The sequence below is a fragment of the Dictyoglomus sp. LHC4 genome, from assembly GCF_055181355.1.
Map to the genome: position 1 here is coordinate 346,029 of NZ_CM143707.1, position 57,671 is coordinate 403,699.

Sequence of the window (57,671 nt, forward strand, 5' to 3'; positions counted from 1 at the left end):
AAGTAAAATCCCTTTCTGAGCTAAAAAATCCCTCCAATATTCTTGAATTTAAAATGGTAAGAGTAGTGAAACCTGAATTAAAAGATAATATTTATGACTATTCTATTTTCCAAAGCCTTAAAAATAATTTTCTCATTCCCTTAGAGGTTATATATAGAAACTCCCTTCCAGAAGGTTCTTCTGTATTTAGAAGATTAAAAGATGGAAGTTTAAAAATTGAAGATCTTGGACTCAACAAGATACCAACACCAGGAGAAAAACTTGAAAAACCAATAGTAGACTTTTCCACAAAATTAGAGGTAAATGATAGATATTTATCAAAAGAAGAAGCCTTAAATATAAGTGGTCTTTCAAAAAAAGAATTTGAAAAACTCATAAATATTACCCTTTTTATAGATGATCTTATAACCTATGAGGCAGAAAAAATAAACTTAATAAACGAGGATGGAAAATTTGAATATGCCTTTGATACAGAGAGAAATTTTATGGTAGTAGATGCGTTAGGTACCCTTGACGAATGCAGATTTACCTATAATAGTATACCTATAAGTAAAGAAATAGCAAGAATATATTATAGAAAAACTGACTGGTATAAGGAAATAGAAGAAGCAAAAAAGAAAGATAGATTTCATTGGAAAAATATGGTAGGATCTCCACCTCATCTTCCAAAGGAATTAAAATACCTTATATCCTCTATATATAAAGCATACGCTAATGAAATAACTCAAAGAGAATGGTTTGATACTCCTCATATGAAGGACCTTTTAAATCGACTCCAAGAACTTCTTTAGTAGATACTTAATTTCCATAAAGACCCTTCTTAAATGTTTGTAAACTTTATAACATACCCTTTTTTAAAGGTTTCCAGCTTTCATTGTCCTAACATTATCCACAATTGTGGATAACTTTGTGGATAGGTTGTGGATAACTTTGTGGATAACTTGATAAAATTGTGGATAACTTTGTGGATAGAATATTAATTGTGGATAATGTGGAAAACTTTGGAAAACTTATCCACAATTAAAAATCCTACATTTCATAACTCTTTACAACTTATCCACAATATCCACATCCCTAACTACTACAACAAGATTTTTGTTTCATAATATTCCCCTTGTATTTGTAACAGTAGCTGTGGATGAAATTTTGTGGATAAAAAGAAAAGCCCCCTAATTAGGGGGCTTTTCTTTGAGAAAGGAAATTCTGACTGGGCTTTGTTTCTTCTGGAAAAATTATAACTTATTTTTTGAATTTATGCAATAATATAAAGAAGATTTAAAATTACTACAAATAACACGAGTTATCAGAATAATTTATGTAAAGTAATAAAATTTTTCTGTCTGTAAAAAAGTTTCAGAGAAAAACGATTTATTTTAAAATATGATATAATTTTTAATATGATTCAGGAATTGGAAATTATAAAAAGACTTATTTTTTCGTTAATCCTATCTGGAATAATAGGATGGGAAAGGGAGAAGGAAGAGAAACCAGCTGGATTTAGAACTCATATTCTGGTTTCTTTGGGATCTACCCTTTTTATGATTATTTCAGCCTATGCTTTTCCTAATACTGATCCAACTCGTATAGCAGCCCAAGTAGTTACTGGTATAGGTTTTATAGGTGCAGGTACTATTTTGAGAAATGAATATTCGGTAAAGGGTTTAACGACAGCAGCAAGTATATGGGCTGTCTCAGGTATAGGTATGGCTGTTGGTGCTGGTCTTTATTTTCCTGCCGTTATTACCACATTTTTTATATTAGCAGTTCTTATATTAGCAACAAAATTTGAAAAATTATTTATAGGATCTCATAGAGATTTAATATTAAAATGTAAAATAGAAGATAAACCAGGTGTAATAGGTGAGATTGGTACTATTCTTGGGGAACTTAAGGTCAACATAAAACAAATAGCTTTGAACTCTATAAATGAAAATATAGCAGAATTAAATTTAATTTTGAGGTTGCCAGCTAAGGTTAAAATAGAAGAGATTATGGAAAAACTATCAAAATTATCAACAGTAAAAGAAATAGAGATTATTTGAAGAGGGGAGAGACAAAAAATCCCTCCCCTCTTCATTTTATTGTTATTTCTTCCAAAATTCGACCATTTCTCTTATTTGTTTTGTTTTATATTCTTCGTATTTCTTTGCTCCTAAGTCATCTAAGCCTTTTAAAAATTCAGCCCATACTTTATCAAAATCTTTTTTAGGTGCCATTACTACCTTTGGAATATTTTTGATTACATAATCAAATAGTTTATTCCCAATGGCTCTCATATCTTCATCTGGGGTAGGATACATCCAGAGATAGCCCCATGTTTTTACAGGATAATCTTCAGCCTTTGGGAATAGATCTTTCCATATTTCTGCTTTATATGCTGCAAGCACTTTCTTTTCTACATCCGTATAATTTCTTCTAATATCTTCTTTTGTGGTATCAGGAACTACAGGATTTCCCGTAGAATCAATATGGTAATTAGGAAGTCTTGGCCAAGGATAAACATATACTCCTATTCCAGTTTTTCTTCCAAAATATGGATCTGTTCTTCTTGCTTGATCTACATCAGGTAAGAATTGTCTCTTTCCATTTACATATGTATGATGTACTCCTTCTATTCCCCATTGCCTCAAAATATTAGCATCTTCTGTGCAAAGCCAGTCAAGGAATTTTATAGCCCTTACAGGATCTTTACAGCTTTTGGTAATGGCTATACCCCATCCACCTGTATAACCTACTCTTACATCAGGAGGAGCCTGTTTTATTCTCTCGCTTACAGTTACAGGATAATATCCATACATATATTCATATTTTCCTGCTCTTCTTAAAGCTGTAATTGGTTCTCCCACTGCCCATCCCGCATCAATTAATGCCAAAACTCTTCCACTTGCTATTTTTGCCTTATATGTATCTTCTTTTTGTATGAATGTTTCCTTATCCAATAAACCTTCATTCCACATATGATTTAGCCATCTAAAATATTCCTTCTCTATAGCTCTCTTATAGTGGAATGTACACTTTAATGTTTTTGGATCTACATATAACTCCCCGTCATCGGGGGCTCCTGTAGCTTGAAATGCTGGATTTGTTACACTGATTACTGTTCTCCAATCATCAGAACATAATGTAAGTGGTATAGATGGAAGGCCATCTGTAGTTGGATGCTTCTTATAATATGTTTTTATTGCATTTTCAAAATCTTTTAGAGTTCTTATTCTTGGATATCCAAGTTCCATAACTACTCTGTGTTGGAGCATGAATCCACCATTTACATCAAGAGTTCTATCATTATCTGTGGTTAAACCGAGACAGTAAATATGTGGATCTTCCTTACTCCATTTTAATCTCTTTAGGTTTTCTCCGTAAGCCTTTTTAATATTTGGAGCGTACTTTTCTATTAAATCGTCAAGAGGTATTAGTGCTCCTGCATCTTTTAAAAGAGAAAGATCTCCTTTTGCATATATTAAATCTGGATAATCTCCACTTGCTGCCATAATTTGTATTTTTTCTCTTACAGCAGCCTGGTTAGGTGCGTATTCTATATCTAAGGTTACTCCAGTCAAATCTTTTATCTTTTGGGCTACTGGACTTCTGAATTGGTCATCATTGGGATTAACTTCTCCGATATATACTTTAAATGTTATAGGCTTGTTTGCTTCGGGTGTAGGATTCATTGGTTTAAATAATTTTGCTTGAGCATTTACTTCTTTTATACTAACACTAAAAACAAGGCTAATTACTAATATAGAAGCTAAAAACCATCCTAATAATCTTTCTGTCCTCCTCATAAAGTTTATTCCCCCTTTTTAATATGGATTTACAGAAAATTATTAAGTAAAAGTTCTTTTTTAAACACCCCCTTTCTTAATTTTTTATTGCCCCAAGAGTCATTCCTTTTACAAAATACTTTTGTAAGAAGGGATATACCACTACAATAGGTAATGTAGTTACTATGGTCATTGCCATTCTTAATGATTGGGGAGTTACTCTCATAGTTCTTGTGGGATCTAAGTTACTGTAGTAATCAATAGTAGTGGAACTTGCTGCAGCATTAGCAAGGATTTTCTGAAGTTCATATTGCAAGGTAGTAAGATTTTTATTTCCTCCACAATACAAATAAGTATCAAACCATGCATTCCAATGCCCTACTGCTACAAATAGTGCAACTGTGGCAAGAACAGGTATACACAAAGGCAATATTACCTTTAAGAATATGATAAAATCATTGGCACCATCGATCATAGCTGATTCTTGCAGTTCAGATGGTAAGGTATCGATATAAGCTCTAATAACAATAAAATTAAATGGATTTAAAAGTCCTGGGAGGATATAAACGAGAAAATTATTCATTAGACCTAAGCCTCTTATTAAAAGGTATTCAGGTACTAATCCTCCTCCTACATACATGGTCATTACAAATAAAGTGGTTATAAATTTTCTTGCGAAAAAGTCTTTTCTACTAAGAACATAGGCTACAATAGCTGTAGAAAAAACGCTAGTTATGGTCCCTATTAAAGTTCTTAAGGTTGATATTAAGGTTGCTATACCAATTGTAGGATAATTAAATATTTCTTTGTAATTATCTAAGGTAAATACTCTGGGAAATATGGTTATTCCACCTTTTATCGTATCAAAAGGATCATTAAGAGATACAGCTAAAACATATAAAAAAGGATATAATGTTATTACAACTAATAATATCATTATTCCATGGTTTATAATGTCAAATATTTTATCTCCTAAACTTCTATTCATAATCAAATCCTCCTAAATAATTTTGTATCCTGTAAATTTTTTACTTAATTTATTTGCTGAGAAAAGAAGAATTAAGCTTATTACAGATTTAAAAATTCCTGCCGCAGTACCAAAGGAAAATCTTCCTGCTCTAATGCCATAATCAAGGGCATATAGATCTATAACGTCGGAGACATTTCTTACAGCTGAAGTTCTTAAAAGGAATTGCCTTTCAAATCCAATGTTTATAATGTTTCCTATACTTAAAATGAGGATCAAAATAATGGTAGGCATTATACCTGGTAATGTGATGTACCAGATTTTTCTAAATCTTCCAGCCCCATCCACTTCTGCTGCTTCATATAACTCTGGATTTATGGCTGTCATGGCAGCTAAAAATATGATGGTATTCCATCCCAACTCTTTCCATATATCTGAGAAAACAACAATCCACCAGAAATATTTAGGTTCTCCAAAAAACAGTATAGGTTGTTTAATTAATCCTATTCTCATAAGAAGATAGTTTACTACCCCATCAGGTGAGAGCATGGCATGGACTATACTTGCTACTATTACCCATGAAACAAAGTGGGGTAAGTAAGAAATGGTTTGTACAGTTCTTTTGAAGATGGAATTCCTAATCTCATTTATTAAAATAGCAAGTATTATGGGAAGAGGAAAACCAAAAATAAGTCCTAAAAGACTCATAGCAAGAGTATTTCTCATAACAATATAAAATTCTGGATCAGAGAACATCTCTTTAAAATATTTCAATCCTACCCATTGCTGTTGAAAAATGGATATTCCTGGCTTGTAATTCTGAAAGGCTGTAATCCATCCCCATAAAGGAATATAACGAAAGATAATAAGCCATATAAAAAAAGGGAGAATCATAATAATAAGATATTTTTGTTTTTTTATTGTCTTCATCAATTGTTTCACCATAATCCCTCTTTCTTTTTTCTCAAAAATTATCAGAATATTTCCTTTAATAAAACCTTAAAAAATAGAAATTTTTAGAGGGAAAAAATAGACATTTTACAATTTACAAAAATTGTATTAAAGATTTATACTTTAAAAAATTTTAAACTTGAGGTTATCTATGTTTGTCAGATTTTCTGATATAAAAATGTACAAGAAACTCATAATTAGTTTTATAGCCATCTCTATTATCCCTATATCTATTCTTGGTACAGTGACTGTGATTCATTTTAGAAATTTTGCTTTAGAATCCTCAGCAAAGGAAGTTTATAACAATTTAAACTCTGCAAAATTCCAAATAATGAAAGTTACAGAGGAAGTAGTAAAGATTGCAGATAAATTAATGATTGATCAAAGATTAAAGGAACTTTTGCTTTATAGATATAAATCTCCAATAGAAACCTTTATAAAATATTCTCAGTACAAGGAGATAGAAAATTATAAAACTCTTTTTGCTAATGCTATAGCCCATATAAGGATATATTCTGAAAATCCAAGTATTTTAGAAAATGGAATCTTTTATAAAGTAAAGGATTATATTAGGAAAGAGAATTGGTATAGGACCGCTATAAATCTAAATGGATTTATAAGATGGGAATTAATTTATCAGAAAGAAGACATTTATCCTGAAAACTACTTTAGTCTTGTAAGGCTTCTCAGAGATTCTTATAACGAAAGTTTTGGGGTTTTGGTTATTAATCTAAATAAACTTGAACTTAAAAAGATATTAAATAATCAAAGTTTTGATACTTTTCTTATTAAGGATGATGGGTATATTGTGGCAAGCAATAATGAAAGTTTGATAGGTACTACATTTCCTATTGATAAATTAAAAATTATGCAACCTAATGGATACTCATTAAAGTATAATAATAAAGATTATAGAATTTTTGGTACTTATTTACCTCTTGCTGGTTATAACAAGGATTTTTACCTTGTAAGTATGGTGCCCTTGGACTATATAATGAGGGAACCTTACAGTATGTTCAGATTTGCCCTAAGTATAATAGCTATTACAATAGGACTTTCTATCATTTTTACTTTAATATTCTCTAAGAATATGAGTAAAAGAATTGCTATACTCAATGATGTAGTAGATGAAATATCTCATGGTAATTGGGATTTGGAGTTTTCAATACCTGGAAAGGATGAAATAGGAGAACTTGCTGAGAATGTAAAGAATATGGCAAGAAATATAAAGATGCTTAATGAGTTAGAGATAAAACAGAAAGAAATGAAGTTAAAAATATTAACCAATAATTTGAACCCCCATTTTCTATTTAACACTTTGGAGACCATTCATATGATGGCTATATGTAAGGAACAATGGGATATTGCAGATATTACTCTTAAGCTTGGCAATCTCTTGAGGAAGATCATAGAATTTGAAGGAAAACCTATAAAGTTAAGGACAGAGTTGGAACTTATAAAAGATTATTTAAAAATACAAAAATATAGGTTTGAAAAGATAGATTATAGGATAAATATATACGAGGATATAGAAGATCTATATATACTTCCTTTTCTTATTCAGCCTATTGTGGAGAACTCTATTATACATGGTCTTGAGGAGAAAGAAGAAAAGGGAATGATAAATATCAATATCAAAAAGGAAGAGGATAAATTAATCATATCAGTAGAGGATAACGGAGTAGGGATGTCTCAACAAGAAATAGAAGCGATCTTCAACACCGAGGATTTAAGTGGAAAAAGAATAGGCATAAAAAATACCATGGAAAGGATAAAACTTTTTTACGGAGAAGAGTTTGGAATTAGGATTCAAAGTGAAGAAGGAAAGGGTACAAAAGTAGATATAGTACTACCTTATTATATGTTAAAGGGAAGGGATAAATATGTACAGAGTATTAATAGTTGATGATGAGCCTATTATAAGAAGTGGATTAAAGAAAATTATAGATTGGGAAAGTTATGAATTGAAAGTTGTGGGAGATGCGGATAGTGGGGAAGATGCATTGAGGAAAATCTTAAAGTTGAATCCTGATCTTTGCATTGTGGATATAAAGATGCCAAGAATGGATGGATTGGAATTAATAAAAAAAGTTAAAGAGATTGGTATTAGAGTTAAATTTATAATTCTTACAGGTTATCCTGAATTTGAATACGCAAAAAAGGCTATAGATTTAGGAGTAGAAAGTTATCTTTTAAAACCTGTAGATCCTGAAATTCTTAAAGAAAAGGTTATGCAAATTATAGAGCAGATAAAGAGTGATAAATTAATACATGAATTATCTCGTGATAAAATCTTAGAAAGGCTTATAAAGGGAGAATTAAAAAATATTAAGGAAGAAGATCTTAACAGAATTTATAATTTCAATTTTCCCTGGAGTTCTTATGAGATAGTATTAACTAACGATTTGAATATTGAAGATAAAAAAATTAATAATATTGATAGTATAATTCAAACTTACACTTTTATAGGAAATTCTTTATGTTTTCTTATTACAGATATAAAAAAGCCTTACTTTAGAAGGAAGTTAATAGATATAAAAAGACAATTCAAAAAATTATATGGAGTTAACATATCCTTCTTTGTAGGCGAAAAAGTCTATAAACTTATTGATTTGTCAATATCTTATAAAACTGCTTTAAGATTAAAAAGTAAAAAGTTTCTCTTTAATCAAAATGAAATAATAACTTATCCTAAGGAGGTTAAGTTTGGTGATTTTCAGAATACCGATGAATCAAAAATAATTCACGAAATTATAAAAGCTATAGAGTTTGGAAATCTAAATAACATCAATCTTTTTCTTGAAATAAAAATGAATAATCATGTTATAAGGGATGATGATGAAGAAGAAATAAAATCAAGTTATCTAAATCTGTTTATAAACGTAATAAATTATTTCTCTTCTAATTATCCTTTCTTTAAGGAAATGTCTAACAAATATTTAGATAAAAGAATAATATGTGAATTTTATAGAAAGCGATCCCTTATAGACCTTCACAATTTTGTAAAAGAAATGGTGTTAAACGTGTTAAGAGATTTTTCAGAGAAAACAGGCAATAATGTACTTTCTCAGATAATAGAATATATAAATGCTAATTATTATAAAGATCTTAAATTAAAGGATTTGGCAAAACAATTTGGATATAACAGTAGTTATTTTGGAAAGGTATTTAGGAAATATACAGGTGAGAAATTTAATACCTATATTGATAGGGTAAGGATAAATAAAGCCAAGGAATTACTTTTAAAAGGTGAGAAGGTAATAGAAGTGGCAGAAAAGGTTGGTTATAAGGATCTGGATTACTTTGTTTTTAAATTTAAAAAATATACAGGAAAAACCCCTCAAGCATTTAAAGAAAATATCTCTTAAAAAGCCACATTTCCGCATAGTTTTCCAATTAGTTAAGTTTTGATACACTTTTTATATAAATTTAATAATTTTAGTTTCATTGAAAAGGGTATTAAATTAGTTTTTTAATTATATCAGGAAAGGAGATGATAAAATGAAAGTAAAAGAGGTAATATTGAAGAATAAATCAGGTTTGCATGCTCGTTCCGCAGCTGTTTTTGTTCAGACAGCAAGCAAATTTAAGAGTAAGATAATAATAAAGAAGCAGATGCAAAAAGTATATTAAAAGTACTTTCCTTAGGGGCTAATCAGGGGACAAAGCTTATGTTAGAAGTTGAGGGGGAAGACGAGGAAGAAGCTCTTAAAACCCTTTCGGAGCTTATAGAGTTGGGTTTAGGAGAGGATTAGTGGGTAAACGGGATAGAAAAGAGAAAATTTTAAATGTTATTTTAGAGGCTTCTCATCCTATAAAGATAGAAGATGTAGCAGAAAAGACAGGCTATAGTTTATCTACTGTCAGAAGGGAATTAAGAAGTCTTGAAGAGTTTTTATTTGCCCATGGAATTGAAGTTAAGCACCTCCTATATAAAGGTATTCATATTACAAATCTTAAAAAAGACTCACATCTTCATATTATGTCTTTATTATCCCAAAATGAACAGATAACTAACAAAGAAAGGCATAAATTGATGATTCTTGACCTGCTATTATCAGCAGAAAAAATAACATTAGAAAATTGGGAAGAAAAATTCAATATAAGCCATCCGACAACTGTAAAAGATTTTCAATTAGTAAAGAAATGGATTATCAATCACAAACTAAATGTGATAGCTAAACCTCATTATGGAATTAGATTGGTAGGTGAAGAAAAATATATTAGACAGGCAATTTTGGAGAATTTATCAGAAGAAGAAAAAGGTAAGTTGTTAAATGAGATACTTTTAGATTATAAAGCAAATTTATCTTGGATTGATATCTTTAATGATTCCTTTTTTGGAATTATTAAGTTTTTAAATGAAATAGAGAATGTATGGGATGTAAAATTTACTGATGATAGTTTTCTTCAATTATTGTTAATCATAGGGATTTCTATAAGTAGATTGAAAAAAGGATATAGATTGGAGGGCTTTTATACAAATTATTATGATTTCAATCCTCCTTTTGATATTTTAGAAAGTTTTTATGATTTAAATTTAGATGATATGGAAAAAGATTTATAAACCTATACTTACTTTGTTCTGAATTAGAATCTGGTAAGAGTTTTCTTAAAGAAGATAAGGATTTAAGAAATATTTTAGAAAAGGAGATCCTCAATTCTTATTCTTTTAAGAGTAATACCTTTAAGATTTTTTGAGTCATATACAGACTGCTATCTTCAAGATAAAGAATAATATACATATATAATAATATGTTAGAAAAAATAAAGAAAAACTATCCAATCATATACTATATTTCATCCGAATTATCAAAGACTCTTGAAAAAAGATTTGATATAAAGATTCCAGAAGAAGAAAAAGGATATATAACATTATATTTGTTAAGACTGTTCGAAAAAATGGCTAAGAAGAAAAAGATTATCTTAATATGTCCTTCTGGAGTATTAACAGCAAATCTTTTAGCAGAGAAAATAAAAAAGATATTTGAAGATGTTGAAGTTGTAAAGATAACATCAGTAAGAGACTTACCTCGAAATCCCTCTAAAGGATTTATATATGTTAATACCATTCCACTTCCTAATTTTGGATCACCTTATTTTCAAATTTCACCATTATTCTCTAAGGATGACGAGGAAAAGTTCAAAAATTACATTTATAACTTTTATAGAGAAAATGTTTATGTAGAGATTATGGAAGTAAAAGATGAAAATGAGATTTTACAATACATCCCTAAGGACTCCACTATTATTGCTATAAAGGAGAGATTATATTGGATCTACTCTAAGGAGGAACCAAAGGAAGAAAAGTTTATTTTATTCTATGACCCCAACAATAAATCCTATTATATGTATATCCATCTTTTTGATTATTTTAAGACTATATGGTTGTCTCAAAAGATAGCCACAAATGTATCTTTGAGAAATTTAAATGGAAACAGTAAAGATTATTTACTTAAATTGCTATATTCTTTTGAAAGGGGAATTTAATATGAAGATAATAAAGGGTATTTCTGGATCTCCTGGAGTTACCATAGGAAAGATTTTTCTTTGGATTAAGAAAGAAAAAGATCTTAATTATAAGGGAGATGAGGCAAAAAAGATTTGGAGAGAAGCAAAGGAAGATCTTAAAGAGGAATTAAATAATAGATTAATGGATTTGTCTGAGACTGAAAGAGATCTTGTAAACTTTTATTTATTACTTTTAGATGATCCTGCTTTTGAAGAATTTCTTTATGAAAAAATAGATGAAGGTTTAGATTTTAAGACTGTAGTTGAAACAACCACTGAAAGGTTTAAAAAAGAGTTTTTAAATCTGGATGTTTATTTTAAAATGAGGGCCCAAGATATAGAACCTCTTAAGGAAGAAATATTTAGGGTAGTTGTTGGAGATAGTTATCCAAGCTTAGAAGAACCTTCCATATTGGTATCAAAAGAAGTAACACCTTGGCAATTAATTAATATTACAAAAGATAAATTATTGGGTATTGTTAATGAGAGGGGAGGGGTTCTTTCTCACCTTTCCATAATAGCAAGGAATTTAAATTTGCCCCTTTTAATAGGTGCTAATGTTTCAGAGATTAAGGGGAGAACTGGCTATTTTAGATGGTGAAAAGGGAATTTTAATATTAGATCCTTCCCCTTTAGATATAGAAAAATATGAGAAATTATATGAACGTTATAAGATACTTCAAAAGAAAGCAATAGAGTTCAAAAACTACATACCTAAGAAAGAGAATGGAGAAAAATTCTTTATCTCAGGAAATATTGGTAATTTAGAAGATGCCTTTTTAGCTTTAGAGCAAGGGGCAATGGGAATAGGCCTTTTTAGAACTGAATTTTTATTCTTGGAGAGGAATGAACCCCCATCTGAAGAAGAACAGTACAAAATTTATAAGAAAGTTGGAGATCTATTTTTAAATTATCCTGTTATTATAAGGACCTTAGACATTGGTGGAGAAAAAATGTACCCTATATACAGTTTGAGAGAGAAGAAAATCCATTTTTGGGGCTTAGAGGAATTAGGTGGTGACTATATGAAAAAGTATTTTTTAAAACACAGTTAAAGGCGATTTTGAGGGCAAGCATTGGAAATAATATTCATATGATGTTTCCTATGGTAGATTTGGTAGAGGAGGTAATAGAAGCAAAGAAACTTGTGAAAGAAGCAGTAGAGGAACTGGAAAAGGAAGGTAAAGAATATAAAATTCCCCCCATTGGTATAATGTTGGAGACACCCATATCTATTCTAAACATAAATAGATTTGCAGATTTTGTGGACTTTTTTAGTTTAGGTACAAATGATCTTTTTCAATATACCTTTGCTGTAGATAGAACTAACGAAAAAGTCTCCTATTTGTATAGGCCATATCATCCTGCTTTTTGGGATTTAATTAAGGAAGCAATAGATTCTGTTCATAAAATTGGTAAGTGGATTGGTATTTGTGGTGAATTGGGTGGAGATTTAAGGGCCTTCTTACTTCTATATTCTCTTGGTATTGATGAGGTGAGTGTAGCTCCATTAAAGATTCCAATTTTAAAGTTATTGAGTTCTAAAATAGCTAAGATTGATGTTTCTTTTGATTCATTACAAGAAGATGAACTTTTAGAAGTATTAGATAAGCATTATCAGAAAATCATGGAAGAAATAGTAAGTTAATAGTTAATTTTTGAAAGAATTTTAATTCTTTAATATTATTTTAACTTTCTTGAATAAGGATGATGTTTCTTTGATAATATTCAAAAACGAGGTGGTGAAAAATGTTAAATTTCTTAGAGGCTATAGGAAATAGAATAGAGATTATAGATGAGATTGATTCTTGGGAAGAGGCGGTAAGAATTGGTGGGAAACTCCTGGAGAAAGAGGGTATTGTGGAGCCTAATTATATAGATAAAATGATTGAAGTATGTAAGGAATTGGGGCCTTATGTGGTTATTGCTCCAAGAGTAGCAATCCCCCATGCTCGTCCTGAAGATGGGGCAAAATCCCGTGGTGTTTCTTTATTAGTAATAAGGAAAGGAATAAATTTTGGATCTTATAATGATCCTGTTTATCTTGTAATTTCTTTTGCAACTCCTGATAGAGAATCTCATCTTGAGTTTTTACAAGATTTGGCAGAAATTCTTCAAGATTCGGAAAAATTAGCAGAACAGTTTATAAGTGTTAAAGATAGAGAGGAAATTAAAGATTATATTAAAGAATTCTTTTCTAAAGTTAATACATAAAAAAGGGTGTTACAAATGGTGAGTAAGAGACTTAAGATTGTTGCTGTTTGTGGAATGGGTTTAGGTAGCTCCTTAATATTAAAAATGAATATAGAAAAAGGTAGTGAAGGATCTTAATTTGGAAGCAGATGTTTCAACAACAGATATATCTACTGCAAAGGCAGTATTAGGAGATGCAGATATTGTTATTACTTCTCCAGAGTTGGCTCAACAACTTGGGGAGTTAAAAGCCAAAGTTGTTACAATTAAAAATTTTGTTAATTTTCAAGAGATGAAAAAAGCCTTGGAGAAAACCTTAAAAGGTTAAAAAATATATGGGGAGGTGTTTATATGTGGATTCTTAAGTTTATCCAAGATATCCTAAGTGTACCTGCAATTTTGGTGGGTGTTGTGTCTTTTGTAGGTTTAGTGTTTTAGAAAAAGACATTTTCAGAAGTAATAAGTGGAAGTATAAAAACTATCTTAGGATTTTTGATCTTAGTGGCTGGTGCCGTAACTTTGATTGGTTCTTTGAATGCATTAGGTCCAATGTTGGAAACAGGATTTGGAATAAAAGGGGTTGATCCTAATAATGAGGCTATAGTTACTATTGCCCAAAAACCTTAGGTAGAGAGACTGCTTTAATAATGGTATTTGGTTTCCTTATAAATATACTGCTTGCCCGTTTTACACCATTTAAGTTTATATGGTTAACAGGACATCATAACTTTTATATGGCTGCTTTAATTTCTGCAACCCTTGGAACAGCAGGTCTTACTGGAGCAGGACTTGTAATATTAGGGGCAATAATTTTAGGATTAATGCAGGTTTTGATGCCAGCATGGATACATCCTTATATGAAGAAGGTAACAGGTTCTGATGATATTGCTTTAGGTCACTTTGGTACCTTAGGATATTTTGTTTCAGGTGCTATTGGAAGTCTGGTTGGAAAGCCTGAAGATAGTACTGAAAATATATCCTTCCCAAAGAGTTTAGGGTTTTTGAGAGAATCTTTAGTAGCAACAGGTATAACTATGATTATAGTATTTTTAATTGCAAGTATTGCAGCAGGTCCTTCCTTTATAGAATCTAAATTGAGTGGGGGTCAGAACTTTTTAGTATATGCAGTTGTACAAGCTTTAACTTTTGCTGCAGGAGTGGGTGTTGTAATTTATGGCGTTAGAATGATAATATCAGGAATTATACCAGCATTTAAAGGAATTTCTGATAAGATTGTACCTGAAGCGAAACCTGCATTAGACTGTCCTGTAACATTTCCTTATGCTCCTAATGCTGTAATAATTGGTTTCATATTTAGTTTCTTAGGTGGAATTGTTTCTATGCTTCTTATGCCTTTGTTTGGTTTACCGGTTATCATTCTAGGTTTGGTACCTCATTTCTTCGTAGGAGGTACTGCTGGAGTGATTGGCAATGCGACAGGAGGTAAAAAAGGAGCTATTTTGGGATCCTTTGTAAATGGTATTATTATTAGCTTTGGTGCAGCATTGTTACTACCAGCTCTCGGAACACTTGGATTTGAAAATACCACTTTTGGTGATTCTGATTTCCAATGGTTAGGAATATTAATAAGTTTAATAGCTAAGTTATTTAAATAGCATAAATCAATCAATAGGTATATAATAGAATAGATTGAATTTAAAACCCCCTGTTTTTGCAGTGAGACAGGGGGTTTTTATTAGGGGGTTAAATAAAATGAAGACAAAGAGGGCTTTTTTAATTGAGCCAAGAAAATTCAAGATTGATTATGTGGATGTGGAGCCAAAAAGAAATGAGGTATTGGTAAAAGTTGTCTCTTGTGGCCTTTGTAATTGGGAACTTAATCATTGGCATGGAAGGCTCGGAACTTTTCCACAATCATTGGGGCACGAATGGGCAGGAATTGTGGTGGATGTTGGATCTGAGGTTAAAGATCTAAAGCCTGGAGATAAAGTAACCGCATTACCAGATGATCTTAGTGGTTTTTCAGAATATACAGTAGTGGACGAAAAAAATTGTGTGAAACTTCCTGATAATATTGATATTAAATATGCCTTAGGAGAGCCAATAAAGTGTATTGTTACAGTTTTGAGGGCAGTTCGGCCTGAGGTTGGAGATTATGGGATTGTTGTAGGATGTGGTTTTATGGGATTATTATGTATTCAAGCATTAAAAGGGAATACATTATCAGAACTTATTGCTATCGATATTGATGAAAAGAAATTAGATATGGCTTTAGAGTTTGGTGCTACAAAGATAATTAATGCAGGAAAAGAAAATGTTGTAGAGAAGATACAAGATATAACAAAGGGACATATGGTCGACTTTGTAATAGAAGGTACTGGAAATCCAAATGTATTAAATATTTGTCAAAGATATTTGAAGACAGGGAGAGGAAGATTAATTCTGATGAGTTCTCATGAAACTGAGTGCGAGAAATTTGATTTTAGAGAGGCAATAAAAAGGTCCATAGAGATAATAGTAGCCCATCCTTCTTATTCTTTAAATCCATATGATGATTTAAGAAGGGCGGTAAATCTTTTAGAGAAGGGGACCTTTAATATAGAAAAGTTAATAACACATAAATTTTCCCTGGAGAATATTCAAGAGGCATTTGAGACTTTAGAGAATAAACCCCAGGGATATATCAAGGGATTAGTAGTTATAGCTGATTATAACTATTAGGATAGGGAAGGAATATTTTAAATCTATTCCCAATCAAGTAGTCTTTTTTCTCCTTCAATCTTTTTAATATCTGTAATATCTTGGGTTACTTCCAAGGTTCCAAGATAATTGCCATCTTTATCTCTTACTGCAAAATATCTTATATATATTAATCTTCCATTTAGATTTATCCAGAAATCAGCATGATCTTTTGTACCATTTTTAAACTCTTCTATAATTTTTTCTACTATGTGAATACTCTTTTGAGGGTGACATTGCTGTACCTTTCTACCAATTACAGCTTTTGTTCTTACAAATATTCTATCCTTTGTCTCACTAAAATATCTTACCTCATCATTTTTGTCCACAAAAGTTATATCTACAGGTAAAGTATTTAAAACTGATTCTAACTCTTCCAATGTGAGACTTCCTGTAGGTAGATTTATCATGCCTTCCTTCTTTTCTAATTCCTTTTCTTCGGTCTTATCTACTGGTGTTAATACAGATGGGGGAGTGAAACAGCAATATCCAATCTCATCAAATTGAAGTCTTATATCTTTTAATTCATCCTCAGAAAGTACATGAAGGGCCATGGGGAAAAGAATGTTATTTTCTTTATAAAAGTGGCTTGAAAGCATTTCTGAAAGGTCCATAGCAAGGAGGGCTAATTTTCTTACAAATTCTTCAGGTGATATGTTTTTATAATTGTCCATAAGTTTATAGATATCCTTCTTTATGGCTCTTATCTTATCATGATCCATCCACATAATGGCAGGTGGTTCTGTTATTCCATGTTTTTCTAAATATGGGAAAAGTACATTTTCTTCTCTTAAATAATGTTTCTCTGACTCCTTAAAGTGATTTACTATATCTTGTAATTCGTTTAATTTCTCTTTTCCCTCCTCATAATCTTTTATATTTCTCATTTGCTCAACAATATTCTTTAATTTATCTGCAAATTCTAAAAGGGCTCTATGCTCTTCCATGAGTATTGTTATGGGATTTCCTGCTCCACCTTCGGGTCCTTTTTCTAAGGATTCTTGGAAAACTGCCAGATGTACCTCACAAAGTCTTACTACTTCCTCCCTTGGAAGCCCTTCTTTAATTAATTCTTCTTCAATTTGGGCTATCTCTGTAGGAGTTATGCTACCAAACATCTGTTTAAATTGCCTTTTTAGGACTTCGGGATCTTCTCCTTGGTGAATTTTCTTGATAAGCTCCTTTAATGCTTCCTTTCTATTAATTCTCATTCCAAAAATCTCACTCATTGGTAAAACCCCCCAATCTTAAATAGATGATTTAAAATTTCTTAATCTTAGAGAATTTGAAACCACAAAAACAGAGCTAAAGGCCATAGCAAAACCTGCGATCATAGGGTTCAAAAGAATACCCGTAAAAGGATATAAAACACCTCCCGCTATAGGTATTCCAAGAGTATTATAAATAAAGGCCCAGAAAAGATTCCATTTAATGGTGGATAGGGTCTTTTTGCTAAGCTCTAATGCTCTTACAACTCCTTTCAAATTATTTCCTACAACAATGATATCAGATGATTCTATGGCAATATCAGTACCAGATCCCATTGCTATTCCAAGATCTGCTTGAGAAAGAGCGGGAGCATCGTTTATCCCATCTCCTACCATGGCAACAGATTTACCTTCCTTTTGAAGCTCCTTTATTTTGTTTAATTTATCTTGAGGAAAAACTTCTGCAAAAAAGAAAGATAAGTCCAATATTTTTGCAACTCTTTCTGCAGAAACCTTATTATCTCCTGTAATCATTCCCACCTCAAGACCCATATCTTTTAATTTTTTAACTACCAATTTTGCTTCTTCTTTTAACTCATCTGTAAAAGTTAAAATTCCTATAGGGATATCATCTTTTTTTAAAAGAGTGACAATTTTTGACTCTTTTATATATTGTTCATAGATATCTTTTATTACCTTACTTAGCTCTACTGGTTTTCCTAAAAAATATTTTGAATTATTTATTACTCCTTCTATGCCTTCCCCTGGGATTTCTTTCATCTCTAAGATTTCTATAGGCTTTATCTTTTCAGTTTCTCCTTTTTCTAATATGGCTTTTGCTAAAGGGTGGTTTGAAAATTGCTCTAAGGATACAGCAATTTTTAAAATCTCTTCCTTTGAAGTATTATTTAGAGGAATAATATCAACAAGTTTTGGCTTTCCATAAGTTAATGTTCCTGTTTTATCAAAAATTATGGAATTAATTTTATCAGTCTTCTCAAGTACCTCAGCATTTCTTATAAGAACTCCCATTTGAGCACCTTTTCCAATTCCAACAATAAGAGCTGTTGGTGTAGCAAGGCCTAATGCACAAGGACATGCAATGATTAATACCGCTATTAAGTTAGAAAGGGCATAGTTAAATGATGGTTTGGGGCCGAAAATGAACCAAAGGATGAAAGTAAGTATTCCTATCATTAAAACAGTAGGTACAAAAATACTTGCAATTTTATCTACTAATTTTTGTACTGGAGCTTTTGTGTTTTGGGCAGATTCCACTAATTTTATTATCTGAGCCAAAACTGTTTCTGAACCAACTTTTGTTGCAGTTATTTTTATAACTCCATTCAAATTTAATGTTCCTGCAAAAACTTTGTCTTTTTCTTTCTTTTCCTTTGGGATACTTTCACCAGTAAGCATAGATTCATCAATAGAAGTGTAGCCTTCTATGATTTCTCCATCTACTGGAATTTTTTCGCCTGGTTTTATAAGTACTATATCTCCTTTTATCACATCATTGATAGGTACTTCTATAAATTCATTTCCTCTCATAACTAATGCTTTTTGGGGCTTTAAACTTATTAATTTTTTTATAGCAGTAGAAGTTTTTCTCTTTGCCTTTAACTCTAAGTATCTTCCAAGTAATACAAAGGTAATTATTACAGAGGATGTATCAAAGAAAACCTCAGGTGAAAGTCCTTTAACACTAAAAAAAGAAGGATAAAAAGTGGCTAATGTACTATAAAGATAAGCTGATGTAGTACTCAGAACCACTAATGTATTCATATCAGAGGTTTTATGTTTGAGGGCTGTCCAAGCATTTTTATAAAATTTATATCCACCATAAAACTGTATAGGTGTAGCTAAGAGGAGAAGTAGATATGTGGGAAATTTAAAAAAGAAGCTTCCTAAAAAGATAGGAATAGTAAGTATTAAGCTTATAATAAATCTTCTTTTTAGATCTTTTAGCTCCTTTTCCCTATATAACTCTTGGGAATCTTCTATTTCTTCTTCCTTTGGATTTAATGCTTGATATCCCAATTCATTTATTGCCCTTTGTATATCCTTTAAGGATATTAATGAAGGGATATATTCTATATATAATTCTTCTTTTGCAAAATTTACATCAGCCTTTATAACACCGTCTAAATTTCTTAAAGTATTTTCTATCCTTTGAGCACAACCTATACAGCTCATTCCAGAAATTGGTACTATTGATTTACTACTTATAACCTTATAACCTAATTCTTCCACTTTATTTTTTATCTCTGTAAGATTTAAGTTATCCCCTACAATTTCTGCTTTTTCCAAAGAAAAGTTTACTTTAACTTCTTCTATTCCTTTTATATTCTTTAAACTATCCTCAATCCTTAACGCACAGCCTGCACAACTCATTCCAGAGATAGGAATTATAATTCTTTTTCCCATATATAAAACTCCCTTTTATAAAACTTTTCTTTTATATTATATACCAAAATGGTATGATTTCAAATTAAAAAATTTTAATAATGGAAAAAATAAAGGGTCTGAATTTGACCCTTTGTTTCGTTAAAATGACAAGTAGAAAAAATAAAGGAGGTGATATGTAATGAGACTCAAAAGTATATTATCTTTATTGTTTCTTTCTATTCTACTTTTTAATTTAGCTTTTGCTCAAAGCTCTGCTCCAAAACTATATGTTGAAAAAGTAAATAGCTCAGAAGGGTATCTTATTGATCCAGTAAAAACATATTTTATAGAAAAGATTAGAGAAAAAGGTATAGAAGTAGTGTATGATAAAGCACAAGCAGACTATATAGCAGAGTTAACAATAGTATCTGCAAATAGTAGAAGAAGTTTTAACTGGGTATTTTTATTCCTTTTCTATTTCTGGCCTATAGTTCCTGCTACTACTGTTCAAGGAGATGCTGTTGTAGCAGTAAGAATATTTGATGCAAATGGACAAGAAGTAGTTTTTGATCAGGCAGGATCATTGAAAAATGGAATGTGGTTCTTTGGTGATTTTGTCTCAGGAAATTCTGTTAAAAAGGATGCAGCCTTAGATTGTATAAATAAAATAGTAGCAAGAATCAATATAAGATAAAATTTCTTTTTAGGGGGAGATTTAACATCTCCCCTATTTTATTGATGATCAAAATTTTTAAGTAAATTTTTCATTTAGGGGGGTTAAAAGTGAAAAATTTTTTAAGTTGTTTTTAATCTTTCTTTTTTATTCCATTATGATTTCTGGATGTACACCAAAGGATACATTATCACCTCAAGTCTCCATTTCTCTCTCATCTTCTGATGTGAATAATCTATCTGGAAAAGTAACAATAAGCGTAAATGTAGTTGATAGATCTATGGCTAAAGATAGTCAAAAAGGGCCAAGTGGAATTGGTAAAATAGAATTATTTATTGATATGACAAAAGTTATGGAAAGTACAACAAGCCCTCTCACCTACTTGTGGGATACAGAACAATATAATGATGGATATCATACTATAACAGCAAAATCCTATGACAATGCTGGAAACATGGGAAGTGTAAGTGTAAGCGTTAGGGTTGTTAATGCTGAATGGCTCTTTTTAGTTTACTTAGATGGTGATAATAATTTGGAAAGCTCTGCTATTAAGGATATGAATGAGATGGAAATGATTGGTTCTACTAAAAAAGTGAAAATTCTTGTACTTTTTGATCGCATACCAGGATATGATACATCAAATGGGAACTGGAGTAATACAAGGCTATATTATGTTACTAAAGATTACAATACAAATAATATAAACTCAGTTTTGATTGAAGACTGTGGTGAATTGGATATGTCAGATCCAAATACATTAAGGAGTTTTATTGTTTATGGGATGCTATATTTTCCTGCAAAAAAGGTGTGCTTAGTGCTTTGGAATCATGGGGGTGGAGTTTATCCAAGATCACTGTCAAAGGATGATGTTCAAAGAGGTATTGTTTGGGATGATACTACGCCTTGGTTACCCATGGAATTGTTTAACTATTGATAAGGTTAGAATTGCCATTGGAAATGCAAGGCAAGTTACAGGAAAGAAAATAGATGTGATTAATATGGATGCTTGTTTGACACAGATGTTTGAAGTAGCTTGGGAATGGCAATATGAGACAGATTACTTAGTAGTTTCAGAGGCTATAGTTCCTGCTGATGGTAATGATTATTACACATTACTTTATCATTTAACTCAAAATCCCACAATGACGCCTTCACAGTTTGCAGAAACTATAGTAGATGACTAGTACAATTATTATAATGGAAAAGATAATACTACCTACTTCTTATATAAAATTGAGATCTGCTTTTAACACAGTAAAGATCAAGTTTTCAGCCTTTGCAGAAGCTCTTTATAGAGCTGATGATAATCAAATGACAATTATTAAAAATGTTTGGAAGTACGTAACATACTTTGATAAAACGGAATATAATGATCTTTGTGATTTTGCATATAAGTTATATTTAAGTACTCCAAATTCAAATATAATGATAAGAGCCTATGATTTAGTATATGCTCTATTAAATAATGTTTATTACAAAAATACTGGTAACTATGCAAATAAAGCATATGGTTTATCAATCTTAATTCCTACATATGATTCCTAGCAAAATTATAATGGATATAATCAGTATAATCTTCTTAAAATAAATCAAGATACTTATTGGTGCTATTTTGTTCAAAGATTTGCTTATTATACTCTAAATTAATTTATTTGTATTGGAAATATGGCAGGATGTAAATAAATTTTCCTGCCATATTTTTTTTGTGAAAAAATTTAAAGGGTCAATTTTTGTCATTTAAGGTTGTTACAATATCTGTATAAAATAAAAAGTGGGGGTGAAAAGATGAAAGAGCTCAGAAAAATTACATTATGTTTAATTTTCTCCTCTATATTAGGAAATATCTCTATATTAGGAAATATATTGGGAGGAATAGCAATTTTAATTTCTGGCTTAGTTATTTTTCCATCTACTTATAATAAAATAGTTGAAAAAGCAAATATATCTTTATCAGCGGGTGTTAAATTCCTAATTGTTTTAATAGCTTTGATTATTTTTCAGCTACCACTGATAGTAGCTATTTATCAGAAAAAAGTAATGTAAATTTGGTATCTGAAACTAAAAAGGCAGAAGTAGCAAAAAACCTGAGTTGGAATTAGTTAGTTTAAAGATAGAGAGGGATGGTTCTGGGGGTTATGTGATAGGTGTGGTGAAAAATAATACTAATAAGCAATATAATTATGCACAAATTGAGATAAACCTATATGATAGTCAAGGGATACAGCTGGGAGTACCTTTGCAAATATAAACAATTTAGAGCCTGGAGGTATATGGAAATTTAAAGCACTATTTTTTGAAAAAGAAGCAGTAAAATCCAAGGTAAAGTCTCTTTGGGGATATTGAAAATTTAGGATTAATGAGAGGGGGAGGAATTTTTTTTAAGGTCAATTTTTAACACTTTAGGTATTTATAATATAAATCAGAAAAAATTAAATGGGGTTTAAGATGAAGATTATAGATTATGTATCTAAAGTGAAATTTGGAAATCCTCAAAAATATGAAAATATAACAATTATACCAATCTTTGCAGAAATAGAAAAAGTTCCTGAGTTTATAACCTTAGACGAAGCTTTAAAAACAAAGGAGTTTTACATAAAAGAAGTAGATCAATTTGGTACAGTGCCAAATTTAAAAGTAATAAGTAAGCTTGATCAAAAGGTATTCATATTAGATGGGGAAGAATTAAAAGGTGGAAAGCAAAATAGGGTAGTGAATACATCTTTATTAATAAAAAACAAATCTGAGTTTGTAATTCCTGTAAGCTGTACTGAAAGAGGAAGATGGCACTATGAATCTCATCATTTTGATGAGCCAGATGTAGTAATACCTGCTGATATTAGAAGAATTAAGAATAAGAGTGTATTCAGCTCTTTGATTTATGGAAGTAAATACAATTCAGATCAAGGGATGATATGGGCTGAGATTGAAAAGTTGCAAAAGGAGTTTGGAGTGTACTCTGAAACATCAGCTATGAGGGATGTTTTTGAAAAAAGAAGGAATTTATTTGAAAATATGAAGGAAAAATTTCCTTATATAGAGGGGCAAAATGGGATAATAGTATTTCAAGATGGAAAATTTGATGGTTTAGACATTATCTCTCTAAAATCTGCCTATAAAAATCTTCATGATAAATTGGTAAAAAGCTATATATTTAGAAGCAAGCTTTTGAAAAAAGAAAATAATGGAAATTATAGGGATGAGTATGAGGAATTTTTAAAGGAAATAGAAAGAGTAGAACCATTAAAGTTTAAATCTCCTGCTCTTGGATGGGATGTAAGAATTGCAAGCCAAAATTATGTAGGAGCTATTTTAACCTATGCAAATAAGCCTATACATATTAACTTTTTTGGAAAAAGGATTACAATTACAATAAATATTTTGATTAAGCAAGGGGGATGAAAAATTTGAGACTCAAAATAATCTTAGAAGGGGATATTCTTCCCATTGATTATCGTAACCATTTTATGAGCTTTATAAAGGAAGCCTTGAAAGTTTCAGATTTGGGAAAGGAATATTTGGAGAATCTTTATAAATATGAAGAAGGGGGTGAGATTAAGAATAATAAATCAGGAAAGCCTTTTTGCTTTGCAGTAAGATTTTTACATGATAAAGAAGAATTCAAGAAGGATAAAGACATTTTATATATTAAAACACCCATAGAATTTTATATCTCAAGCCCAGATCCAGGCTTTTTAGTTGCTCTCTATAATGGCCTATTAAGTAAAAGGTTATATCCCTTTAAGATGGGAGAAGGAGAGATAAAAAAAAGAAAAAGTATTGTACTTCTTAGAGAAAAAAGTATAAAAGAAAATAAAGTGGTTTTTATGACTCTTTCTCCCATCCTTATAGAGGATAAAAATGATAAGCCACTTCTTCCTATTAGTCCAGAAGATGGAAGCTCTCTTTCTAAGGAAAGCGAAGATTTTGTTTACTTTCTCAGAGAGTTTAATTACATCTCTGATACTATCTTAAAAAGTGTGAGGGGATATGGATTAAAAGAAGGATTAGATTTTAAACCTATTAAGCTAAGAAAAGAAGTAGTTAAACATAGGATAAGGGAAAAGGATATAGAGCCAAAACTTTATACTTTTACATGCTTTTCTGGAGTATTTGAATTATGTGGTGATAAAGAAGACTTGAATTATTTATATCAGCTTGGTTTTGGACTAAGAAGGGCTCAAGGTTTTGGAATGGTGGAGGTGGTGTGAATGGCTGATAATGTGATGAAGCTTTATCCTGGAAATTGGTTATACAATGCAGGAGTAATTGGATTTTTATATTCATTGGAAAAAGTTGAAAAAATTCCTTATGAGGATGTGGCAAATTTTAATGATGACGGTTCTGTAGAAATAAAAAAAGATATTTTTGAAAAATTGAAAGTTCGTGAAAGGTATTTTAGTGAAGAAAAAGAAAAAATATCTTCTATTGTTGGAAAATCAAATTTGTATAGAAATTACTTACAAGAGGTATGGAAAAATAAATTCCCTGACTATGTTAAAAAACTCTCAAAGATTGAAGAAAAAGATGATACTATACCTTGTGGCCTTTGTTATAGAAAAATTCATTTATCAGATGATGATATTAAAGAATTAGAAAATTTAGGATTAAAAAAGTTTTTAGAGGGTATATCTAAGTTTGACATGAGACATTTATCCACATTAGGTCCATCTATGGGAGAATTTCCAAATGGTTTTTGGAATAATTCTAAAACCTTTCGTGTGTGTCCTCTATGTGCATATTTAATTATTCATCATCATCTATCATTGGTGGAGCTTTCTGATAAATCTAAGATCTTTGTGAATGCTCCTTCATTTAAGGTTATGTGGCATTTAAATAGATATGTAAAAGAAATTTATGAAAGAGAGAAAATAGAAGTAATAAGAGAACTTTTGGGAATGTCTATTATAGAATTGACTCTAAAACTTCACATTCAGCTTGGCAAATGGACAATGATGAATGTAGAAGTAGTTAGCCAATATAGAGAAGGAGATAATGATAAAATAGAATTCTTTTCTTTACCCTATGAAACTATATTACTCCTTTTGGATGGTAATATAGCAAGATTAATCAATGATATAGGTGAGATAAATGTTTTGAATTTAGTCTTGGATGGTAAGTACAGAGAGATTTTAGATTATGGAGAAAGAGTTTTTAAAATAGGACTTAAAAATAAAAATGATTGGGGTAAGCATGAGAAAGAATTTATTAATAAAAAGATAAAAATGGATAAGAATAAAGCTAATCTCATATCCTTTTCCCAAAAACTTTTTAAACTCTATGCTCTAATTGAAGAGAAAATAGGAAAGGGGGTTTATGTATGAGTGATAACTTCAATTTTGACGAAATAATCAATAATATTAAAGATCAGATTAAGAATGGAGTGGTAGAATACGAATCTTTTAAAAAATTGGTAGATAGTTATAAAGAACTTGGTTTTCATATACAAAAGCTATTGGAATTTGCAGTTAAAAATACTAAAGAAGATAAAGATAAATTGAATAACCTATATGAAGAAATTAAGGAAGAGAATATAGCAAATCTTTGTGATCAATTGAGATCTTATGGGGAAAGATTAAGATTTAGGAATTCTGGGGTATATGAGAGATTTTATGATAAGAATAAAAATGCTCCTGCAGGAATGACGTTTAGATTGCTTGAACTTTCAAGACTTGGAAAAAGAGATGAAGTTTTTTACATAATACTTAGAGAGTTTGCTACAGCTCAAGAAGAGGTAGATGAGAAGCTTGTAATGGCTTTTAATCCCAAATATTCTAGTGATGTTTTTAGAACCTTAATTTATTCCTTTTTAAGTGGGCTTTTAGGATAAATTTTTATATAGGGGGTATTAAGAGATGAGAGATAATAAATTAAGTCATATAACTCTTACGGTTATTTTTGAAGGATCCGCTTTAAATAGAGATGAGAAAGTTGGTGGAAATATTCTTTCTATTAAAAAGCTAAAGAAAGGTGATAAAGTGGTAAGCTTTATAGGAAAACCCGCTATAAGACATTATCTTTTTGAAACTTTAGTAAAAGCTCACGGATGGAAGCCGAGCTCTGTTACAGGACAAGGTAATGTGGTTCAATTTGATATTACTAAGGATGACATATTAACAAGTCCTGAGCTTGATGCTTTTGGATATATGTATACAATGGGTGACCAGCAAAACTCTATTACGAGAAAGGCTCCTGTTGGAATAACAAAGGCGATAGGATTGGATCCTTACGAAGGAGATATGGCATTTTATGCAAATCATGATTTGGTAAATAGGGGAATAAAACAAGGACTTAAAGTAACACCTAATCCTTACAATAAGGAAGAACATTATTCCTTTTACAAAGTAAGCTTTACTATAGATGTGGATATTTTAGGTAGAGATGAGTGGATTATTGAAAATTTCGAGTATGATAATAATTTATTAAGATTAATTTTACAAAAACCTCAAATTGCAGTAATTAAAGACGTAAACAAAAAAGAAGATGATGAGGGTAATATTTATTATGAGGTTAAGGATGGAAGAATATATGTAAATGGTAAGGAATTAAGAGTGAGTAAAAATCTAATGGAAAGTGCAGATAAGAAAGGAGGAAAGGATAAAACTGAGGAGACAGCACCAGAAACTATTAAGTTCAAAAAGGATATATTAAAAGGTAAGGAAAAAGGCGAAGAATCATCACAAAAAAGACAAGAAAAGTCTATTATATTTAAAAATTTTGAACAGGATGAAGAATATTATATTTTATATGCTTCCAAAGAACCTGAATATGATGAATCTCAGAGAACTCTTAAAGTAGAAGCTGGGCTTCAAAAAGTTATTGGAGATCAAGAGATTAGATGTGAAGAGGTTGAGAAAAGTAAAGTTTATAGATTAGTAAAAGAATGTAAGGAAATAGGGAAAATAAGTATTTATGAATATGGTAACATATATAAAGTAATATTTGAGATTAATGAAGAAGAAAAGAAAGAGCGTATTAAACAAATCCTTGAAACTATAAAAGATGGTCTTTATGCCCAATCAAGTAATGAGTTAAACACAATTATTCCTCTATTTTTAATAGCTGGAAAAGTAAAAGTTCCATCTCCTATATTCCATCCTTATATAGAGATCATTCCAATAGATGATATATCTTACCAAGTTGTGGGGATAAATGATGCTTTGAATAATAGTTGGCTTAAAGAAGTATTTATTATGGATAGCCAAAAAATAAGGGTTGATAAAGATAAGCTAGTAAAAGAGGTAACACATGATTGGAATGAATTCTTAGAAAGTCTTGGATTAGCTTCTTCAAATTCAGAAAAGGGTGGAGATAATTAATGGGAGATAAGATAACATCCTTAAAGATTAAGATATATCAGCCTCAAGCTCATTATAGAATACCTTTTACATATCAAAGGAGACATACTTATCCTATTCCACCCTATTCTACGGTTCTTGGTTTAATCGCTAATGTTCTTGGAATAAGAAATGTACCTGGACAAGAAGAGCCATGTATTAAAGAGAACTGTGATTGTTCATATCACAAGCTTAAAGATATCAAAATTTCTGTGTGTGGAAAATTTCAGGCAAAGACTAATGAATATACATGGTTTAGAAACCTGAATAAAGAAGCTCATAATAAGAGATTTTTAGTTGTAAATAATAGATATGTATCGGGACATATAGAGCATATTGGTGGTCAGAGTCCTTGTATTCTTGACATATTAAACGAGGTTGAAATCTTAGTTTATCTTTATCATCAAGATAATGATTTTTTGGAAGAGATTAAAGAAAGTTTCGAGAATCCAATAAATAGAGGATCTCCATTACATCTTGGAAGGGCAGAAGATTGGATTGTAATTAGGGAAATGAGATATGTGGAGTTGGAGATGGAAGAGATAAATGGTAACTATGGATATTTCTTTTGGATACCTGAAAGAAATTTAAATAATTCTTCTTTAATTGATAAGGTAGAAGGCTTGATATACTATCTACCAACTTTTTATAGGATAAAAGATGGGGTTAGAAATTTTAACTTCTTAAGAACAAAGCTAAATGATGGAAATTTAGGAGAGATATTTGTATATATGGATAAATTGGAAAAAAGGGAAAATTTGACCGATGGTATACCTATATTTTTTGCTGATTTAAAGGGGGGTTAAGATGGCTGAAATTTTTGCTAAATCCTTTGAGAGAGATGGAGAAAAAATAACTTTATCAAGACATACGCAGGATGCCTTAGAGGTTTTTAAAAGAATAAAAAGTAAGTTTGGGAATGAAGGATTAAATGAAAAACTATTAGAAGCTGTTGAATTTGCTATATTTTTGCACGATCTTGGTAAGGTATTACCGGCTTTTCAGATAAAAACACTTAAAAATAAAGATTATGAACCTTTTGATATATATTATGAGGTTCCCCATTCTCTCTTTTCTATCTTTTGGATATCAAAGGATAAATTAAAAGCTAAATTTGGGGAAGAGTTTTTTAATTTCATTGTATCAGCTATCTCTTATCATCATTGGAGAGATAATTTCGATGATTATATAGTAAGAGACAATGAAATATTGAGAAAATTATGTGAGAAAGTGCAAGGAGAATGGGGAGAAAAATTAAAGAACAATTTGATAACAGAATTTTCAAAATTTAATGATTATAAAGAATATATAGGTATAAATCGCCAATGGGTTAAAGGTATTCTAAATAGAAGAAGTTTAATGAATTATGCAATACCTCCATATAAATTCGATTACGAGCCTTTGAGAAAGGAAGTAAAGAAGGAGTGGATACTTATAGCAGGATATTTGCAAAGATGCGATCATTTTGCATCTTGGTGTGAAGAGGAAGGGGAAGATTTAAATAAAGTTGAAATAGAACCTAAAGATTATCAAAAGGTTATTGATATTATAAAGAGCAGAATAGGTGAAGGAGCTTGGCAATTTAATAATCTAAAAGATGAAAATTTGATCCTTATCGCACCTACGGGATACGGAAAGACAGAATATGCCTTTTTGTGGTCTAAAGGCGATAAGTTTATATATACCCTTCCTCTACGTTCTGCTGTAAATCAAATATATGAAAGGGCTAAAAATATATTTGACCAAAATAAAATAGGTTTACTACATTCAGATGCTGATGTTTATTTGTTGGAAAAAGAGAAAGATGTGATTGATCCCATTAAAGCCTATGAAATTGCAAGACAAATCTCTTATCCTGTATTAATATCTACAGGAGACCAATTTTTTCCTTATGGTTTAAGACCACCAGGATATGAAAAAATATTTTCTTTGTTTTCTTATTCAAGGCTTGTGATTGATGAAGTGCAAGCATATGATCCGCAAGCCTGCGCTATTATTACGAAATTTATTGAATGGATTACAAAATTGGGCGGAAAATTTTTATTAATGACTGCAACGTTACCCACCTTTGTATTAGAAAGAATTAAAAAAGTTACGGACGGAAAACTTCAGATAATAAATATTTATGGGAATGAGAAAGAGAATTTTAAGAGAGTATTTAAACACAAGATAAAGATTAGATATGTAAATAACGAACTATCTGAAAGTGAACTAAAAGAAATAATAAATACTGCTGAGAAAGGAAAGAGAGTTCTTGTAATTTTGAATACCGTCAATTTAGCTCAGAGAGTTTTTGAAGAGTTAAAGAAAATGACAGAAGAAAGTAATATGGAATTAAATAAGAATATCTATCTCTTACACTCAAGATTTACTTTTGAAGATAGAAAAAATAAGGAATCAAAATTTTTAGAAGAATTTAAAAATCCTAAGGATCCATCAGAAAAAGAAGGAAAAATTCTTGTGGCTACTCAAGTAATAGAGGCTTCTCTTGATTTGGATGCAGATATTTTGTTTACAGAGATATGTCCTCTTGATGCATTGGTTCAAAGAATGGGAAGAGTCTTAAGAAGATATTTTTACAGAGATGGCAAGGTTATAAACAAGAGTGATAACAATGAATATGTAATAGATTCTAGGGAATTTAAAGCATACAGTGAACCAAATGTCTATATATGGGTATTTGAAAATGGAGGAAGTAAAGGTACAAGCAGGATATATATGAAAGAATTGATTAATCTTTCAATTGTATGGCTTTTGAAAAAGAGAGATATTTTTAATAAAGAAGAGGGAATTTCAAAAGACTACTTGGTTGATAATGAGAAAGGTAAGGGTGGTAAGAAAAAAGAAGATAATATATATCGAGAATTAATTGAAAAAAAATGGGATAAGAATATAGATGGTAAAGAAATTGAAGTTTCTGAATATGATAAATATTTTTTAGTTAAGTTGTTTTATAAAACTATGGAAAAATATAAAGATGATGTAAAAGATAAAAGCTATCTTAGAAAATTCTATGATACATTAGATCTTCTGGATTCTGGATGGATGTCAGAGAGAAAATCTGAGGCAGAAAGACTTTTTAGAGAAATGTATACAGTTCAAGTTGTTCCAAAAACTCTTATGGAAGAATTTAAAAAAGATTTAGAGGAATTTGTAAAGAAAGAAGAAAACTTTAAATATACTGTTTTTAAGGAAAAAATTATTTCGAAATTCTGCGTAAGTGTAGATTTAAGAATGTATATGAAAGATGATGGTTTAGATACTTATAGACTAAGAAGAATAACAGAATGTTTACCTGAGATATCCATTAGTGATTTTCAAAAATATAATAAATTAAATCGTTGGTTAAGTGATATTTACTATGATAATGAGGCAGAGTACGAAAGTGAAAAGGGGTTTATAAGGGAGGAGAAATAATATTTTTAAATGAAAGATTTATCCTTATCCCAAGATCTTAGAATAACAGGAATAAAAATAAATTACCTATTTGTTTGTGAAAGAAAATTATGGCTCTTTGATAGAGGTATTGGTATGGAACATACCTCGGAAAAAGTGCTATTGGGAAAAATTTTAGAGGAAAGTAGCTATCTTTCGGAGGAAAAAAGAAAGATTATGATTGATGAGCTTATATGTATTGATATTCTCTCTGAGGATGAGATAAGAGAAGTTAAATATAGTAATAGAATGGAAGAAGCAAATAAAATGCAAGTTTTATATTACCTATATTATTTAAAAAAATTAGGAATAAAGAAAAGAGGTATTCTAAATTATCCAAAGCAAAGAAAAAGAGAAATAGTTGAGCTTACTCAAGAATATGAAAAGAAAATAGAGGAGGCTCTCCTTAAAATAGAAGGAGTAATAAAAATGGAGAAGCCTCCTCCTGTTGTTAAAAAAAATTATTGTAAAAAGTGTGCATATTATGAATTTTGTTTTGTAGGGGACTGAAGATGGTGAGAGATTATTATATATTTTCCGGTGGTTCTTTGCGAAGAAGAGAAAATACTGTTTATTTTGAAACATCTAATGGAGAAAGAAAGTTTTTCCCAGTTGAGAATATAGACAGCATACATCTTTTTGGAGAAATAGATTTAAATACAAAAGTACTAAATTTTCTTGCACAAAATAACATTGTATTACATGTATACAATTATTACGGCTATTACTCTGGCTCTTATTTGCCCAGAGAAAAAAATATATCTGGAGAAGTTATTGTAAGACAGGTAGAACACTATTTAGATAAAGAAAAAAGATTTTATCTTGCTTATTCTTTCGTAGAATCTGCCCTTTTTCATATGATAAGAAATTTGAGAAATTATGATGGAACTGAGGAAAATCAAAAGAAAATTGAAGAGGAGCTAAAGAAGGCAGCACAATGTGACACTATAAACGAATTAATGGGATGTGAAGGAAGAGCAAGAGAAAGTTATTATCAAGCATTTAATATATTTTTAAGAGGTAATTTTTATTTTGAAAAAAGAGAAAAAAGACCTCCTACAAATCCAATTAATGCTTTAATTTCTTTTGGTAATTCTTTAATTTATGCAATAATTGTATCTGAGGTCTATAGAACCCAGTTAAATCCAGCAATAAGTTATCTTCATGAAGTAAGAGAACGAAGATATTCCCTCAGCCTTGATATTTCTGAAATATTTAAACCTTTGATTGTAGATCCTGTAATATTTAAGCTTGTAAATAATAATATGCTAAAGTTATCAGATTTTGAAAAAGATATAAATTATTGCTACCTTAATGAGGACGGAAGGAAAAAATTTATTCAAGAGTTTGAATCCAAAATTCAAACTACGATTAAGCATAGAAAGCTAAATAGAAATGTATCATATCGATTTCTTATAAGGCTTGAATGTTATAAATTGATAAAGCACTTTTTAGAGGATGAATTATATAAGCCATTGAAGGCTTGGTGGTAATCATGTATGTAATTATTACTTATGATATAAGTGAGGAAAGAGTAAATAAGGTAAGGAAAGTGTTAAAAAGATATTTCAATTGGGTACAGAATTCCGTTTTTGAGGGTGAGATAACTTTGGCAAAACTTGAGAAGTGTAAATTAGAATTAAGTTTCATAATAGATAAAGATGTGGATTCTGTATACTTTTATCTTATAGACAATAGAAATAATGTTAACAAAACTGTTTTAGGAATAGAAAAAGATGTTACAGACAATATATATTAATTTGTTTATCTTGCAGCAAACCTCTTTTGAAGTGATATCCCTTAAAATTATTGAAAAATCTAAATTTTAAATATGAAATTTTTTATTTGATAAAATTTAACTTGAAGTTCACTGCAATTATAGTTTAATCTAAAAATTTTGTAATTATATATTAGAAATTGTATAATACTATAGTTATAATTTAATTTGATTGTTGGGGGTTTGATCTGAACTATGTGGGATTTAAATTGCATAATTTGGAGACTTGAGAAACAAGAAACAAGGTTTGATCTGAACTATGTGGGATTTAAATTATGGGTGGTCCTCTCCTTACCCCTCCCAGGGGGAAGTTTGATCTGAACTATGTGGGATTTAAATGGGCAGAGAGGGAAGAGTTTGCATACCACTCCTCGAGGTTTGATCTGAACTATGTGGGATTTAAATTCAGGGATAACAGTTACTAAGCTTGTAGAAGTACATGTTTGATCTGAACTATGTGGGATTTAAATATATCGCTCGAAGTAATAATCAAGAATCTTGCTATAGTTTGATCTGAACTATGTGGGATTTAAATCAAAAACTTTTTTGAAGAATGGGATGTACACTTTTGGTTTGATCTGAACTATGTGGGATTTAAATCATGGCTATGCATGCTTAAAACTATACTTAGACATGTTTGATCTGAACTATGTGGGATTTAAATTTTGTCATCAATACTGTGTCTTTTTATGGCCCACAAGTTTGATCTGAACTATGTGGGATTTAAATAAACGAAGAGGGAAAGGAGTGGCAAGGATGAAAAAAGTTTGATCTGAACTATGTGGGATTTAAATAGTATTTGGCAAAGCTTTGAAATCTCGTTGTCTTTGGTTTGATCTGAACTATGTGGGATTTAAATTCTACCCTCTTGCACTGGAGATATGTTCTCTCTCTTGGTTTGATCTGAACTATGTGGGATTTAAATTTACAACACTTGTTAGATTTTCTAGTGTCATTCTTTGTTTGATCTGAACTATGTGGGATTTAAATAGACCTGGTCTGGCCAGGTCTTGGCATTGAGAGAGGTTTGATCTGAACTATGTGGGATTTAAATTTCTTTTTTATTTTCTTCTTTTGCTCTAGGCCTGACGTTTGATCTGAACTATGTGGGATTTAAATTAGAAATCGATAAATTCTTCTTTCTTTAGAAAGTCTGTTTGATCTGAACTATGTGGGATTTAAATTCCGAGGGGGAGTATGTATTCCCGCTAACGCACTATAGTTTGATCTGAACTATGTGGGATTTAAATCGTATTGTTTATTTTTCTAAACAAGATTTCGCCAGGTTTGATCTGAACTATGTGGGATTTAAATAAAGATATATTCAAGTACGAAGATAAAGAAGGATGGTTTGATCTGAACTATGTGGGATTTAAATCTATCTGGCTCTCTAATAAACCCGAACTTATAGAGAAGTTTGATCTGAACTATGTGGGATTTAAATTAAGGCTTGGGCTTCGCCCCAAGCTTGAGGATACTGGGTTTGATCTGAACTATGTGGGATTTAAATATATCTTAATTTTAAAGCGCAGGCTCTTACTACTATGTTTGATCTGAACTATGTGGGATTTAAATACGCCTATTTACATCAGTGAAGGGTGCTGTTGCATGTTTGATCTGAACTATGTGGGATTTAAATCTCTCTGGCGGATCATGGTTAAAAGGAGACATTGCAGTTTGATCTGAACTATGTGGGATTTAAATAGAGATGATATAACTGAGCAAGATATTTTAAGTACGTTTGATCTGAACTATGTGGGATTTAAATAACGGAGCAAGGTGGGTAGTTCGATACAAAGATAGGGTTTGATCTGAACTATGTGGGATTTATATGACATACATTGGGTATCGAAGGGAAGAAGGGGATAAAATAATCTAAGAGGAAATATAGAGGTGGAAGAAATGCGTGAGGGACAAGGAAGAGATGGAAGGGAAGGATTTCTAAAATATATTTAATATTTCTTTACCCATCAAAACACATAGCGCAATATTCTCTTCATGGGAATTCAATTCTTTTGAAAGAAACATATTTATCACGAGTTAATAGCTTAAATATAAGTTTATGGTTAGAGAGGGTATTGTTTAATTGATGAGGCCATTTATTGTGAAAATTCCTTTAATGTCTTTTCTTTATTGAATTAAGATGATCATCTATGAGTATTTCTATTTTTTCTCAGCTTTTCTATAAGTCTTATAGATCTATATCCTTTGAAACATCTACTAATATATAAGTTATCTAAATTTGATTACGGAGCTTTATTATCTGGAGAAAAAGATAAAAAGTCCTTCTTTCCAAAAAGATAAACCTAAAATAGCTTATTTGTCTTCACAGTTATTTGTTTTTATATGTTTAATCTTTCCATACTCAAAATATACATCTGTTTTCTTAGCCCCATGAGTTAGTTGAAGTCTTATTGTTTTCCTACTAAAGGATAAAATCTCACGTTTATCTCATACTGATAAGCTTTTTAAATCACCATTTAAATTCATGGCCTTTCTTCTTTTTAAAAACCTTATACTCTTATTTAATAAGATTGTATTACAAAAGGGAATAGGATATTTTCTTTTGTATATAACTATATTCCTTTCATTTTCCACTTCAAATTATTTTTTTAATATCCCCAATTTTCTATTGACATAAAAATTAATTTATGATAACCTTGCTAATGTAGTATACAGTATACAGTAAAAATAATAAATAAGGAGGTGAAATGTTTTTATATAATTTTGTTATTTCTTCCTATTAAATTCTCCCTATTGAAAAGTTAATTTAAAATTTTGAGGGGAGGTCATCAAAAATGTTGAAGAGAACCAGAATATTTTTAATTTCCCTGTTGCTGTTAAGTTTATTAACTGTTTCTACTAATATTGCTAAAGCTTGGCCCGAAAGACCAATCACAATAGTATGTTTTGCGGCTGCAGGGGGTGGCACTGATTTAGTAAATAGAACTCTTGCAGGAGTAATGCAAGAGTACTTAAAAGTTCCAATAAATGTTGTAAATATGACTGGTGCAGGTGGAGCAGAAGCTGTAAATTATGTATGGCAACAGAAACATGATGGATATACTTGGCTTGGACATTCAGAAGGAATACTATTAATGCCATTAAACAACGCATTTCAATATACCACAAAAGTTTGGGAAAGCTTCATTCTAGGAGGGTCACCAGAATTATTCTCAGTAAGGAGTGATTCACCATATAAGAGTATGGCAGAAGTTTTAGAGGCAGCAAAAACAAAAGAAATTAAAATTGGCGCTTCTATACCAGGTGCTATTCATCATATGAAGTTAATGTATTTAGTTAAAGTAACAGGTCTTAAATTAAAGTATATACCATATCCAGGAAGCTATTCTTCTAATGTAGCTTGTTTATCAAGAGAAGTAGATGCAGTAATGACGTCTTTGCAAGAACAAAGTGAATTCTTAAAGGCTGGAAAATTAAGAGCTTTGGCTACAATAGAGAAAAATGCTTTAGATGTTCCGGTTATTGGAAAGATTCCATCCATAGTAGAATTTGTACCTCAGTTTAAAAAGATACCTGAGATTAAGCAATTTTTAGGATTTTCTGTTCCTTATGATGTACCTGCAGATGTAATAACAAAAATCAGATCCGCCTTCATATATGCCTTAAGGACAGAAACTGTTAAGAATTTTGTGGATAAAAACTACCTTATTTTATACGGACTATATGGAACAAGAGCTAAATCATTTATTCAAACTTTAGAAAGTATATTTGCATGGCTTGCATGGGAAGCAGGAATTGTGAAAGAATCCCCCGAAAAATTTGATATACCAAAACCTGCCTTTTAAATTTAGGGAGGTATAAAGTTGCTTAAAAAGGAATCTTTAAGAAAAGCAGATGTTATATTTTCTATTGTTCTAATATCCTTAGGAATTTATGTTCTAATTAATGCATTAAAAATGCCTGTAACAGGACTTCCAGGAACTGTAGAACAAGAATTTTATGTTGCGCCTGGTTTTCTTCCAGCTATTGTAGCAATTGTGTTAATAATTATGGGATTAGCCTTATTAATAAATGGTCTGAGATCTGGAGGAAAAATTTCCAAAAAAGATATTGTAAATGTTATAAAAATTGCTAAATCAGAAATTTTTCTAAAATCTATTATAATAACTGCTTTAATAATTATATATACCTTTCTATTGATTGGAAAATTACCTTTCTTTTGGGCAACTTTTATTTTCTTAGCGGGTTCTATGCTCTTCTTAAGGGCAACTTCTTGGTGGAAAATTATTCTGATTTCCGCCTTAGCTTCGCTTATAATTACATATAGTTTTGGCACCTTAGCAAGGATCCCCCTCCCTTAAGAGGGGGATCCTATTCTTTTTAATATGGGGAGGAAAAGTTGAAAAATGGGAATAGCAATTTTTCTAAAAGAGTTGTTTAATATTTTAACAAATACACAAATAATGGTATTAATGTTTTTTTCCACAATTTTAGGAATAATAATAGGAGCACTGCCAGGACTTACAGCTACAATGGGTATAGCTTTGTTAACAGGTATAACCTTTGGGCTTCCTGCGAAATTAGCTATCCCAATACTTGTTTCTATATATGATGGGGCTATTTTTGGGGGAAGTATCTCTGCAGTTCTTATAAACATTCCGGGAACTCCAGCATCTGCAGCAACAGCCCTTGATGGGTATCCTTTGGCAAAACAGGGAAGGGCAAGGGAAGCTTTATTAATAACAAGATTTGCATCATTTTTAGGCAGTTTATTTGGAATGATATGTCTTTTGGAAATTGCACCCCTATTAAGTAAAGTAGCTCTACAATTTACCTCCCCCGAATTTACCCTACTGGCAATATTTGGAATAACTATATGTGGTTCCTTAACATCCCCTGATTTAGCAATTAAAGGTTGGATAGCAGGATTTTTGGGAATTTTAGTATCTTGTATTGGTATGGATGGACTTCATGGCTTTCAACGATTTACCTTTAATATTAGAGAACTTCTTGGTGGTATAGCCTATGTGCCTGCTATGATAGGAGTTTTTGGTATACCTCAAGTTCTTATTTCATTAAGATATACTGCGGTAGAATCAGCAGAGATTTTGGAATCAAAAGTAAGATTATCTGAATTTTTTAAAATAATAAAAAACCACATCATGTGTATTTTAAGATCAGGAGTTATAGGAGTATATGTAGGAACAATTCCTGGAGTGGGGGAGGATGTTGCATCTTGGCTTTCTTACGATACTGCAAAGAGAACTAGTAAAAATCCAGAAAAATTTGGAAAAGGATCTTATGAAGGTATTATAGCTTCTGAAACTGCCAATAATGCCTGTATAGGTGGAGCTATTATACCATTATTGACCTTAGGAATTCCTGGAAGTCCACCTGCTGCAGTTTTACTTGGTGCATTACTTCTTCATGGTGTAAGACCTGGTCCTATGTTACAATTTGAATTTCCCAATTTTATATATGAAATGTCTGCCCTGCTTGCTGTAGCATCTTTACTTTTGTTTATTTGTGGAACACTGATGACATCCATTCTTGTACCCATACTAAGAAAAACTAAAAATGAGATCTTAATGCCTATTGTAGCTGCACTATGTGTTATTGGTGCTTATGCTATAAATATAAGTCTTTTTGATATTAAAGTTATGGTTATTCTTGGATTGATAGGATATCTTTTAGTAGAAATGGGTTATCCCATGGCACCTTTTGTATTAGGAGTAATTTTAGGTCCTATGATTGATATAAATTTAAGAAGAACACTCCTTACTTCAAATGGAAGTATTCTCCCATTTATCACAAGGCCTGTAAGCATAATACTTTTAATACTTATTGCATTTTCATTTATCTCACAGACATCTTGGTGGAAAAATTTAAGAAGAAAGGAGAAAAAAGCATGAGACCTAAATATGCCATAATCACTGGATTTTTAGGAAAATTAGCTGATAGATTTGCAGAGTATCAACCAGCAAGGTCTTTAAATGAAAAATTTGAGCTTGCTAAAAAAGTACCTCAATGTTCTGGATTAGAAGTGATTTATCCTTCAGATTTTGAAGATCCCGTTCTTCTTAAGAAATTATTAAAAGATTACGATTTTCAAGTTTCCTCTGTTAATCTTAATGTGAAAGCAGAAGAAAAATGGAGATTTGGCTCCTTCTCTTCTTCAAATAAAAAAACAAGAGAAGAAGCTATTAAATATATGAAGACCGCTATGGATTTTGCATATGAGCTTGGATGTAATTTGGTTACATGTGCTCTTCTCAATGATGGAAATGATTATCCTTTTGAGATCAATTATATAAATTCTTGGAATTATGCAGTGGAAAGTATAAGAGAATGTGCGGATTATAGAAAAGATGTAAAAATTAGTATTGAGTATAAACTTTCTGAACCAAGAATGCATGTAATTATAGGAAATGCTGGTGAGGCTGCATATTTTTGTGAGAAAGTGGGAAGAGATAATGTAGGGGTTACATTAGATGTAGGGCATGCTTTCCAATCCTTAGAGGTTCCTTCAAAAAGTTTGTCCATCTTAGGGAGTACTGGAAGATTATTTTATGTGCATATAAATGATAATTATAGAAATTGGGATTGGGATATGATCCCAGGTACAGTGAATTTTTGGGATTACCTTGAGTTTGTCCTTTATCTTAAAAAAATTGGATATAATTCTTGGATTACAGCAGATGTCTTTCCTCAAAGGTTAGATCCTGTAAAAGTATTTACAAAAACCTTTGAATGGATGGACTTTTTGTATGACCTTGCTGATGAATTAGAGAAGAAAAATATTTTTGAAATAATTGAAAAAGGAGATATCATAGAAACTCTCTCATTAGTGAAATCTATAATAAAATCCTAAGATTTAGAGAAGGATGATTTTATGTATAAATATATAGAAATTGAAGAAAAACTACCAATATTAATATTAAGATTAAATCGTCCAGAGGTGCAAAATAAATTAAATATAGAAATGATGCAAGAAATAAGCTCTTGTTTAAGAGAGATTGAAAAAAATAATGAGATAAAAACAATTGTTTTATCTTCAAGAGGAAATATCTTTTGTGGTGGGGGAGATTTGGGAAATTATAAAGAGAAGAAGGTGTTGGAATTAAAAAGGTTTGGTGAGGAATTTGTTAATCTTCATCTTTCTATTATTAAATTGAACAAACCTATAATATGTGCCATAGAAGGTGGTGCTTTTGGGGGAGGACTGAGCTTAGTAGATGCATGTGATTTTGCTATTTCCGCAAAGGACGCAAAATTTGGTTTTCCAGAGATAAAAGTTGGCTTAGTTCCTATGATGTCTCTTGCAGGAATTGGAAGAACCATAAATAAAAAACTGATTAACAGTTTATCTCTTACTGGAAGGGAGCTATCTGCAGAAGAGGCAAGAAGTTTAGGAATAATAAATGAAATAGTAGAAAACGGAAAGGCAGAAGAAAGAGCAATAAAATTTGCATTAGAAATATCTGGGAAGGATTTAATAGCTATTACTTTTTATAAACAGCTTTATAGACAGATTTACGAGAAAGATTATGAAGAGAGAATTGAAAAAGGACTTAACATTTTTGTCAATCTCCTTAAAGCAAAGGGGGAGAAAGATTGATTCCTAAGAGGGAATATATTAAGTATAAAAATTGGGCTCTTGAATATTTTAATAAATCTCATTTAGTAATAAGAGAAGATGAAATAGACAAAATAGAGGTAGCTGATTTTGGTTTAAGTGATCTTGAAAATTTCTGTATTATGACATTAACTTTTTTTAATACTGAAAGAATTAGTGCAAAGGTGATAGTTGTTCCCCCAAGAAGGATATGTCCAGAACATTGGCATCCTCCTGTGGGAAATGATCCAGGAAAAGAGGAGATAATAAGATTAAGATGGGGAACTCTTTATCTTTATGCAGAAGGAGAACCTAATTTATCTCCTAAGGCTATATTACCAGACTACAGAAAGAAATATTTTACCGTCTGGCATGAGATAGTAATGAAACCAGGAGATCAATATTATTTTAAGCCAGGGATAAAACATTGGTTCCAAGCAGGAGATGAAGGAGCAGTTATTGATGATTATTCTACTTGTTCAAGAGATGCCTTAGATCAATTTACAGATCCTGATATTGTTAGAATTCCAGTTATAAAGGAGGAATAATTTGACTTATGAATAAGAAAAAAATAATAATAGGGGTTGCACCTGTTGGGGGATGGGGAGAGGGCAATAATAATCCATTAACACCAGATGAAATTTCAAAAGAGGTATATGAGTGCTGGAATGCAGGTGCGTCATATGTTCATCTACATGTTAGAGATAGAAATGGAAAATTAACTGATGATCTTACTCTCTTTAGAGAAACAGTTGAAAAAATTAAAGCTAAGACTGATATTATTATAGATGGTTCTACAGGAGGTTATCCTTCTTTAACTCCATATCAAAGGAGTCTTTCCCTTGATGTGCCTGGAATTGAGCTTGCATCGTTGAATATGGGCTCTTGTAATTTTTTTGATGGGGTTTATATAAATTCTCCTCAGGATATTGAATTTTGGGCAGGTAAAATGAAAGAAAAGAATATCAAACCTATATTTGAGATTTTTGAGGCAGGTATGATCAATAATGCTATAAATTTGATAAATAAAGGGTTCTTTAAAAAGCCTTTTCTTTTTGACTTTTGCCTAAATTTTCCTGGGGCCATGCATGCATCTTCTAAAAATGTAATTTTTTTATCAGAACTTCTACCAGAAGATTCATTATGGGGCCTTGTATATTTTGGAGGAGAAGATTTTATGTTTATGCAAACAATGGCCATGACACTATCAGCAACTATGGTTAGATGTGGCTTTGAAGATAGCCCTTATATTGCTCCTGGAGTTCGTGCTAAAAGTAATGTAGAGCTTGTAGAAAAAATTGTAAGTATTGCAAGGGAGATAGGAGTAGATATTGCATCTCCTAAGGAAGCAAGAAAGATTATGGGATTATCTTAGAGTACGAACTTTATTTTTTGCTATTTCTATGCATGCTTCTGATATATGTTTAGGAGATAATCCATAAATTTCAAATAGTTCTTTCCAATTACCAGATTCTCCAAAAGTATCTTTTAGTCCTATTCTTTTCATAGGTACTGGATAATTTTCTACAAGAACTTCTGCTACTGCACTTCCTAATCCACCAATTATATTGTGATCCTCACATGTTACAATTCCACCTGTTGTTTTTGCTAAATTAATAATGAGTTCAGAATCTATTGGTTTAATAGTACTCATATCTACAACTTTAACTTTAATTCCTTTTTCTTTTAGTATTTTTACAGCTTCTAATGCCATAAGAACCATGATACCTGTTGCTATTATTGCTACATCATCTCCTTCATCTAAAATAATTTTACCTTTACCAATTTCAAATTTATAAGAATCGTCATATATAATAGGAGAAGGATTTCTCATTGTTCTTAAGTAAGTAGGGCCATAATCCTTGGCTATTTCAAAGACTGCTTTTTTTGTAGCAATCGCATCTGCAGGATGAATTACTTTCATATTAGGTAAAGCTCTCATTATAGCTATATCTTCTGTACCTTGATGGGTAGGTCCGTCAGCGCCAACTTGTATGCCTCCATGACTTGCATGTATTTTTACATTAACATTTGGATAGCAGATAAATGTTCTTACTTGTTCACAGGCACGCATACTGGCAAAGACTGCATAAGTGCTTGTAAATACAATTTTGCCTGTAGTAGCAAGACCAGCAGCGACAAGCATTAAATTCTGTTCTGCAACACCTACATTAAAAGCTCTATCAGGAAATTTTTTATGAAATGTAGTAGTATATGTAGATTTTGAGATATCTGCATCTATAACAACTACATCTTTATTTATTTCTCCAAGTTCAGCTATTGCCTCTCCAAAAGCTTCTCTTGTAGAAATTTCCTTCATAATAAAGACACCTCCTTTTCTAATTCTTCCATAGCTTTCTTATATTCCTCTTCATTTGGAGCAAGCCCATGCCACTCTACTTCGTTTTCCATAAAAGAAACTCCCTTTCCTTTTATAGTATGAGCAATGATAACTGCAGGACCACCTACTTTAAAACACCATTGGAATGCATTTAATATTTCCTCAATATTATGTCCATCTATCTCTTTCACCTTCCATCCAAATGCTTCCCATTTTTCTTTAAAAGGCTCAATGTTCATTATTTCTCTTAGCCAACCATCCACCTCAAGACCATTGTAATCCACTATTGCATAGAGATTATCTAATTTATAATGAACTGCACACATAGCAGCTTCCCATATAGCTCCTTCTTGACATTCCCCATCGCCTAACATAACAAAGACTCTGGAATTTTTCTTATTCATTTTTAATCCCAAAGCCATTCCTACAGCAATTCCTAATCCATTTCCAAGTGAACCTGAAGTATAGTCTAATCCCGGCGTTTTCTTCATATCAGGATGTCCTTGAAGAATAGAATGGGTTTTTCTAAGGGTCCATAGATGTTCCCTATCAAAGAATCCTCTTCTTGCAAGTGCAGCATAGTGAATAGGACATGAATGTCCCTTAGATAAGATGAATCTATCTCTATCCTCCCATTGTGGGTTCTTAGGATCAATGTTTAAAATTTCAAAATATAGAACTGTAATAATATCTGCTGCAGATAAAGAACCTCCAGGATGTCCTGCTTTTGCTTTATATATCATCTCTATAACATCTTTTCTTAATTCCCAACTTATCTTTTTAAGCCTCTTAACTTTTTCTTCCCAAGTTTCCATAATTTTTAATACCCCCTAATTAATATATGTAAGTTTTTCATATATCTCTAAAAGAGTATTCTCATCTCCCACATTTCCAGGAAAAACAACATATAAAATTCCTGAAAATTTGCTACCATCTTCAAGTCTCCATACAGGGATTCCTGGATATATTTGTCCTATTACTTTAACTTTTTCTGCCTGTAATCCTCTTTTTGCGATTATATAAGAGGTTATTCCACCTTTTGCTATAATAAAATTAGGTCTTTCTTCAGTGTTTTTAATTAGATCTCCTAAAAAGTTAGATATCTTTTGTCCTATTTTTAGGTCATTAATTCCTCTTTTTGTAAAGTATTCTCTTTCTGTGTAAATCATTACTGATTTATTTGGAGAAAGATATTTATTAATATCTCTTATTATATTTTTGAGATAGGAATTATAATTGTCTACAATTTCTTTAATTTTTAACTTAATATCAACAATATTTTTTGCCTTTTCAATTAGCTTTGATATCTGTAAGGTAGTCTTATATACATAAGATCCAACCACTATCAAACCTTTATTCATCTTTATAGGATTTATTAATTCTTTTTCTTCAATCCCTCCTCTAATTTTCACAAAAGAAGAGGCGGTTCTGTATAAAAAACGCTTACCTTCTTTCTCTGCCTCTATAAGCCCTAAAATGAAGATCTCCATGTCTTCATAACATATTGAGTCAACAACAATAGGTTTTCCATTTCTTACTCTTAACAAAATCTTTTTTATTTCTTCAGGTCCACCTTTCCTTATTGTGTTTATATCCACAAGAATAGTATCTTCTTTTTTCCAAAAACCTTTTGATTTTTCCTCAATCCAAAGAGGCAAATAAGCATTATTGTATTCGAAAACAGGATCCTTGCTAAATTCTGTCTTATTTACTTCTACCAATTCATTTTTATTTAATACATAATGAGTTCCATTAATAGTAATTCTTCCTCCCTCATAAAAGAATGGGGCAAATATAATTCCATCAAAGGGACCTAAAATTTCCATCAAAGTTTTTATTTCTGGATAGAAATGTCCCCTTAGAGTAGAGTCACTTCTACTTATTACTTTTAATTTTCGAAGATCACTTATATTTGCTAATTTTTCAGCTATCTCTTTATTTATTAATTTTGCCTTTTTAGGAGAATATGCCCTTGAATTTGTTAAAATATAAAAGATATTTTCGTTAGAGAAGGTATTTTTCAATAATTCTGTATTCCAATCTAAAAGAATTGAAATATCATGGACAGTTTGACACCCAGTTGCATCATCATCAATAACAACAATTTTATTATTTAAATCTTGATTTTCTCTTCTAATTTTTTCTCTTGTATTAGGAATTTTTATTGGTTCTGGAAAATTTTTTATAGTTTCAAAATAATCCGTAAATATCACCTCTTGTTTAGAACCTCTTTGTTAACTAAGGTTCTTGGAATTCTTCCCTCAAAAAAGTCAATAATATTTTCTGCACATAAGATTGACATACCTCTTCTTGCCTCTTCTGTTGCACTACCAATATGGGGTAGCATAACAACATTTTCAAGTTGGGAAAGTTCTGGCTCAAATTCTGGCTCCCTCTCATATACATCTAATCCTGCACCATAAATCCATCCCTCTTTTAATGCCTTAACTAAGGCTTTTTCATCTACAACAGGACCTCTTGATGTGTTTATAAGTATGGCTGATTTTTTCATCAATTTTAATTCTTTTTCTGATATGAGATGTCTTGTTTGAGAAGTTAAAGGAACATGGATGGAGATAAAATCTGATTCTTTTAACAAAGTGTCAAGATCTACAAATTCTGCAGGAATTTCTTTTTCTGCTGTTTCATTTCTATATAGATCATAATATAGAACTCTCATATTAAATCCCTTCGACATTTTAGCAAAAGTAAATCCTATTCTTCCCATACCGATAACTCCGAGTGTCTTTCCAGTAATCTCTTTTCCTAAGAACAATAAAGGATCCCATCCTTTGTATTGACCTGTTCTCATAAATCTATCTGCAACGATAACTTTTCTTGCGACAGAAAAAAGTAATGTCCATGCAAGCTCTGCAGTAGCATTGTTTAACACATTAGGTGTATTAGTTATGTATATTCCTCTTTTAGTTGCTTCCTCTAAATCAATATTGTCGTATCCTACTGCGTAGTTAGCTACAATTTTTACATTTTTCCCTGCCTCAAAAAACTCTTTATCTACCCTATCTACAAGCTGAGTAATAACAGCATCTTTATCTTTTATCTTTTCAAGAAGCTCTTCTCTGGTCAGTGGTCTATTATGAGGATTTATTTCTACATCATAACCTTTACTCAATAAGAGATTAATACCATCTTCGATAACTCTTCTTGTCACAAGAATTTTGGGCATAAAATATTCCTCCTTATATTTTAAAATGAACACTGTATACTGTATTCAATTTTAATACTAATTTTTGAAATTTTCAAGTGATTTATTTATAGAGATTAAGGTATTTATAATTCTGATTTCATCTTTTTGATTGTGTTTCTTATATGCCTTTGCATAGATTTTTCAGCTTTTTCAGGATTTTTCTCTTTAAGAGCTGAGATTATTTCTAAATGTTCAGGGTAAGTTTCCTTCGGGTCTCTTAAAAGTCCTTGGAATAAACAAACACTTAGTAACCAAAAGTTGTTTGTTACCTTAGTTAAAATATGATTTTTAACTTGTTTAGCTAAGCTAGTATGGAATTCAATATCCGTATTTCTGTATTCTTTGTAATCATTTTTTTCATATGCGGATTTATATTTTGATTCAATATAATTTAGCCAATCAATATTAGGATTTTCTGCAAAAATTCTTGCAGTAAGTCCCTCTAATAATGCTCTTATTTCAAAAACCATTATTAATTCTTCCTTTGTTAATTTTCTGACAAAAAATTTCCCATTCTCTTCTTTTATTAAGTAATCTTTTTCTAATTGGGAAATAGCTTTTCTTAATGGTGTTCTGCTTACTCCTAATTCTTTTGCAAGTTTTTCTTGAATAATTTGGTCTCCTGGTTTTAAAATTCCCAGTTGTATCATTTCTTTTAATTTTTCATATACTAATAGATCTAAAGTTTTTCTTTCTATTTTTTCCATATATTGCACCCTCATATGTAGAATAAATTTTTCTTTTAGCACACAGTATACCACAAAATTTTTATAAATAAAGATGGTTTTATTACTTTTACAAAAGTGGAAATTTTTGCAGTTATATATAAAACTTTTTAGTTTATAATTAAATTTTACTTATAAAGTTCTTTCATAAATTTCTCCTTTACAAAATTTTAAAAATATTTTATAATTTAGACTAAAAAAGTATGGGATATAAATTTGTAGGGGAGGGTGTGCAGATGAAAAAATATTTTATCTTTTTTTTAATTTTTAATCTTTTTATTCTTTCTGGATGTGCCTTTCCTCCAGCAGTAACATTATCTACACTTAATAGAACTGGAAGAGTCTTAGAAGAGGGGGAAAAAGAAATAGGAGTTACCAATTTTCTTCATATACCAACAAATATATATTTTTCTTATGGATTAAGAAATAACTGGGAAATTCAAGGTAGATTAGGACTTACTTCTGGACTTTCTGCCTTTAATATTTATCATGGAGAAGTAATTCTTTTAAAAGAGCTTTTCAGAAAACAAAGTTTTCTTTCTAATGGATCATTAGGGGTAGATATATGGTTAAATCCTGAAGATAATTTTTATGGATACAATCTTTCTACTGGTTTTACTTTGGGATGGATTCCTTTTTCAAATTCCAATTCAAATCTTGGTCTCTATATACCTATCACTCTTAATTTTATCGGGCATAACTATAACGAAGATTGGAAATCTGGTACTATATTTATTCCCGGAATAGCTGTAGTTTTATATATTAATAACTTTAGCTTAAAGGCTGGAGCAAACTTACCTTCTTATTTAGATCTTACACTCTTCTTTAATAATCTTTATAATTTACTTACTAATAGAGAAATAGAAATAGTGACAGTGGGAGGTGTTGATGTACAAGGTAATATTGGTTTAGAATTTTCATATAAATGGTAGATTAAAGGAGGGGATAAATAACAGCCAATACTACTTTTAGTATCTATAGTATTAGGACTTATTTTATTTAAAGTTGCTTCTTACTTATCTCAGAATTTTATATCCGTGCATTTTCTGGAAAAAGATAGATATCTTAATTCGCAAGATATATTTTTCTCTTAGATCTTATTCATTTAGATCTTCCCCAAATATTTTAATTCTTTACCTTTGAAGCTCGTAAATTTTTATTTCACTCTCTCCTAAAATGATAACCTTTCTTTTTTATTTTTTTCACCTTATAATATTAGAAAAATATTTCTAAATAGATAAGATATGAGTTTAAGAGAGATATCAGAAAAAATTATTAGAGATTCCTTGGATAGAGTAAACCCTAAATATGCAGTAAAGAGATATGTCTCTTATGATGCCAAAGGGAGAAGAATAAGGGTTAAGGATAGGGAATTTGAGGTAAAAGGGGACTTATATCTTCTATCAGTAGGTAAAGCATCTTTTCCAATGACGGAAGGTATTATAGAAATTTTGGGGGATGTAATTAGTAAAGGATATATCGTAGTTCCTTATGGATATGAGGGAGTTACAAAAAATAATATAGAAGTTCTTTATTCTTCACATCCTATCCCTGATGAGAATGGAGAAAGATCAGCAAGGATGATTTATGATTTTGTGAAAAATTTAAAGGAAGATGATATACTAATTTTTCTATTATCAGGAGGAGGATCCGCACTTCTTCCCCTACCAAAGGAAGGAATTTCTCTTAAGGATAAGATAGAAACCACAAAACTTCTATTATCATGTTCTGCAAGAATTCAAGAGGTAAATGCAGTGAGAAAGCATTTGAGTATGATAAAAGGGGGGCAACTTGCGGAAATTTGTAAAGGGACAATTATTACCTTGATCATATCAGATGTTCTTGGAAATCCATTGGATAGTATTGCTTCTGGTCCTACTGTTCCTGATCCTACCACTTATAATGATGTTTTTAATATTCTAAAAAAATATGATATATGGGAAAAAGTGCCTGAAAAAGTAAGAGAACTTGTAAAAAAGGGATTATCAGGAGAAATTCCTGAAACCCCAAAATTTATTGATGAAAGGCATTATGCGGATGTAATTCTATCAAATAGAGACTGTTTAGAAAGGGCAATAGAATCTGCTAAAGATTTTGGATTTAATACTCTCTTAATCTCGGGATTTTTGGAAGGAGAGGCAAGGGAAGTTGCAAAAGTTATTGCTGGAATTGTTAAAGAGATAAAGTATTCATGTAATCCTACTTCTCCAACATGTGCTCTAATCTTTGGCGGAGAAACTACTGTAACTATAAGGGGAAATGGATTGGGAGGAAGAAATCAAGAACTTGCTTTATCTTTTGCTATTGAAATAGCTGGAATGGAGGGTGTTCTTTTGACAGCATTTGCTACTGATGGAAGAGATGGACCTTGTGACTCTGCAGGAGCTTTTGTAGATGGAACAACAGTAAAAAGGGCCCAAGAATTGGGAATGGATCCGATATCATTTCTCTTAAATAATGATTCTTATCACTTTTTTGAGAGACTTAATGATTTAATAAAGATCGGACCTACACATACTAACGTAAATGATATAGTTATAGTGTTGATTAAATAGTCAAGATGGAATAATCGCATTAATAAAAGCAGAGATACTATATACAAAGATGCAAAAATTTTAGCAAGATATCATCGTAGTTTGATCTAATTTATTCGGGCTTTAAATAGCAAAAGCGAGGGGTAAGGTTGAAGTACGAGCTAGCTAAAAAATTGTGAGTAAAGGAAGTAGAACTTGAAATAAGGAGTAAAATAAGGCATTTGAAAAAAGTAGAGTGGAGGTAGGGAAAAGATTAAAAAGGTTGAGAGAGGAAGCATATTGAGCTTTCGCAGTTTATAGGCTTTCAAAGCTTGCATTTTTATTAATACTACTTGGACAATAATCAGACAAATAACAGTTTTTACAATCTACGTTTTTAGGTCTACACCAATTTCTTCCTATCTCCCAACATGACATATCAAAAATCCCAGGATATTCTGGATTTAGTTCTCTTGCAGTTATAATAATTGTTTTATTGTCTGCATCTTTAGGTACTAATCCTAATCTTCCAAAAACTCTTTTTATATGTACATCTGGAGATACGTCTATGGCACTATAGGTACTGAAAGGAATTTTGAAATCCCTTGCTAAAATATTTGCTGCCATTGTTGCTATTTTTTCTCCTACCCCTTTAAATTCTAAGAATCTTCTAACAACTGTTTCACTTTTGGGTTTGTTTTTCCATATATTTGATGCATCATCTTTATGAATCTTTTGTATTGCAAAATAAAGATTTTTAGACATGACATCATTAAATCTATGAAGGTTTTTCCTAATAACTTTCACTCTTTATCTTCATATCCATAGTGCATGCAAAAACAAAAGCATGAGGAAAATTATCAAGATTATTTAATAACTCATCAGCCTCAGGATTTTTGGTAAAAGCTATCTTTTTATAGGGCTAATTAAATAATTCTTTACCTCATTCTCACCCAATTAGATTTAGTAAATTATAATACATCTTAATAACATTTTTGGTTTATTAGAAAGAAGTTCTATCATTCATCTCAGAGCTTTAACTAAGTTTTTTAACATAATAATTTTTAATCCATTTTAAATAACTTCTTCGATCTTATCCATAAGAGAAATCTTAGAATAATAATCAAAACTGGGAGTTCAATACTTGGTCCTATTACTACTGTTAAAGGAACAAGAGGGCTTGAAAAAGCTGATACTGCTACTGCCAAAGAAACCTCTGAATTTCTTGCTGTAGTTGTAAAAATAAGTAGGGCAGCTTCTTTGTAACTAAGTCCTCCAATATAACCCATAAAAAGAGAAATAAACATAATACTAAAGAAAAATATAATTCCTGGAATTATCATTTTAGCTACAATGAAAGGATTCTCAAAAAGCACTTTTCCTTGCGAAGCGAACATGGAAATAATAACTATCATTAATATAAAGGTTTTTAAATAGGAAATAATGGGATTTTCTAAATCTTTTAACCCACCTCTATTTCTTACTAAAAACCATCTAAATAGCCTTGATAAGACAAAAGGTAGGATTAGAAAAATAAAAATACTATAAAATATACTAACAAAATTTATAAAAACTATTTTTCTTGCTAAAAACCACATATAAAAAGGCATTAAAGCAATTTGTAAAAATATGTTAATAGAAAGAAGAGCAACCCCTAATTCTACATCTCCACCAGCAAGCTCGGTAAATACAAGATACCATCCTATGCAAGGAGTAATTAAATATAAGATGAGTCCAACCCAAACATCTGGATAATTCTTTAAGAATAAATATCCAAGGAACCAAGAATATAAAGGAGTAAAAATAAAATTTATTACTATAGCTAAAAGGATAGCTTTCTTTTTATTAAAAGCACTTACAATTCCCTTAGTATCAGTTTTTGTCATGATTAATAATATAACTAAGAATATTCCTATCCTTACTATAGGTATAAGATTCTGAGATAAGTAGGGGGCAACCTTAAATAAAATAAGTCCTAATACTATAGATACTAAAAGTAGTATTGGCTGTAATTTATCCAGAATTCCCAATTTTTTAGTTTCCATATTTATTCCTCCTTTTAATCTGCCATTTGTATGAAAAATTCTAAGCCAATATTACTCTGTATGTCAACACCTCCCACTGTCACTATTTCTATTTCTCTATTAGTAAGTAAGTTATAAAGATTATTAAAGAAGAGTGTAAGATCTAAATAAGAAGGTAAGTTTGCTTCAGCTTTTGAGCTAAAGTTATCCAGATATAAAACTAAAGCAATTTGTTTTAGGCACTTTTTAGAAACGTAGGTACTACTTTAAAAAAGTAAGATGAAAACTTGGTGAGAAGACTTTTTTTGATTCATAGGCTGTTCTCGTCTATTTTTTTATGGGGGTTTAGATCTTTCTATTAAATCAAGAATATTTTATAGAAGAAACTAAGTAGACATATATTAGTATTGCTGAATGTTTAAAATCATTTCTTTATTTTCCAGTTAGATTTGCCTCTTTTTCTAAGCTAAGAAATAGATATTGAGGAGAGAGGAAAGAAAGTTCTTTAAAGAATTAGATAAAGGGATAATCAGTTTAATAAATTTTATGGAATGAGAATAAAAGAGAAGAATAGGCATAGATTTTTTGAGAGCAGTAAATGGATTTAATTCATATGAAGAATGGAAAACATTATGGTTGAGAAATAGTCTATGTTTAAAGGACTCGATGATGAAGATTCTGTATTTTTTCCTGTGGGATATTGAAAAGATGGTAGGAGCTTCTCCTTTTGAAGACAGAATATGGATTTAGCTCTGACGTTCTTTCTTTAAGCTTTCTTATCTTGGTTAAGTTATTAATAGAACTTATTTATTTTGCCAAAATTCTTTAATATCTTTACAATGTTTATATAATATGACAGAAAAATTTCCTATATAAAAAAGTAGTAAATGCATTTCTCCTAAAGTCAATTTATAAATAATGTAAGGAATAAGTACTATATAACCTATGATTACTCTTAATGCATCCTCTCCTACAGTGGTTCCTCTTGGTTTTATTATTGTGAATATGGTAAAGGTAGTACCAAGGATGGTAGGTGCCTCCCATTTGGTAAGTACAGACCATGCTCCAAAGGATACTGCTACAGCTTTTCCCCCTTTAAATCTTAACAGAGGTGAAAAGGCATGTCCAAGGACTCCCGCAAGGGCTGAGATAGCTATAATATATTTATTCTCTACCATACCTAAGGATATAAAAATGGTAAGAGGTAAGGCTCCTTTTAAGTAATCAAGAAGCAAGGCTAAGATCCCATATTTCCATCCTTTTACTCTCCATAAATTTGATGCCCCTGGATTTCCATCCCTTATCTTTGATAGATCCACATTTAACATTTTAGCTGTAAAGTGGGAGTACATCATGGAGCCAGAAAGAAATTGAAAAAGAATTACTAAAATGTTAATCCACACGAATTTTCCTCCCCTTCCATATCACGGTTTTTATAAAGACGGTTCTAAATATGGAATAGGAAAAGACAAATAAAAAGAAGATAAAATGTAATGGGAAAAATAGGGCATCATACCATTTATAATCTCCTAATTTTCTTTGTAGTATATAAAATTGAAAGGCATAGAGGGGGTATAGTATATTAAAAAGATTGCTCTTAAAATAGAAGATGCTTGCATATACACTATAAATATAAAAGAAAATGAGAAGAAAGTTTAATATATTAATAGAAAATGCTCCTTTTGCCATATTTTTACTAAAACCTCTAAAAAGATCTAAAATCCCATTTGGATACATTCTAAATTTTATATATCCATTTCCTAAGAAATTATTTACAGGTATATTTTTTTGAATGCAATTTTTAGCAAGGGACATGTCTTCCACTACTTTATCTTTAACTTCTTTATGACCTCCCACCATTTCATAGTCTTTTTTAGATATCAACATGGCTGGTCCAAAGGCTCCATCTTTTTTACCAAGTAATGCCATGGAGAATATGGATACTAAGTTAAAGGTAAAATTCAAATGCTCATAAAACTTTTCAAATCTTTGATAAGGCCAACAAGACACCAATCCTTTATATTTTTCATAACTTGTTAAAAGAACCTCTATAAAATCTTCTCTTGGCTCCACATCAGCATCAAGAAATAAGAGTAATTCCCCTTTTGACTCCAAATAACCATTCCATATTGCCCAATTCTTTCCTACCCAACCTACAGGTGGCTCCTCATGTAAAGATACTACCTTTACATTAAACCTTCTTGCTACCTCTTCTGTATTATCATCAGAATTATCATTTACAACTATGATTTCATAAGGTCTGTAAGTTTGCCTTTCAAGAAGAGAAAGAAGCTTGGGAAGATTTCTCTCTTCGTTTCTTGCAGGAATTATGACAGAGATGTTATAGTGTTTTGAGTTTAGCTCTTCCCTCTTAAGAAATTTAAGAGTCTTATAGTATAACCATCCTATTCCCCAAGAAATTATAATTATAATTTCTCTCATATTTTTATATTATATCTTTTTTTTGTTAAAAAATTAAAATAAGTATTATAATAGATCATAAAGGTTAAAAATTTATTAAAAATGGGGAGGTGTCTTATGACTAAAAAGAGAGTATTTTCCATTCTTTTAATCTTCTTCTTAATGTTAATTTTTGTAACAAACGTTGGAGCACAAACGAAAAGGGTAAGACTTAGTATTATAGATGTGGCAGGAAATTTACAACTTACCAAAGATGCCATAGAAGCCTTTAAATCAGCTCATTCTGATTTAGTAGAGGATATAGAGTATTTGAAGGCTACTGCTCCAGAACTTCCAGCAAAGATAAAGGCTCAACAAATGGCAGGAAATGTTACTACTACTATGGTACTTACTGGCTATGATGCTATGGCCTCTGGTTTGGAGATGGGACTTTGGGAAAATATCTATCCAACGTATAAGCAATATTTCCCTGGCCTTGAAACCAAGTATCTTCCCGGGGCAAAAGCAGCTTTTGATCTCTTTCAAGGATATGGAATAGTAGTGGTATATTGTCCTGGAGGTCCCATGTTTACTTATAATCCTGAGAAAGTAAAGAAGGTACCTCAAACAGCTGAAGAACTTCTTGAGTGGGCAAAGGCAAATCCTGGTAAATTCATGTATGCAAGGCCTGCAAACTCTGGACCAGGAAGATGCTTATTACAAGGGTTACCCTACATATTAGGTGATAAAGATCCTAAAAATCCAAAAACATGGGAGAAAACATGGGCATATCTAAAAGAGCTTGATAAGTATATAGATTATTATCCTACTGGTACTGCGATTACTTTTAGAGCTTTAGCAGAGGGAAGTGTTTATATAATTGCAAGCCATCTTGGTTGGGATATGAATCAAAGGATATTAGGGGTAATTCCTCAAACCTTTAAGGGCTTCTTCTTGAAAAATACCACTTGGGTAACAGATGCTCATTTTATGTGTATGCCAAAGGGGTTAGATGAAAATCGCAAAAAAGTTACTCTTCAACTTATGGCATGGCTTTTAAGACCAGATATGCAAGCTTTAACATATGATAATGGATATTTCTATCCTGGCCCCGCCATAAAAAGTGTTCCTCTTAGCAAGGCCCCATCTGAAATACAAGAAAAGATTAAATCTGCTATGAGAAAAGAATATGATGATGCTATAAGAAAATTCCCAGCAACCACTCAACTTGGGGCAAAAGAATTAGTAGAAGCTTTCGATATGTGGGATAGATTAGTAGGATCAAAAGTAAAGTAAAGGATAGAATGGAAGGGGAGGAGATAATTCTCCCCTTTTTTTAAAAATATGAAATCAAGGTTAAGGGGGATAGAATGAAGGATTTTAAAGAAATTAAAATCCAAAATCTTGTAAAATATTATGGTAATAGAAAGGTTGTAGATAATTTCAATCTTACTATTAAAAATGGAGAATTTATTACCCTTTTAGGTCCATCTGGTTGTGGAAAAACTACTATTTTAAATTCAATTGCTGGCTTAATACCTATTGATGGAGGAAGTATATACATAGATGATGAATGTATAGATGATGGAAAGAGATTTGTACCACCTGAAAAGAGAAATTTTGGGATGGTTTTTCAAAATTATGCCCTTTTTCCTCACCTTACAGTTTTTGAAAATGTAGCCTTTGGGCTGAGAATTAGAAGACTTCACCCTTCTGAAATAAAAGAGAAAGTTATTAATGCTTTGAGAATGGTTCATTTAGAGGAGCATGTAGATAAGTATCCAAGGCAGCTTTCAGGTGGTGAACAACAGAGGACTGCCTTAGCTCGTTGTATAGTAACAGAACCTCGTCTTATGTTACTTGATGAGCCTCTTTCTAACCTTGACGCCCTTCTTAGAATCGAGATGAGATACGAATTAAAAGCTATTCATGAAAAATTGGGTATTACTACTATTTATGTGACCCATGATCAACAAGAAGCATTAGCCCTATCCGATAGAATAGTGGTATTAAATAAGGGAAAAATTCAGCAGATTGGCACTCCAGAAGAGATCTACTCTTATCCAAGAAATTTATTTGTAGCCAATTTTTTAGGGTTCAGGAATATATGGAATGTAGAGCTTAACTCTGCTAAGAATGGAGAAATTGAAATTAATTTAGGGAATTATATTTTAAAGGCAGCGCTAAATGAGAAGTACAAAGAACATATTCACAATTCTATTAGAGATAAAAAGAAGCTTTATATTTCTGTTAGGCCTGAAGATATAAGGTTGGGAGAAGGACCTATTAACTCCTTGGAAATGAGAGTAGAAGTTATTGAATATTTAGGTCAGATAAGACAGCTTTGGGGATATATTAATAATAATTTACGTATTGAAATATCTACTTTTGAAAACGTGAGGTTTAATTCAGGAGAAAAAATTAAGATATATATTCCTCCCGAGAGAATTCTTGTTTTTCCTGAGGAGGATGTCCAATGAAAAAGAGAGAATTTTTAACAGTATTTTTATTGCTTTTACCTGTGCTTATATACTTTATTTTTCTTTTTGTCTATCCATTTATATATGGTCTTTATTTAAGTTTAACTAATGATGAGGGAAAATTTACCTTAGGAAATTTTATAAAATTTTTATCTGATCCTTGGGATGCTAATACTATATGGATTACTTTAAAGATAGCCATACCTGCTACTTTATTGAATGTATTAATAGCTATGCCTCTTGCCTACTATATGCGTCATGGAATAAAGGGAGAAAAATTAATATCTTTTCTCTTGATTTTGCCTATCACATTAGGGAGTGTATTTGTGGCAGAGGGTATGCTAACTTATATGGGACCAAACGGTTGGCTGAATAAGATATTATTAGCATTAAAAATAATAGATAAACCTTATAGGTTTACCCATAGTTATTTGGGAGTTCAGCTCGCTTTAATAATTCAAGGTTTACCTTTTGTATTTTTAATGCTTTTAGGATATATATCTGGAATTGATCCAACCTTAGAAAAGGCTGCAAGTATACTGGGTGCAAATAGATGGTATATATTTAGAAGAATCATGTTTCCCCTTTGGATGCCAGGAATAGCTATGGCTACTTCTTTAAATTTTGTTATGAACTTTACAGTTTTTCCATCTGCTGTGTTATTAGGACAGCCATCTGGACCTACAAGGGTAATCTCTATATCAGCTTATCAGTGGGCTTTTGAAAAATTTGATTTTCATATGGCGTCCGCTATAGCTATCATTATGGGCTTAGTAGAGCTTATTTTTATCTTTATTGTTATGCTTATAAGACAAAGGTTTTTTAGAATAGTTGCTACCTCAGGAGGAAAGGGATAGGAGGTTTTTATAAGTAATGAGAAGAATAAAATTTTCAGGAATATTATATTGGATAGCCATCTTTGTTTATGTATTTAATGTTTTAGGGATAATCTTTACTGTAGTTTTGAATTCTGTAAGTAAAAATTGGTATACGGATTGGTTTCCTAAGATATTTACCTTAGAATGGTACTCATATATGGCTAAAGAGCATGATCTTCCACAGCTTCTTTTTGCTACTTTTGCAGTGGTGATATCTGTAGCTTTGACCTCGCTTCTTATTGGTTATCCTGCTGCGTATATTTTTGCAAGATATAATTTTAAATTCAAAAATGTTTTTCTATCTCTTCTTCTTGTACCTATGTTGGTACCTCCTATGACTTATGGTATACCTTTAGCAGCCATGCTATATAAATTAAGACTTGCTACAAGACTTTCTGGAGTGATTCTTGCTAATATAGTGCCTATAATTCCTTATGTAGTACTTATCTTATATCCTTTTATTGAACAGATAGATGTAAGTTATGAATCTGCTGCAAGAATTTTAGGAGCAAGTAGATTAAGAACCTTTGTTAAGGTATTATTACCTTTAACAGTACCTGGTATATTTACAGCAGCCCTTCTTTCTATTGTAAGAACTATCGCCATGTTTGAGTTGACCTTC

At 31.0% G+C, this 57,671-nt stretch carries 56 protein-coding genes, 3 pseudogenes and 1 CRISPR repeat array (2 of these 60 cut by a window edge); of the genes and pseudogenes, 45 read left to right on the forward strand and 14 right to left on the reverse strand.

The features are described 5' to 3' along the window. Both purC and ACY3JO_RS01650 read left to right on the forward strand, forming a co-directional pair. On the forward strand, positions 1-791 hold the 3' portion of the coding sequence (gene purC / locus ACY3JO_RS01645; protein ID WP_463085082.1) for a phosphoribosylaminoimidazolesuccinocarboxamide synthase. Its footprint begins 226 nt before the window's first position; 791 of the gene's 1,017 nt are visible here — the last part of the coding sequence; its start codon lies off the left edge, out of view; it ends in the stop codon at positions 789-791. A 606-nt stretch (positions 792-1,397) separates the two neighbouring features. After that, entirely contained in the window at positions 1,398-2,042 is a 645-nt protein-coding gene (locus ACY3JO_RS01650) for an MgtC/SapB family protein (protein WP_463085083.1), read from the forward strand. A 42-nt stretch (positions 2,043-2,084) separates the two neighbouring features. Here the strand turns inward: ACY3JO_RS01650 and ACY3JO_RS01655 are convergent, their stop codons facing one another. The 3 genes from ACY3JO_RS01655 to ACY3JO_RS01665 form a co-directional block, all read right to left on the reverse strand. Further along, complete coding sequence (locus tag ACY3JO_RS01655) at positions 2,085-3,785, reverse strand: ABC transporter substrate-binding protein (protein ID WP_463085084.1); 1,701 nt, start codon at positions 3,783-3,785, stop codon at positions 2,085-2,087. Between the two features lie 76 nt (positions 3,786-3,861). After that, positions 3,862-4,752 (reverse strand): carbohydrate ABC transporter permease, encoded by an 891-nt coding sequence (locus ACY3JO_RS01660; RefSeq protein WP_463085085.1) that lies wholly within the window; start codon positions 4,750-4,752, stop codon positions 3,862-3,864. Positions 4,753-4,764: 12 nt separating this feature from the next. After that, the gene (locus ACY3JO_RS01665) at positions 4,765-5,661 is read right to left on the reverse strand and encodes an ABC transporter permease (RefSeq protein WP_463085086.1); all 897 of its coding nucleotides are present in this window, start codon (positions 5,659-5,661) and stop codon (positions 4,765-4,767) included. A 172-nt stretch (positions 5,662-5,833) separates the two neighbouring features. On the opposite strand from ACY3JO_RS01665, the gene ACY3JO_RS01670 reads away from it, so the two are divergent. The 13 genes and pseudogenes from ACY3JO_RS01670 (at position 5,834) to ACY3JO_RS01730 (ending at position 16,068) form a co-directional block, all read left to right on the forward strand. Further along, entirely contained in the window at positions 5,834-7,588 is a 1,755-nt protein-coding gene (locus tag ACY3JO_RS01670; RefSeq protein WP_463085087.1) for a sensor histidine kinase, read from the forward strand. After that, positions 7,566-9,050 carry a response regulator transcription factor gene (locus ACY3JO_RS01675; RefSeq protein WP_463085088.1) on the forward strand — a complete coding sequence of 495 codons (1,485 nt, stop codon included), beginning with the start codon at positions 7,566-7,568 and terminating at the stop codon, positions 9,048-9,050. The genes ACY3JO_RS01670 and ACY3JO_RS01675 overlap by 23 nt, the downstream gene beginning before the upstream one ends. 133 nt (positions 9,051-9,183) lie before the next feature. Then, positions 9,184-9,437: pseudogene (locus tag ACY3JO_RS01680) on the forward strand (HPr family phosphocarrier protein). Continuing rightward, complete coding sequence (locus ACY3JO_RS01685; protein ID WP_463085089.1) at positions 9,437-10,249, forward strand: helix-turn-helix domain-containing protein; 813 nt, start codon at positions 9,437-9,439, stop codon at positions 10,247-10,249. The pseudogene ACY3JO_RS01680 and the gene ACY3JO_RS01685 overlap by 1 nt, the downstream one beginning before the upstream one ends. Before the next feature lie 176 nt (positions 10,250-10,425). Then, positions 10,426-11,172: a PRD domain-containing protein gene (locus tag ACY3JO_RS01690; RefSeq protein ID WP_463085684.1), complete on the forward strand. Its 747-nt coding sequence runs from the start codon at positions 10,426-10,428 to the stop codon at positions 11,170-11,172. 1 nt (position 11,173) lies between these two features. After that, a complete protein-coding gene (locus ACY3JO_RS01695; RefSeq protein WP_463085090.1) occupies positions 11,174-11,794 on the forward strand; it encodes a phosphoenolpyruvate-utilizing N-terminal domain-containing protein in 621 nt (206 codons plus the stop codon). After that, entirely contained in the window at positions 11,751-12,248 is a 498-nt protein-coding gene (locus tag ACY3JO_RS01700) for a putative PEP-binding protein (protein WP_463085091.1), read from the forward strand. The genes ACY3JO_RS01695 and ACY3JO_RS01700 overlap by 44 nt, the downstream gene beginning before the upstream one ends. An 8-nt stretch (positions 12,249-12,256) precedes the next feature. Next, positions 12,257-12,841 (forward strand): putative PEP-binding protein, encoded by a 585-nt coding sequence (locus tag ACY3JO_RS01705; protein WP_463085092.1) that lies wholly within the window; start codon positions 12,257-12,259, stop codon positions 12,839-12,841. Positions 12,842-12,942: 101 nt separating this feature from the next. Continuing rightward, the gene (locus tag ACY3JO_RS01710) at positions 12,943-13,407 is read left to right on the forward strand and encodes a PTS sugar transporter subunit IIA (protein ID WP_463085093.1); all 465 of its coding nucleotides are present in this window, start codon (positions 12,943-12,945) and stop codon (positions 13,405-13,407) included. Between the two features lie 15 nt (positions 13,408-13,422). Further along, the gene (locus ACY3JO_RS01715; protein WP_463085094.1) at positions 13,423-13,524 is read left to right on the forward strand and encodes a hypothetical protein; all 102 of its coding nucleotides are present in this window, start codon (positions 13,423-13,425) and stop codon (positions 13,522-13,524) included. Between the two features lies 1 nt (position 13,525). After that, a complete protein-coding gene (locus ACY3JO_RS01720; RefSeq protein WP_463085095.1) occupies positions 13,526-13,714 on the forward strand; it encodes a PTS sugar transporter subunit IIB in 189 nt (62 codons plus the stop codon). Between the two features lie 23 nt (positions 13,715-13,737). Then, positions 13,738-15,002 (forward strand): annotated as a pseudogene (locus ACY3JO_RS01725) (PTS ascorbate transporter subunit IIC). 97 nt (positions 15,003-15,099) lie between these two features. Beyond that, positions 15,100-16,068 (forward strand): zinc-dependent alcohol dehydrogenase, encoded by a 969-nt coding sequence (locus tag ACY3JO_RS01730; RefSeq protein WP_463085096.1) that lies wholly within the window; start codon positions 15,100-15,102, stop codon positions 16,066-16,068. A 23-nt stretch (positions 16,069-16,091) separates the two neighbouring features. Here ACY3JO_RS01730 and ACY3JO_RS01735 read toward each other — a convergent pair whose 3' ends face one another. Next, complete coding sequence (locus ACY3JO_RS01735; protein ID WP_463085097.1) at positions 16,092-17,315, reverse strand: DUF438 domain-containing protein; 1,224 nt, start codon at positions 17,313-17,315, stop codon at positions 16,092-16,094. A gap of 18 nt (positions 17,316-17,333) precedes the next feature. Further along, the gene (locus ACY3JO_RS01740) at positions 17,334-19,721 is read right to left on the reverse strand and encodes a heavy metal translocating P-type ATPase (protein ID WP_463085098.1); all 2,388 of its coding nucleotides are present in this window, start codon (positions 19,719-19,721) and stop codon (positions 17,334-17,336) included. Between the two features lie 160 nt (positions 19,722-19,881). Between ACY3JO_RS01740 and ACY3JO_RS01745 the strand changes: the two genes are divergently transcribed. The 23 genes and pseudogenes from ACY3JO_RS01745 to ACY3JO_RS01855 all read left to right on the forward strand — a co-directional run bounded on the left by ACY3JO_RS01745 (position 19,882) and on the right by ACY3JO_RS01855 (position 41,855). Continuing rightward, positions 19,882-20,376, forward strand: a complete 495-nt coding sequence (locus tag ACY3JO_RS01745) for a hypothetical protein (RefSeq protein ID WP_463085099.1) — start codon at positions 19,882-19,884, stop codon at positions 20,374-20,376. A 106-nt stretch (positions 20,377-20,482) separates the two neighbouring features. Further along, on the forward strand, positions 20,483-21,289 hold the full coding sequence (locus ACY3JO_RS01750; protein ID WP_463085100.1) for a clostripain-related cysteine peptidase: 807 nt from the start codon (positions 20,483-20,485) through the stop codon (positions 21,287-21,289). Then, complete coding sequence (locus ACY3JO_RS01755) at positions 21,246-21,539, forward strand: clostripain-related cysteine peptidase (RefSeq protein WP_463085101.1); 294 nt, start codon at positions 21,246-21,248, stop codon at positions 21,537-21,539. Before ACY3JO_RS01750 ends, ACY3JO_RS01755 begins: the two co-directional genes overlap by 44 nt. Next, entirely contained in the window at positions 21,532-21,900 is a 369-nt protein-coding gene (locus tag ACY3JO_RS01760) for a hypothetical protein (protein WP_463085102.1), read from the forward strand. Before ACY3JO_RS01755 ends, ACY3JO_RS01760 begins: the two co-directional genes overlap by 8 nt. A 240-nt stretch (positions 21,901-22,140) precedes the next feature. Further along, positions 22,141-22,398: a hypothetical protein gene (locus ACY3JO_RS01765; protein ID WP_463085103.1), complete on the forward strand. Its 258-nt coding sequence runs from the start codon at positions 22,141-22,143 to the stop codon at positions 22,396-22,398. A gap of 106 nt (positions 22,399-22,504) precedes the next feature. Then, a pseudogene (locus ACY3JO_RS01770) lies at positions 22,505-22,698 on the forward strand (FxLYD domain-containing protein). 102 nt (positions 22,699-22,800) lie between these two features. Next, positions 22,801-23,754, forward strand: a complete 954-nt coding sequence (locus ACY3JO_RS01775) for an ARPP-1 family domain-containing protein (RefSeq protein WP_463085104.1) — start codon at positions 22,801-22,803, stop codon at positions 23,752-23,754. Between the two features lie 5 nt (positions 23,755-23,759). Further along, on the forward strand, positions 23,760-24,563 hold the full coding sequence (gene cas6, locus ACY3JO_RS01780; RefSeq protein ID WP_463085105.1) for a CRISPR-associated endoribonuclease Cas6: 804 nt from the start codon (positions 23,760-23,762) through the stop codon (positions 24,561-24,563). After that, complete coding sequence (locus ACY3JO_RS01785) at positions 24,564-25,676, forward strand: type I-B CRISPR-associated protein Cas8b1/Cst1 (protein WP_463085106.1); 1,113 nt, start codon at positions 24,564-24,566, stop codon at positions 25,674-25,676. Next, complete coding sequence (locus ACY3JO_RS01790) at positions 25,673-26,182, forward strand: hypothetical protein (protein ID WP_463085107.1); 510 nt, start codon at positions 25,673-25,675, stop codon at positions 26,180-26,182. Before ACY3JO_RS01785 ends, ACY3JO_RS01790 begins: the two co-directional genes overlap by 4 nt. Positions 26,183-26,207: 25 nt before the next feature. Further along, complete coding sequence (cas7i, locus tag ACY3JO_RS01795) at positions 26,208-27,671, forward strand: type I-B CRISPR-associated protein Cas7/Cst2/DevR (RefSeq protein ID WP_463085108.1); 1,464 nt, start codon at positions 26,208-26,210, stop codon at positions 27,669-27,671. Then, complete coding sequence (gene cas5b / locus ACY3JO_RS01800; RefSeq protein WP_463085109.1) at positions 27,671-28,495, forward strand: type I-B CRISPR-associated protein Cas5b; 825 nt, start codon at positions 27,671-27,673, stop codon at positions 28,493-28,495. Before cas7i ends, cas5b begins: the two co-directional genes overlap by 1 nt. A gap of 1 nt (position 28,496) precedes the next feature. After that, positions 28,497-31,106, forward strand: a complete 2,610-nt coding sequence (gene cas3 / locus ACY3JO_RS01805) for a CRISPR-associated helicase Cas3' (protein WP_463085110.1) — start codon at positions 28,497-28,499, stop codon at positions 31,104-31,106. Positions 31,107-31,115: 9 nt separating this feature from the next. Further along, positions 31,116-31,634 carry a CRISPR-associated protein Cas4 gene (gene cas4 / locus ACY3JO_RS01810; RefSeq protein ID WP_463085111.1) on the forward strand — a complete coding sequence of 173 codons (519 nt, stop codon included), beginning with the start codon at positions 31,116-31,118 and terminating at the stop codon, positions 31,632-31,634. Positions 31,635-31,636: 2 nt separating this feature from the next. After that, positions 31,637-32,617, forward strand: coding sequence for a type I-B CRISPR-associated endonuclease Cas1b (gene cas1b / locus ACY3JO_RS01815; RefSeq protein WP_463085112.1), 981 nt, complete (start codon positions 31,637-31,639; stop codon positions 32,615-32,617). A gap of 2 nt (positions 32,618-32,619) precedes the next feature. Further along, complete coding sequence (cas2, locus tag ACY3JO_RS01820; RefSeq protein WP_463085113.1) at positions 32,620-32,883, forward strand: CRISPR-associated endonuclease Cas2; 264 nt, start codon at positions 32,620-32,622, stop codon at positions 32,881-32,883. A gap of 199 nt (positions 32,884-33,082) precedes the next feature. Continuing rightward, a CRISPR array of direct repeats spans positions 33,083-34,734; the repeat unit is 29 nt; unit sequence GTTTGATCTGAACTATGTGGGATTTAAAT. A 965-nt stretch (positions 34,735-35,699) separates the two neighbouring features. After that, entirely contained in the window at positions 35,700-36,710 is a 1,011-nt protein-coding gene (locus ACY3JO_RS01825) for a Bug family tripartite tricarboxylate transporter substrate binding protein (protein ID WP_463085114.1), read from the forward strand. 18 nt (positions 36,711-36,728) lie between these two features. Next, positions 36,729-37,226, forward strand: coding sequence for a tripartite tricarboxylate transporter TctB family protein (locus ACY3JO_RS01830; RefSeq protein ID WP_463085115.1), 498 nt, complete (start codon positions 36,729-36,731; stop codon positions 37,224-37,226). 45 nt (positions 37,227-37,271) lie between these two features. Then, complete coding sequence (locus tag ACY3JO_RS01835) at positions 37,272-38,777, forward strand: tripartite tricarboxylate transporter permease (RefSeq protein WP_463085116.1); 1,506 nt, start codon at positions 37,272-37,274, stop codon at positions 38,775-38,777. Further along, on the forward strand, positions 38,774-39,736 hold the full coding sequence (locus ACY3JO_RS01840) for a sugar phosphate isomerase/epimerase family protein (RefSeq protein ID WP_463085117.1): 963 nt from the start codon (positions 38,774-38,776) through the stop codon (positions 39,734-39,736). The genes ACY3JO_RS01835 and ACY3JO_RS01840 overlap by 4 nt, the downstream gene beginning before the upstream one ends. A 21-nt stretch (positions 39,737-39,757) precedes the next feature. Continuing rightward, positions 39,758-40,483 carry an enoyl-CoA hydratase/isomerase family protein gene (locus ACY3JO_RS01845; RefSeq protein ID WP_463085118.1) on the forward strand — a complete coding sequence of 242 codons (726 nt, stop codon included), beginning with the start codon at positions 39,758-39,760 and terminating at the stop codon, positions 40,481-40,483. Further along, positions 40,480-41,028: a D-lyxose/D-mannose family sugar isomerase gene (locus ACY3JO_RS01850; protein WP_463085119.1), complete on the forward strand. Its 549-nt coding sequence runs from the start codon at positions 40,480-40,482 to the stop codon at positions 41,026-41,028. The genes ACY3JO_RS01845 and ACY3JO_RS01850 overlap by 4 nt, the downstream gene beginning before the upstream one ends. A gap of 8 nt (positions 41,029-41,036) precedes the next feature. Beyond that, on the forward strand, positions 41,037-41,855 hold the full coding sequence (locus ACY3JO_RS01855) for a beta-keto acid cleavage family enzyme (protein WP_463085120.1): 819 nt from the start codon (positions 41,037-41,039) through the stop codon (positions 41,853-41,855). On the opposite strand, the gene ACY3JO_RS01860 is transcribed toward ACY3JO_RS01855, so the two are convergent. The 5 genes from ACY3JO_RS01860 to ACY3JO_RS01880 form a co-directional block, all read right to left on the reverse strand. Then, the gene (locus ACY3JO_RS01860; RefSeq protein WP_463085121.1) at positions 41,847-42,800 is read right to left on the reverse strand and encodes a transketolase family protein; all 954 of its coding nucleotides are present in this window, start codon (positions 42,798-42,800) and stop codon (positions 41,847-41,849) included. The genes ACY3JO_RS01855 and ACY3JO_RS01860 overlap by 9 nt on opposite strands. After that, positions 42,797-43,636: a transketolase gene (locus tag ACY3JO_RS01865; protein ID WP_463085122.1), complete on the reverse strand. Its 840-nt coding sequence runs from the start codon at positions 43,634-43,636 to the stop codon at positions 42,797-42,799. The genes ACY3JO_RS01860 and ACY3JO_RS01865 overlap by 4 nt, the downstream gene beginning before the upstream one ends. 15 nt (positions 43,637-43,651) lie before the next feature. Continuing rightward, complete coding sequence (locus tag ACY3JO_RS01870; protein WP_463085123.1) at positions 43,652-45,034, reverse strand: four-carbon acid sugar kinase family protein; 1,383 nt, start codon at positions 45,032-45,034, stop codon at positions 43,652-43,654. Beyond that, positions 45,031-46,008: a glyoxylate reductase gene (gene gyaR / locus ACY3JO_RS01875; protein WP_463085124.1), complete on the reverse strand. Its 978-nt coding sequence runs from the start codon at positions 46,006-46,008 to the stop codon at positions 45,031-45,033. Before gyaR ends, ACY3JO_RS01870 begins: the two co-directional genes overlap by 4 nt. Positions 46,009-46,112: 104 nt before the next feature. Next, a complete protein-coding gene (locus ACY3JO_RS01880) occupies positions 46,113-46,736 on the reverse strand; it encodes a GntR family transcriptional regulator (RefSeq protein WP_463085125.1) in 624 nt (207 codons plus the stop codon). Positions 46,737-46,990: 254 nt separating this feature from the next. Here ACY3JO_RS01880 and ACY3JO_RS01885 point away from each other — a divergent pair, with 254 nt between their 5' ends. Further along, positions 46,991-47,686, forward strand: a complete 696-nt coding sequence (locus ACY3JO_RS01885; protein WP_463085126.1) for a hypothetical protein — start codon at positions 46,991-46,993, stop codon at positions 47,684-47,686. Positions 47,687-47,998: 312 nt separating this feature from the next. Beyond that, positions 47,999-49,309: a glycerate kinase type-2 family protein gene (locus ACY3JO_RS01890; RefSeq protein ID WP_463085127.1), complete on the forward strand. Its 1,311-nt coding sequence runs from the start codon at positions 47,999-48,001 to the stop codon at positions 49,307-49,309. A 273-nt stretch (positions 49,310-49,582) separates the two neighbouring features. Here ACY3JO_RS01890 and ACY3JO_RS01895 read toward each other — a convergent pair whose 3' ends face one another. Next, entirely contained in the window at positions 49,583-50,074 is a 492-nt protein-coding gene (locus tag ACY3JO_RS01895; protein ID WP_463085128.1) for a hypothetical protein, read from the reverse strand. Positions 50,075-50,331: 257 nt separating this feature from the next. Beyond that, on the reverse strand, positions 50,332-51,312 hold the full coding sequence (locus ACY3JO_RS01900) for an arsenic resistance protein (RefSeq protein ID WP_463085129.1): 981 nt from the start codon (positions 51,310-51,312) through the stop codon (positions 50,332-50,334). 564 nt (positions 51,313-51,876) lie between these two features. Here ACY3JO_RS01900 and ACY3JO_RS01905 point away from each other — a divergent pair. Beyond that, the gene (locus ACY3JO_RS01905) at positions 51,877-52,041 is read left to right on the forward strand and encodes a hypothetical protein (protein ID WP_463085130.1); all 165 of its coding nucleotides are present in this window, start codon (positions 51,877-51,879) and stop codon (positions 52,039-52,041) included. Between the two features lie 53 nt (positions 52,042-52,094). Here the strand turns inward: ACY3JO_RS01905 and ACY3JO_RS01910 are convergent, their stop codons facing one another. Further along, the gene (locus ACY3JO_RS01910) at positions 52,095-52,694 is read right to left on the reverse strand and encodes a glycerol-3-phosphate acyltransferase (protein WP_463085131.1); all 600 of its coding nucleotides are present in this window, start codon (positions 52,692-52,694) and stop codon (positions 52,095-52,097) included. After that, a complete protein-coding gene (locus tag ACY3JO_RS01915; protein WP_463085132.1) occupies positions 52,684-53,733 on the reverse strand; it encodes a glycosyltransferase family 2 protein in 1,050 nt (349 codons plus the stop codon). Before ACY3JO_RS01915 ends, ACY3JO_RS01910 begins: the two co-directional genes overlap by 11 nt. Before the next feature lie 96 nt (positions 53,734-53,829). Between ACY3JO_RS01915 and ACY3JO_RS01920 the strand changes: the two genes are divergently transcribed. From ACY3JO_RS01920 to ACY3JO_RS01935, 4 genes are all read left to right on the forward strand, one after another. Further along, positions 53,830-54,987, forward strand: a complete 1,158-nt coding sequence (locus ACY3JO_RS01920) for an ABC transporter substrate-binding protein (RefSeq protein ID WP_463085133.1) — start codon at positions 53,830-53,832, stop codon at positions 54,985-54,987. A 74-nt stretch (positions 54,988-55,061) separates the two neighbouring features. Further along, on the forward strand, positions 55,062-56,171 hold the full coding sequence (locus ACY3JO_RS01925; protein WP_463085134.1) for an ABC transporter ATP-binding protein: 1,110 nt from the start codon (positions 55,062-55,064) through the stop codon (positions 56,169-56,171). Continuing rightward, on the forward strand, positions 56,168-57,028 hold the full coding sequence (locus ACY3JO_RS01930) for an ABC transporter permease (protein WP_463085135.1): 861 nt from the start codon (positions 56,168-56,170) through the stop codon (positions 57,026-57,028). Before ACY3JO_RS01925 ends, ACY3JO_RS01930 begins: the two co-directional genes overlap by 4 nt. A gap of 16 nt (positions 57,029-57,044) precedes the next feature. Then, positions 57,045-57,671, forward strand: partial view of an ABC transporter permease gene (locus ACY3JO_RS01935; RefSeq protein ID WP_463085136.1) — the 5' portion only. It continues 186 nt past the right edge of the window; 627 of the gene's 813 nt are visible here — the first part of the coding sequence; its start codon is at positions 57,045-57,047; the stop codon falls past the right edge of the window.

Bases quoted from the DNA above. Each gene is read 5' to 3' on its own strand.
- ACY3JO_RS01915 (WP_463085132.1), bottom strand. From the start codon at position 53,733: ATGAGAGAAATTATAATTATAATTTCTTGGGGAATAGGATGGTTATAC.
- cas1b (WP_463085112.1), top strand. From the start codon at position 31,637: ATGGTGAGAGATTATTATATATTTTCCGGTGGTTCTTTGCGAAGAAGA.
- ACY3JO_RS01885 (WP_463085126.1), top strand. From the start codon at position 46,991: ATGAAAAAATATTTTATCTTTTTTTTAATTTTTAATCTTTTTATTCTT.
- ACY3JO_RS01755 (WP_463085101.1), top strand. From the start codon at position 21,246: ATGATACTACGCCTTGGTTACCCATGGAATTGTTTAACTATTGATAAG.
- ACY3JO_RS01925 (WP_463085134.1), top strand. From the start codon at position 55,062: ATGAAGGATTTTAAAGAAATTAAAATCCAAAATCTTGTAAAATATTAT.
- cas7i (WP_463085108.1), top strand. From the start codon at position 26,208: ATGAGAGATAATAAATTAAGTCATATAACTCTTACGGTTATTTTTGAA.
- ACY3JO_RS01835 (WP_463085116.1), top strand. From the start codon at position 37,272: ATGGGAATAGCAATTTTTCTAAAAGAGTTGTTTAATATTTTAACAAAT.
- ACY3JO_RS01855 (WP_463085120.1), top strand. From the start codon at position 41,037: ATGAATAAGAAAAAAATAATAATAGGGGTTGCACCTGTTGGGGGATGG.
- ACY3JO_RS01695 (WP_463085090.1), top strand. From the start codon at position 11,174: ATGAAGATAATAAAGGGTATTTCTGGATCTCCTGGAGTTACCATAGGA.
- ACY3JO_RS01890 (WP_463085127.1), top strand. From the start codon at position 47,999: ATGAGTTTAAGAGAGATATCAGAAAAAATTATTAGAGATTCCTTGGAT.
- ACY3JO_RS01790 (WP_463085107.1), top strand. From the start codon at position 25,673: ATGAGTGATAACTTCAATTTTGACGAAATAATCAATAATATTAAAGAT.
- cas4 (WP_463085111.1), top strand. From the start codon at position 31,116: ATGAAAGATTTATCCTTATCCCAAGATCTTAGAATAACAGGAATAAAA.
- cas3 (WP_463085110.1), top strand. From the start codon at position 28,497: ATGGCTGAAATTTTTGCTAAATCCTTTGAGAGAGATGGAGAAAAAATA.
- cas5b (WP_463085109.1), top strand. From the start codon at position 27,671: ATGGGAGATAAGATAACATCCTTAAAGATTAAGATATATCAGCCTCAA.
- ACY3JO_RS01735 (WP_463085097.1), bottom strand. From the start codon at position 17,315: ATGAGTGAGATTTTTGGAATGAGAATTAATAGAAAGGAAGCATTAAAG.
- ACY3JO_RS01670 (WP_463085087.1), top strand. From the start codon at position 5,834: ATGTTTGTCAGATTTTCTGATATAAAAATGTACAAGAAACTCATAATT.
- ACY3JO_RS01860 (WP_463085121.1), bottom strand. From the start codon at position 42,800: ATGAAGGAAATTTCTACAAGAGAAGCTTTTGGAGAGGCAATAGCTGAA.
- ACY3JO_RS01665 (WP_463085086.1), bottom strand. From the start codon at position 5,661: ATGAAGACAATAAAAAAACAAAAATATCTTATTATTATGATTCTCCCT.
- ACY3JO_RS01650 (WP_463085083.1), top strand. From the start codon at position 1,398: ATGATTCAGGAATTGGAAATTATAAAAAGACTTATTTTTTCGTTAATC.
- ACY3JO_RS01655 (WP_463085084.1), bottom strand. From the start codon at position 3,785: ATGAGGAGGACAGAAAGATTATTAGGATGGTTTTTAGCTTCTATATTA.
- ACY3JO_RS01675 (WP_463085088.1), top strand. From the start codon at position 7,566: ATGTACAGAGTATTAATAGTTGATGATGAGCCTATTATAAGAAGTGGA.
- ACY3JO_RS01825 (WP_463085114.1), top strand. From the start codon at position 35,700: ATGTTGAAGAGAACCAGAATATTTTTAATTTCCCTGTTGCTGTTAAGT.
- ACY3JO_RS01900 (WP_463085129.1), bottom strand. From the start codon at position 51,312: ATGGAAACTAAAAAATTGGGAATTCTGGATAAATTACAGCCAATACTA.
- ACY3JO_RS01660 (WP_463085085.1), bottom strand. From the start codon at position 4,752: ATGAATAGAAGTTTAGGAGATAAAATATTTGACATTATAAACCATGGA.
- ACY3JO_RS01775 (WP_463085104.1), top strand. From the start codon at position 22,801: ATGAAGATTATAGATTATGTATCTAAAGTGAAATTTGGAAATCCTCAA.
- ACY3JO_RS01700 (WP_463085091.1), top strand. From the start codon at position 11,751: ATGTTTCAGAGATTAAGGGGAGAACTGGCTATTTTAGATGGTGAAAAG.
- ACY3JO_RS01865 (WP_463085122.1), bottom strand. From the start codon at position 43,636: ATGGAAACTTGGGAAGAAAAAGTTAAGAGGCTTAAAAAGATAAGTTGG.
- ACY3JO_RS01730 (WP_463085096.1), top strand. From the start codon at position 15,100: ATGAAGACAAAGAGGGCTTTTTTAATTGAGCCAAGAAAATTCAAGATT.
- ACY3JO_RS01920 (WP_463085133.1), top strand. From the start codon at position 53,830: ATGACTAAAAAGAGAGTATTTTCCATTCTTTTAATCTTCTTCTTAATG.
- ACY3JO_RS01880 (WP_463085125.1), bottom strand. From the start codon at position 46,736: ATGGAAAAAATAGAAAGAAAAACTTTAGATCTATTAGTATATGAAAAA.
- ACY3JO_RS01760 (WP_463085102.1), top strand. From the start codon at position 21,532: ATGACTAGTACAATTATTATAATGGAAAAGATAATACTACCTACTTCT.
- ACY3JO_RS01845 (WP_463085118.1), top strand. From the start codon at position 39,758: ATGTATAAATATATAGAAATTGAAGAAAAACTACCAATATTAATATTA.
- ACY3JO_RS01710 (WP_463085093.1), top strand. From the start codon at position 12,943: ATGTTAAATTTCTTAGAGGCTATAGGAAATAGAATAGAGATTATAGAT.
- ACY3JO_RS01785 (WP_463085106.1), top strand. From the start codon at position 24,564: ATGGCTGATAATGTGATGAAGCTTTATCCTGGAAATTGGTTATACAAT.
- ACY3JO_RS01765 (WP_463085103.1), top strand. From the start codon at position 22,141: ATGAAAGAGCTCAGAAAAATTACATTATGTTTAATTTTCTCCTCTATA.
- ACY3JO_RS01840 (WP_463085117.1), top strand. From the start codon at position 38,774: ATGAGACCTAAATATGCCATAATCACTGGATTTTTAGGAAAATTAGCT.
- gyaR (WP_463085124.1), bottom strand. From the start codon at position 46,008: ATGCCCAAAATTCTTGTGACAAGAAGAGTTATCGAAGATGGTATTAAT.
- ACY3JO_RS01745 (WP_463085099.1), top strand. From the start codon at position 19,882: ATGAGACTCAAAAGTATATTATCTTTATTGTTTCTTTCTATTCTACTT.
- ACY3JO_RS01715 (WP_463085094.1), top strand. From the start codon at position 13,423: ATGGTGAGTAAGAGACTTAAGATTGTTGCTGTTTGTGGAATGGGTTTA.
- ACY3JO_RS01740 (WP_463085098.1), bottom strand. From the start codon at position 19,721: ATGGGAAAAAGAATTATAATTCCTATCTCTGGAATGAGTTGTGCAGGC.
- cas2 (WP_463085113.1), top strand. From the start codon at position 32,620: ATGTATGTAATTATTACTTATGATATAAGTGAGGAAAGAGTAAATAAG.
- ACY3JO_RS01930 (WP_463085135.1), top strand. From the start codon at position 56,168: ATGAAAAAGAGAGAATTTTTAACAGTATTTTTATTGCTTTTACCTGTG.